This is a genomic window from Dongia sp. (assembly GCF_041909655.1).
Lineage (GTDB): Bacteria > Pseudomonadota > Alphaproteobacteria > Dongiales > Dongiaceae > Dongia.
The window spans coordinates 227,341-285,011 of sequence record NZ_JAYRDA010000002.1; the positions used below are offsets into that span (position 1 = coordinate 227,341).

General features: G+C 59.1%; 47 protein-coding genes, 2 tRNA genes and 1 pseudogene (2 of these 50 only partly in view). 17 read left to right on the forward strand and 33 right to left on the reverse strand.

Annotation, left to right across the window (positions count from 1 at the left end):
• The 8 genes from ACE3PR_RS04260 to ACE3PR_RS04295 all read right to left on the reverse strand — a co-directional run.
• Positions 1 to 2,296 carry the 5' portion of a hypothetical protein gene (locus ACE3PR_RS04260; protein WP_374368561.1) on the reverse strand. 386 nt of this gene lie to the left of the window's left edge, so only the first 2,296 of its 2,682 coding nucleotides appear in the window; it begins with the start codon at positions 2,294 to 2,296; its stop codon lies beyond the left edge, outside the window.
• Positions 2,293 to 3,273 (reverse strand): hypothetical protein, encoded by a 981-nt coding sequence (locus ACE3PR_RS04265; RefSeq protein WP_374368563.1) that lies wholly within the window; start codon positions 3,271 to 3,273, stop codon positions 2,293 to 2,295. The genes ACE3PR_RS04260 and ACE3PR_RS04265 overlap by 4 nt, the downstream gene beginning before the upstream one ends.
• The gene (locus tag ACE3PR_RS04270; RefSeq protein ID WP_374368565.1) at positions 3,270 to 4,259 is read right to left on the reverse strand and encodes an AAA family ATPase; all 990 of its coding nucleotides are present in this window, start codon (positions 4,257 to 4,259) and stop codon (positions 3,270 to 3,272) included. The genes ACE3PR_RS04265 and ACE3PR_RS04270 overlap by 4 nt, the downstream gene beginning before the upstream one ends.
• Positions 4,231 to 5,436: a toll/interleukin-1 receptor domain-containing protein gene (locus tag ACE3PR_RS04275; RefSeq protein WP_374368567.1), complete on the reverse strand. Its 1,206-nt coding sequence runs from the start codon at positions 5,434 to 5,436 to the stop codon at positions 4,231 to 4,233. The genes ACE3PR_RS04270 and ACE3PR_RS04275 overlap by 29 nt, the downstream gene beginning before the upstream one ends.
• A 190-nt stretch (positions 5,437 to 5,626) precedes the next feature.
• The gene (locus ACE3PR_RS04280) at positions 5,627 to 7,264 is read right to left on the reverse strand and encodes a CBASS cGAMP-activated phospholipase (protein ID WP_374368569.1); all 1,638 of its coding nucleotides are present in this window, start codon (positions 7,262 to 7,264) and stop codon (positions 5,627 to 5,629) included.
• Between the two features lie 39 nt (positions 7,265 to 7,303).
• Positions 7,304 to 8,152, reverse strand: coding sequence for a hypothetical protein (locus ACE3PR_RS04285; RefSeq protein WP_374368571.1), 849 nt, complete (start codon positions 8,150 to 8,152; stop codon positions 7,304 to 7,306).
• The gene (locus ACE3PR_RS04290) at positions 8,149 to 9,318 is read right to left on the reverse strand and encodes a toll/interleukin-1 receptor domain-containing protein (protein ID WP_374368573.1); all 1,170 of its coding nucleotides are present in this window, start codon (positions 9,316 to 9,318) and stop codon (positions 8,149 to 8,151) included. Before ACE3PR_RS04290 ends, ACE3PR_RS04285 begins: the two co-directional genes overlap by 4 nt.
• The gene (locus ACE3PR_RS04295) at positions 9,315 to 9,773 is read right to left on the reverse strand and encodes a hypothetical protein (RefSeq protein ID WP_374368575.1); all 459 of its coding nucleotides are present in this window, start codon (positions 9,771 to 9,773) and stop codon (positions 9,315 to 9,317) included. The genes ACE3PR_RS04290 and ACE3PR_RS04295 overlap by 4 nt, the downstream gene beginning before the upstream one ends.
• 346 nt (positions 9,774 to 10,119) lie before the next feature.
• Between ACE3PR_RS04295 and ACE3PR_RS04300 the strand changes: the two genes are divergently transcribed.
• Entirely contained in the window at positions 10,120 to 11,586 is a 1,467-nt protein-coding gene (locus ACE3PR_RS04300; protein ID WP_374368577.1) for a toll/interleukin-1 receptor domain-containing protein, read from the forward strand.
• Between the two features lie 131 nt (positions 11,587 to 11,717).
• Here ACE3PR_RS04300 and ACE3PR_RS04305 read toward each other — a convergent pair whose 3' ends face one another.
• From ACE3PR_RS04305 to ACE3PR_RS04345, 9 genes are all read right to left on the reverse strand, one after another.
• Positions 11,718 to 12,065 (reverse strand): hypothetical protein, encoded by a 348-nt coding sequence (locus ACE3PR_RS04305; RefSeq protein ID WP_374368579.1) that lies wholly within the window; start codon positions 12,063 to 12,065, stop codon positions 11,718 to 11,720.
• Positions 12,049 to 13,275, reverse strand: a complete 1,227-nt coding sequence (locus ACE3PR_RS04310; protein ID WP_374368581.1) for a hypothetical protein — start codon at positions 13,273 to 13,275, stop codon at positions 12,049 to 12,051. Before ACE3PR_RS04310 ends, ACE3PR_RS04305 begins: the two co-directional genes overlap by 17 nt.
• A gap of 3 nt (positions 13,276 to 13,278) precedes the next feature.
• Positions 13,279 to 14,157: a ThiF family adenylyltransferase gene (locus tag ACE3PR_RS04315; protein WP_374368583.1), complete on the reverse strand. Its 879-nt coding sequence runs from the start codon at positions 14,155 to 14,157 to the stop codon at positions 13,279 to 13,281.
• Complete coding sequence (locus tag ACE3PR_RS04320) at positions 14,154 to 14,537, reverse strand: hypothetical protein (protein ID WP_374368585.1); 384 nt, start codon at positions 14,535 to 14,537, stop codon at positions 14,154 to 14,156. The genes ACE3PR_RS04315 and ACE3PR_RS04320 overlap by 4 nt, the downstream gene beginning before the upstream one ends.
• Positions 14,538 to 14,576: 39 nt before the next feature.
• Positions 14,577 to 15,092 (reverse strand): hypothetical protein, encoded by a 516-nt coding sequence (locus tag ACE3PR_RS04325; protein ID WP_374368587.1) that lies wholly within the window; start codon positions 15,090 to 15,092, stop codon positions 14,577 to 14,579.
• Positions 15,093 to 15,524: 432 nt separating this feature from the next.
• Positions 15,525 to 16,538, reverse strand: a complete 1,014-nt coding sequence (rtcA, locus tag ACE3PR_RS04330) for an RNA 3'-terminal phosphate cyclase (protein WP_374368589.1) — start codon at positions 16,536 to 16,538, stop codon at positions 15,525 to 15,527.
• 30 nt (positions 16,539 to 16,568) lie between these two features.
• On the reverse strand, positions 16,569 to 17,753 hold the full coding sequence (locus ACE3PR_RS04335; protein WP_374368591.1) for an RtcB family protein: 1,185 nt from the start codon (positions 17,751 to 17,753) through the stop codon (positions 16,569 to 16,571).
• A 632-nt stretch (positions 17,754 to 18,385) separates the two neighbouring features.
• On the reverse strand, positions 18,386 to 19,933 hold the full coding sequence (locus ACE3PR_RS04340) for an RNA-binding protein (protein ID WP_374368593.1): 1,548 nt from the start codon (positions 19,931 to 19,933) through the stop codon (positions 18,386 to 18,388).
• Positions 19,934 to 19,952: 19 nt separating this feature from the next.
• Positions 19,953 to 20,031 (reverse strand) — tRNA-Pro (locus tag ACE3PR_RS04345).
• Positions 20,032 to 20,273: 242 nt separating this feature from the next.
• On the opposite strand from ACE3PR_RS04345, the gene rtcR reads away from it, so the two are divergent.
• Positions 20,274 to 21,872 carry an RNA repair transcriptional activator RtcR gene (gene rtcR, locus ACE3PR_RS04350; protein WP_374368595.1) on the forward strand — a complete coding sequence of 533 codons (1,599 nt, stop codon included), beginning with the start codon at positions 20,274 to 20,276 and terminating at the stop codon, positions 21,870 to 21,872.
• A gap of 320 nt (positions 21,873 to 22,192) precedes the next feature.
• On the opposite strand, the gene ACE3PR_RS04355 is transcribed toward rtcR, so the two are convergent.
• From ACE3PR_RS04355 to ACE3PR_RS04395, 9 genes are all read right to left on the reverse strand, one after another.
• Positions 22,193 to 25,885 carry a CHAT domain-containing protein gene (locus ACE3PR_RS04355; protein WP_374368597.1) on the reverse strand — a complete coding sequence of 1,231 codons (3,693 nt, stop codon included), beginning with the start codon at positions 25,883 to 25,885 and terminating at the stop codon, positions 22,193 to 22,195.
• Between the two features lie 669 nt (positions 25,886 to 26,554).
• Entirely contained in the window at positions 26,555 to 27,688 is a 1,134-nt protein-coding gene (locus ACE3PR_RS04360) for a PIN-like domain-containing protein (protein WP_374368599.1), read from the reverse strand.
• 5 nt (positions 27,689 to 27,693) lie between these two features.
• The gene (locus ACE3PR_RS04365) at positions 27,694 to 28,221 is read right to left on the reverse strand and encodes a hypothetical protein (RefSeq protein WP_374368601.1); all 528 of its coding nucleotides are present in this window, start codon (positions 28,219 to 28,221) and stop codon (positions 27,694 to 27,696) included.
• On the reverse strand, positions 28,218 to 29,861 hold the full coding sequence (locus ACE3PR_RS04370; RefSeq protein WP_374368603.1) for a DEAD/DEAH box helicase family protein: 1,644 nt from the start codon (positions 29,859 to 29,861) through the stop codon (positions 28,218 to 28,220). Before ACE3PR_RS04370 ends, ACE3PR_RS04365 begins: the two co-directional genes overlap by 4 nt.
• A 29-nt stretch (positions 29,862 to 29,890) precedes the next feature.
• Positions 29,891 to 32,221 (reverse strand): ATP-binding protein, encoded by a 2,331-nt coding sequence (locus tag ACE3PR_RS04375; protein WP_374368605.1) that lies wholly within the window; start codon positions 32,219 to 32,221, stop codon positions 29,891 to 29,893.
• Positions 32,218 to 32,673 carry a very short patch repair endonuclease gene (locus ACE3PR_RS04380; RefSeq protein WP_374368607.1) on the reverse strand — a complete coding sequence of 152 codons (456 nt, stop codon included), beginning with the start codon at positions 32,671 to 32,673 and terminating at the stop codon, positions 32,218 to 32,220. Before ACE3PR_RS04380 ends, ACE3PR_RS04375 begins: the two co-directional genes overlap by 4 nt.
• Positions 32,657 to 33,604: an Eco29kI family restriction endonuclease gene (locus ACE3PR_RS04385; RefSeq protein WP_374368609.1), complete on the reverse strand. Its 948-nt coding sequence runs from the start codon at positions 33,602 to 33,604 to the stop codon at positions 32,657 to 32,659. The genes ACE3PR_RS04380 and ACE3PR_RS04385 overlap by 17 nt, the downstream gene beginning before the upstream one ends.
• Before the next feature lie 77 nt (positions 33,605 to 33,681).
• The gene (locus tag ACE3PR_RS04390) at positions 33,682 to 34,848 is read right to left on the reverse strand and encodes a DNA cytosine methyltransferase (protein WP_374368610.1); all 1,167 of its coding nucleotides are present in this window, start codon (positions 34,846 to 34,848) and stop codon (positions 33,682 to 33,684) included.
• Positions 34,835 to 35,038, reverse strand: coding sequence for a CopG family transcriptional regulator (locus tag ACE3PR_RS04395; RefSeq protein WP_374368612.1), 204 nt, complete (start codon positions 35,036 to 35,038; stop codon positions 34,835 to 34,837). Before ACE3PR_RS04395 ends, ACE3PR_RS04390 begins: the two co-directional genes overlap by 14 nt.
• Before the next feature lie 191 nt (positions 35,039 to 35,229).
• On the opposite strand from ACE3PR_RS04395, the pseudogene ACE3PR_RS04400 reads away from it, so the two are divergent.
• Both ACE3PR_RS04400 and ACE3PR_RS04405 read left to right on the forward strand, forming a co-directional pair.
• A pseudogene (locus tag ACE3PR_RS04400) lies at positions 35,230 to 35,381 on the forward strand (ATP-binding protein); the annotation flags it as partial.
• A 354-nt stretch (positions 35,382 to 35,735) separates the two neighbouring features.
• Positions 35,736 to 36,104: a hypothetical protein gene (locus ACE3PR_RS04405; RefSeq protein WP_374368614.1), complete on the forward strand. Its 369-nt coding sequence runs from the start codon at positions 35,736 to 35,738 to the stop codon at positions 36,102 to 36,104.
• Positions 36,105 to 36,695: 591 nt separating this feature from the next.
• On the opposite strand, the gene ACE3PR_RS04410 is transcribed toward ACE3PR_RS04405, so the two are convergent.
• Entirely contained in the window at positions 36,696 to 37,043 is a 348-nt protein-coding gene (locus ACE3PR_RS04410; protein WP_374368616.1) for a hypothetical protein, read from the reverse strand.
• A 341-nt stretch (positions 37,044 to 37,384) separates the two neighbouring features.
• Between ACE3PR_RS04410 and ACE3PR_RS04415 the strand changes: the two genes are divergently transcribed.
• The 7 genes from ACE3PR_RS04415 to ACE3PR_RS04445 all read left to right on the forward strand — a co-directional run bounded on the left by ACE3PR_RS04415 (position 37,385) and on the right by ACE3PR_RS04445 (position 43,906).
• Entirely contained in the window at positions 37,385 to 37,996 is a 612-nt protein-coding gene (locus ACE3PR_RS04415; RefSeq protein ID WP_374368618.1) for a DUF433 domain-containing protein, read from the forward strand.
• Positions 37,997 to 38,456: 460 nt separating this feature from the next.
• The gene (locus ACE3PR_RS04420) at positions 38,457 to 38,861 is read left to right on the forward strand and encodes a hypothetical protein (RefSeq protein WP_374368620.1); all 405 of its coding nucleotides are present in this window, start codon (positions 38,457 to 38,459) and stop codon (positions 38,859 to 38,861) included.
• Positions 38,862 to 39,096: 235 nt separating this feature from the next.
• Positions 39,097 to 39,504, forward strand: a complete 408-nt coding sequence (locus tag ACE3PR_RS04425) for a hypothetical protein (RefSeq protein WP_374368622.1) — start codon at positions 39,097 to 39,099, stop codon at positions 39,502 to 39,504.
• A gap of 487 nt (positions 39,505 to 39,991) precedes the next feature.
• Positions 39,992 to 40,549 (forward strand): RNA polymerase sigma factor, encoded by a 558-nt coding sequence (locus ACE3PR_RS04430; protein WP_374369322.1) that lies wholly within the window; start codon positions 39,992 to 39,994, stop codon positions 40,547 to 40,549.
• Positions 40,550 to 40,694: 145 nt separating this feature from the next.
• On the forward strand, positions 40,695 to 41,738 hold the full coding sequence (locus ACE3PR_RS04435) for a hypothetical protein (RefSeq protein WP_374368624.1): 1,044 nt from the start codon (positions 40,695 to 40,697) through the stop codon (positions 41,736 to 41,738).
• Positions 41,738 to 43,147 carry an AAA family ATPase gene (locus ACE3PR_RS04440; protein ID WP_374368626.1) on the forward strand — a complete coding sequence of 470 codons (1,410 nt, stop codon included), beginning with the start codon at positions 41,738 to 41,740 and terminating at the stop codon, positions 43,145 to 43,147. The genes ACE3PR_RS04435 and ACE3PR_RS04440 overlap by 1 nt, the downstream gene beginning before the upstream one ends.
• Positions 43,148 to 43,276: 129 nt before the next feature.
• Positions 43,277 to 43,906: a DNA-binding protein gene (locus ACE3PR_RS04445; protein WP_374368628.1), complete on the forward strand. Its 630-nt coding sequence runs from the start codon at positions 43,277 to 43,279 to the stop codon at positions 43,904 to 43,906.
• 655 nt (positions 43,907 to 44,561) lie between these two features.
• Here the strand turns inward: ACE3PR_RS04445 and ACE3PR_RS04450 are convergent.
• Both ACE3PR_RS04450 and ACE3PR_RS04455 read right to left on the reverse strand, forming a co-directional pair.
• Positions 44,562 to 46,634 carry a tyrosine-type recombinase/integrase gene (locus tag ACE3PR_RS04450; RefSeq protein ID WP_374368630.1) on the reverse strand — a complete coding sequence of 691 codons (2,073 nt, stop codon included), beginning with the start codon at positions 46,632 to 46,634 and terminating at the stop codon, positions 44,562 to 44,564.
• 123 nt (positions 46,635 to 46,757) lie between these two features.
• Positions 46,758 to 46,831, reverse strand: a tRNA-Gln gene (locus tag ACE3PR_RS04455).
• A gap of 365 nt (positions 46,832 to 47,196) precedes the next feature.
• Between ACE3PR_RS04455 and ACE3PR_RS04460 the strand changes: the two genes are divergently transcribed.
• From ACE3PR_RS04460 to ACE3PR_RS04480, 5 genes are all read left to right on the forward strand, one after another.
• Entirely contained in the window at positions 47,197 to 48,237 is a 1,041-nt protein-coding gene (locus ACE3PR_RS04460; RefSeq protein WP_374368632.1) for a Ppx/GppA family phosphatase, read from the forward strand.
• A gap of 18 nt (positions 48,238 to 48,255) precedes the next feature.
• Positions 48,256 to 49,011 (forward strand): RlmE family RNA methyltransferase, encoded by a 756-nt coding sequence (locus ACE3PR_RS04465; RefSeq protein ID WP_374368634.1) that lies wholly within the window; start codon positions 48,256 to 48,258, stop codon positions 49,009 to 49,011.
• 6 nt (positions 49,012 to 49,017) lie between these two features.
• Entirely contained in the window at positions 49,018 to 49,935 is a 918-nt protein-coding gene (locus ACE3PR_RS04470; RefSeq protein ID WP_374368636.1) for a nucleoside hydrolase, read from the forward strand.
• Positions 49,936 to 50,071: 136 nt separating this feature from the next.
• A complete protein-coding gene (gene guaB, locus ACE3PR_RS04475) occupies positions 50,072 to 51,550 on the forward strand; it encodes an IMP dehydrogenase (RefSeq protein WP_374368638.1) in 1,479 nt (492 codons plus the stop codon).
• A gap of 64 nt (positions 51,551 to 51,614) precedes the next feature.
• A complete protein-coding gene (locus tag ACE3PR_RS04480; RefSeq protein WP_374368640.1) occupies positions 51,615 to 53,000 on the forward strand; it encodes an RsmB/NOP family class I SAM-dependent RNA methyltransferase in 1,386 nt (461 codons plus the stop codon).
• On the opposite strand, the gene ACE3PR_RS04485 is transcribed toward ACE3PR_RS04480, so the two are convergent.
• The 4 genes from ACE3PR_RS04485 to ACE3PR_RS04500 all read right to left on the reverse strand — a co-directional run bounded on the left by ACE3PR_RS04485 (position 52,950) and on the right by ACE3PR_RS04500 (position 56,416).
• Entirely contained in the window at positions 52,950 to 53,861 is a 912-nt protein-coding gene (locus ACE3PR_RS04485; RefSeq protein WP_374368642.1) for a DMT family transporter, read from the reverse strand. The two genes, ACE3PR_RS04480 and ACE3PR_RS04485, sit on opposite strands and share 51 nt — an antisense overlap.
• 42 nt (positions 53,862 to 53,903) lie before the next feature.
• A complete protein-coding gene (locus tag ACE3PR_RS04490) occupies positions 53,904 to 54,647 on the reverse strand; it encodes a type 1 glutamine amidotransferase (protein WP_374368644.1) in 744 nt (247 codons plus the stop codon).
• A 116-nt stretch (positions 54,648 to 54,763) separates the two neighbouring features.
• A complete protein-coding gene (locus ACE3PR_RS04495; protein WP_374368646.1) occupies positions 54,764 to 55,630 on the reverse strand; it encodes a metal ABC transporter permease in 867 nt (288 codons plus the stop codon).
• A gap of 12 nt (positions 55,631 to 55,642) precedes the next feature.
• A complete protein-coding gene (locus ACE3PR_RS04500; protein WP_374368648.1) occupies positions 55,643 to 56,416 on the reverse strand; it encodes a metal ABC transporter ATP-binding protein in 774 nt (257 codons plus the stop codon).
• A 399-nt stretch (positions 56,417 to 56,815) separates the two neighbouring features.
• On the opposite strand from ACE3PR_RS04500, the gene ACE3PR_RS04505 reads away from it, so the two are divergent.
• Positions 56,816 to 57,671 carry the 5' portion of a circularly permuted type 2 ATP-grasp protein gene (locus ACE3PR_RS04505; RefSeq protein ID WP_374368650.1) on the forward strand. 575 nt of this gene lie beyond the right edge of the window, so the window shows 856 of its 1,431 coding nt (coding positions 1-856); its start codon is at positions 56,816 to 56,818; the stop codon falls past the right edge of the window.

Below are 57,671 nucleotides of genomic sequence, written 5' to 3' on the forward strand. Positions count from 1 at the left end.
GCGAGGGCGCGGGTTTCGATGCGCGCACCGTCCTGGGCAGGTGAGTGTAATACTCGACCAAGCCACGGATATGGACCGCACACTGTTCAGCAAGATTCCGGTTGCCCTCAATGATTAGCAAATCAGAATTGCCTTTGGGTATCGCAGCCTCACCGAGAGTAAACGAACCGGTGATCACTACCGGACTATCAGTGAATGGATCAATGACAATCAGTTGCACACTGCGTGACCGAGGCAGGTCGGACACTTTGCCGAGTGAATCCGAGATCGAAGAGAGGCGCGTTGACGGCACGAACGTTTCAGTCTGATGCTGAAATATTCGGAGTCCTCCTCCCCGTCCCGGGGATCGCTCAATTCCAGCGACGTAGACACCTCGCTGACGCAAAGGAGCAACTTCGCGAGCGATGGACGGAGCTACATCGATAACTGTCGCAAATAGGACGCCTGTTCGGGCACGCATCATAAGGCTTCGAACGATGTCCGAGCCATTACCGCGACCCTGTGGCAGGAACTGAACTTGCACATTCGAGCGGTCGCTGAGAAAAAATTGGTTTAATCCGGCATTGTTCGTCTGAGTGGTTGAGCGTGACGGATCGCTTCGAAACAATTGCCATTGGCGCAGATACCGTTCTGCAATCGCCTGGTCTTCAATGATGAGCCCACTCGAATCCAAACGATCGGGATGTGGAGCCCATTGAAGGTTTCCGATCCACACCGTCCTGGGGGCGCCCTTCGAATCGCAGGTAACAATAAAGCTCGTTGTGGTGCCTAGATCCGTTCTACGCCCGACAACCTGACCCTCTCCATACTTATTTGATCGCGTTTCGCTCTCGGGTTGCATCATTATGATCTGCGCCCGACTTCCGAAACGGCGAAGGGTCGCAATCAATTCTGGGTCGGTCAGATTTGGGAGTGCCGCATAGAGCTCGGTCCTTCTCACAAAGGCGGTCTCCAGCAATGAGAGCACGGCCTGCCGCAATTCGCTGCCGGACACTGGTCCGGGCGAAGTGTCGATCGCGTCCCGCGGTGTGGAGGGGCGCTGTCCAGCATTATTGATCGTGAAGAAGACGGAAATGGGGCCGCGCTGCTCCGTCATGTCGGCCTTTTCGGTTTGCGTCTCCAATGCCCGCAACAGAGCAAAGTTCCGGGGAGTGCCGCCGACCGGTATGATGCGATAGGCATAGCGCGCTTGGCGCCGAGGCGGGCGATCAATCGCTATGTATCGCTGAAACGGCGGGGGGAATGCTGACTGAGTCTCGCCGGTGCGTTGTACCGCCGGATTTGAGATGAACTCACTCTCGCCGCTTTCGTCCACGCGCTCTATCGCGAAACCGAGCAGCTCCTTGATCGGTCGATCCATGTGCCAAACGATCACCATCTGGTTGCAGTTGGCGTAGACCTTGCCGAACAGTCTGCTCTGAGAAGGCCCTGCGCCGGTGCGCTCCAGAACGAAGGTCTCGCCGTCGATCGTCGTGAGCTCAATGGAGCCTCGGTCAGTCCAGAGCGGCACATGCAGCGGAGTCTTCGCTTCGACCGCGACCACCTGGGTTCGGCCTCCGGCGCGGATCTCCACCAAGCGCGGATGGGTGTCGGGGACAGTTATATGAGTTCCCGCATCGCCGGCGAGCGGGTCGAAGATCAGACCCTCCGACGCAAGCGAGACGCCGAGTGTCACCGGCTTCAATCCCGACGGGACGATGGATGAGAACCAGTCGGGAATCGCGTCGCTGTGGATGTATTGCTTAAGCGTGCCAGAGCGGCCCAGCCGCAGGTCGCTCGCGGCGGCCAGCATTGTCGCGCCTTCAGTGGCCCGAATAGACGGTGCCAGCCTGCGGATCGCGCGACCGGCCCAATTGGCCACGTCGTCGCGCTGGGGCGCAATCAATGCGGAGACCGCCGAGTGCAGTAGCTGCTCGATCTCCGTTCGATTTTTCGCGACGTCGGTCGACAGGAAATTGAGGCGCTCCTCAAGCTGCACCGCTGGCGGCAGGAAGTCGTGCAACCGCTCCACGATGCGCCAGGCACGTTCCGCATCGGGACGCGCCAAGCCGGCCCGCAAGTTCTCAGCAACTTCCGGGAACAAGACTATGCCATCGCGACTGCGCGTCTGTACTAGCGTGCTGAACCAGAGGTCGACCTCCACCCCGACATCCGCGCTGGGCAGCATCTCCAGGCGGGTCGCGCGCATCAGTGCGGGATCGATCAGCGTCGCGAACGACAGCAGGCGTGCGAGGTCCACCGCCTGTGCATTCTGCGCCGACAACCGCGAGATTCGACGCGCGGCGTCGTCGGTCATGTCGCCTCCTCAGCCCGGCGCATCGCACTGATGCGGCCGACCGTCGAGCCCCTGTCCCAGGCCACCAGGTCTATGGCGCGCGCCAGGGAGTCTGGCCAGCGTGCCGGAGGGAAGGGCACGAAGCCGACCACGCGATGGCCGCGCCTGGCCAGCTGCCGGGCGAACGCAATCCAGGTATGCGGGCTGGCGCCATGCGCATCACTGATCGCGCCGAGCCCGAAATCAGAGACGATCAACATGCAGGCACCGAACCGTGGCGGCTGCTGCGTCAGATAGGCTTCCCAATCTTCCGCGTCGTTGCGCCGGGTCCGTTCCGGGGTGCCCTTGCACTGCAGGAAATCGATGCTGTCGCTGCCGACGACGCGCCTGAGATCCCGGATCAGATTCGCGCGATCGTGCCAGAAGGGCTGCATGCGCTCGCCGATATCGATCATCACCTGGACTCCGGCGGCCATGGTGAGAATGGGTTGGCGCGGCAGCACCCGCAGCGCCTCGCCGCGCGCAAGGGTCTCGACCGCCCGCGTCAGATCGGGAGGTCCGATCGGCCGGCGCGCGGCGAGACTGGCACCGAGCAGTGCGCGCACCCAGCGCGGCTGAAAGAGCGGCGCCGGAGCATGCGCCTCCCGCAACGCGCCGGATTTCATTGCGGCCGTGTTGGCCAGCCAAGCCGGCGCCGATCGGGAGGATCGCCGCCGCTCGGAGATCCTGATCGAACCGCCGGTGCTGTCTGGATCCGGCGGCGTGGGTGGTGTCACCGGTGGTGGTAGTGGAACAGGTTGGGTATGGCGCGGAAACGGCGAATCTTTGGGCAGGTCCGGCACCGCGGCCGAGCGCGTTGCCATTTCCGCGCCCGGAATCGCCGGATCGAAGCCAAGCAGGGCGGCGATTGCCCGCGTCTCCGCGTCGTTCTCCGGGCGGATGACTGCGATGGCCCGCAGGAGATCCGCCAGCGAGATTTCAGCGCGGGCCGTTGTCATCCCACGGCGCCGAAACTGGGCTTGCGCCCCGCTATGGCGACTACAGCCGCGATGTCCGTGGTCGGAGCGTTCGCACCATAGAGCTCATGGACTGCGCGCAATATGTCGATGAACTCCGCGGGACTGGGAAGCGCCGTTGCCACGCCCACCGGATCGTTGCCGGCCGGAGCGACAACATCTGCGATTCTCTGCACGTCGGTCAGCTTGAGCTGACCCTGCAGATGCTCCGCTCCAATCTTCACCAGCAGCGCTTTCCGCTGGCTGCCATTTAGATCCTCTCCGTCAAAGGCTGGAAGCGTGACCTCAACGCAGCGCCGGAGGAAAGCGCGCGGCAGGTCGCGTTCGTCGTTGCTGGTGATGATAATCAAGGGCACGGCATCCGCTCGTGCCTTCACGGTCTGGGGAATCTCCTCTACATCGAACTGCAGCGCCCCCAATGCCACCAGAAGGTTGTTCGGCACATCGGGATCGGCCTTGTCCATCTCATCCAGCAGCACGACCGCCGGACTAATCGGCTGCTCCATTGATGCCTCGGACTTGTCGGCCGCAGTCTCCTTCTGCGCGAAATAGCGCCGCTGCCGCTCAGCACCCAATGGGTCGAAAGCGTCCCAAAGAACCCCAGGATTGATATAGCGGCGCCAATCGGCATCCACTTTTCCCTGAGCCTGCGCATCGCTCAGGCGGCGAACAAGATCGAGTTCCGACATCAGCTCACGCGCCTGCGTGCGCGACGAGATCACTTTCTCGACATAGCGCCACCCCTTGTACTTTGCGACCGCCGGCGCGAGCGACGACTTGCCCCAGCCGGGATCCCCGCGTACCAGCAGTGGACGGCCGGTCGCCAGCGCGACGCGCACCGCGAGTTTAATCCGATCGCTGTAGACATAGAGCGCGCCGCTCCGGAGATCACCGAAACCCGTCGTTTCGCCGTGCCGCTCAACATTGTTCGGCTCGAACTTACGCGAGGATTGCTTTGGCTTCTTCATAATTGTTCCAGACCTCGTCCTCAAGTTTCGGCGGAAGCGGTGGTTTGAGCCAGGCATCAGGCTCCAATAGCCCGACAAACTTTCCCGCATCTGCGGCCAAGACCAAAAAGCTGACTCCGTTGAACAGCGGCGTCGCGAGTAGTTTCTGGATCCATCTAGGGTCCAGGCCGTCCGCTTCGAGTATGACAAAGATGGGTTCATTGAGCGCGCGACGGGCGTCGAGGCGCGCCTTCAATCTCTCAGTTCCTGGACTATCAACATCGAGCGCCTCTTTCAGCGCCTCCTGAATACTCACTTCAAGGTGCGGATAATCGGCGAATGCGTCCAGCGCGGTTGCTACTTTCCAGTGTTTGCTGGGGACCAATCCGCTCGCGCGCAAGATGTAGCAATTGGCGGTTCGTGGTTCTTTTGCGTTGAGCCCGATTGGATTCGGGCCCCTCGGATTGCCCTTGGCGCAACACTTTACCTGCTCCACCGCGCTGACATCCAACCAGGAGCAGAAGGCTATTAGATCGAAGACTTCGTTGAAGATTTCCTGGCGCGCAACAAAGTAGGGTTGCAGCTTCCGCAATGCTTGCCAACCGCCCGCAATACCGAGCCCCATCAGCTTGAGCGCAAACGTTGACCATTTGGTACCGGTGAGGTTCCAGGCGCCTAAATGGAGATTGGCGTCATTAGCCACGACATCGATGGTACTATCGTTGAGCAACCCGCTCTGGAGGTATGTAGCGAGCAACACGATCTGCCCATCGGTGTGTTCGTTCAGGTTCTCAACGGAGAGGAGTTCCTTCACCTTCCGAGCAATTTTTGCTTTGCTGGCGAAATCCTGAGAACCGATGCCGCTGATCGCGCAAATCTGATCGGCTCTGCCTGCGATCTCCTTGGGCACACTGCCATGGTAGATAGGAACGAGCGGTAGCTTGTACTGCTTATGGCGATAGGACAGCAGCGCCCACTCGTATTGGCAGAAGGGTGACGCTATCGATTCCGGGGTGATCATAATCACCGCCGCATCGCAAGTACCTATCCAAACGTTGAGCGTCGAGCGCCAATCGCCACCCGCCTCCAGCGCCGTGCGGTCGAGTAGAATCTCGTAATCCGCTTCGAGCTCTGCGGCGATTTCTTTCGCCAAGTCTGGCGTGCTGTGGCTGATAAACAGACGCGGCCTTCTCGCCATCGCCCGTTAGCCTAAAATGACTCCGCCGCGCAGGCGGGCGGCGAGAGCGTGGACACCAGCATTACGACGAACGATGCGGCCGACTTCCACCGAGTCCCCCGATGCTCATTTGGCGTATCGAGGATTGTACATTGCCGCTTTATTGCAAGTCAAGGTCGTGCCGGGCCTCGTGCCCATCCGCCGCGTCGGCTCAATACCGCGGCCAAGGTCCCACATGGATGCCATTCAAGAACCGCGCTTTGACGGCAGCGAGGGTTTCAGGCTCTTCGGCGACGCTGTATCCGTAACCCTTGAGTTCGCCGATGCGATGGATGCCGTCCAGGCTGACCCGCCCGGGCACCAGCATCTCATCCACCCGCAGCATGCGCGGAATCCCAGTCAGGCGGGATGCCAGCATCAGCGTTCCTTGCGCCTGGGCATGCATCAGCAATTGAATGATGCGGACGCCCCCGAGCCACCCGGTGATGCCGGCATTCAGGGCCTGCCCGGCATAAGGTTGCGAAGTCGTCCCTATACTCAGCACATCGACGCGGTTGAGCGGCACATGCAGGAACGATACGGCTTCCACGACGGCCGCGAGTGTTGGATTATTCGCCCAGACTCCGCCATCGATGTACGCACTGTCGTCGACCGAGGCCGCGCGGAAGTAGGTCGGCGCCGCGGCGGTGGCGAGTGCCAAATCGATCGGCGAACGGTTCCGATCCGCGATCAGATCCGGGTGATGGTTTGTGCGGAAGGCATGAACCGCACCGGTTCGCGCCTTGAGCGACGGGATCACCAGTCGGCATACCGAGTCACTCAGCTGCTTGCCGGGTGCATCCTTGAATGCGCGCTCCAGTTCGGCCCGCAAGGCGTCCTGAGAGAATTTTGGACGAATGAGCTGCCGCATTAGGTATCTTGCCTTACGGCCCACGCTCGTCAGTGGAAAGACCGTGGGCCCGCGCTGCTCATAGAATTCAACCAGGTCGGCTGCATTCAGCCCCATGCCGAGCCCCAGCGCCAGGATACCGCCGGTGGAAGTGCCGGCGATCAGATCGAAGTGGTCGGCAATCTTGCATTGCAGCAGTTCCTCCCACTTCTTCAGCACCGCCGCAGTGAAGGTGCCCTTTATGCCGCCGCCATCGAGAGCGAGGATCCGGAACGTCGCGCCAACCGGCGGTTCGCCACGCACCAACGGCAGCCGACAGAGTTGCTCGACCACACGACCGGCCAGCATCGTCACGTCCGCTTCCAAGGCCAGTTGCCGGTTTTCCTCGGGCGCGAGGCCGTTGGTCAGCGCGCGCAACACCTCCGGATGGGCATCGAGGTATCCTGCCGCCGCGCCTCCCAAGCCGCCGAGCAGAAACCCGGGCAGTCCCCGCTCCCGCGCCAACTCGAACTCCTCCGCTATTCCTGCTGCTGCAGAGTTCTCCTCCCACCACTTTCCGCCGATGCTGACGATAGCATCGCAACGGGCGACCATCCACTGGCGCAGGCGTGTCAGGCTCGGACCCCGATCATTTCCGACGGCCGGGACAATGTTTACGATGCTGTGGGCGCGCCAGGTCTCGAGGCTGTCTGCATAATCCTTGGAAAAGACCTCGGAAGCGGCGAGTTCAAGGCAGTCGCGCGTGCCAAGGGCTTCCTGGTGACGCTTCGCGGCTTCGAGGAGCGGCGGCACGATGAATGGGTGGCTGCCGTGAATGATCGATCCGCCGGCGCGGAAGATGCCGGTGCTGAGGTCCGTCACGAATTTTTGCAAGGCCAGCGCGCGCTCGTTCGTGAGCCCAGGCGGATTGGACGCGGACAGCCAGATCCGCGCGCCCTTCAATGGTCCAAGTTGTGCCATGTCTCCTCCCGATAACCCCGATCGGCAACCTTTCTGCCGTCACTTCCCGATAGAGCGATTCATCTCCGGCGGATCGATGTGATCTTCAATCGTGACAGAAGACCACTCTTCCCCGCGCCAGAGTTGTTGCTTGCCCGTGGCAATATCGGGCGGCAGGATCTTCTGCATCAACAGGCTGTAGGCGGTTTCCTCTCGAAGCTGTTCCCAAAGTGGAGGGAAAAGATTCTCCCGGACGGCGTTCAGCAACCCGACACAGGCCGACCCGGTCGTGGCGATCGGGAAGGCCGGCGTATTTGGGTGAAAGCTGCGAAAGATGCGAAACTCCCGCACCACCCCCTCCATTCCGCCAATGAAGACGGCAGCCGTGAACTCTTCGGTGCCAAGCCGCCTGCTGCGCTGAGCGCCGAACCCGTCAGCTTTACGCTCCAAAATCCAGATATATCGCTCTATGCCGGGGTTGATAGGGAACGCCGAGGCTCGCTGAGATCCAAGCATCTCGTAGCGCATCAGCAGCAGGCTCTCGTTGCGCATCCCCGTCCCGTGCATGGTTTCGCGACCGCTGCCATCCACTGCGGGCGTGATTACCTCTTCCACCGAACTTTCGCGGTCAACAAACGCGCCGGATTGAAACGTCAAAACGCGCGGCGGGGCCGGCGCCTTCGCTTCGCGCGCACCCATCTGCGCATCATGCGCGATGCGCGCTGCAATATTCTTCACCAGCGGTGTGACCGCCGGATGGCCGCCGAAGACGACCGGAAAGCGTGGCAGAACGTGCCCGCAAAAGGCGCGCACGGCCTCACGCACGTTCAGCAGATTGCGGCTGTCCCAATATTCCGGGTTTCTCCGCGGATCGGGCTCGCTGGCGGAAAGAAAGATCGGTGCGGTCACGGGAGGATGTCCCATTGCAGCGCGGTCGTCGGGTCGAGGTATTCCAGCCCCAGCTTCGCGCGCAGGAATTCAAGATGCTCCGCCTGCCGGCTGGTGATGCCGAGCGGGTGATAGACCAGGCGACCCGCAGGTGGCTGCGGGTGTGCCGACCGCACGGTCTGCTCGATGTCTTGGCTGGTCGGCACGCCCAGGGCCAGGTTGAGATGCATTCGATCCGAGCCCTTGCGCAATTCGATGTGACGCCCGAGGTAGCGCAGCATCTGCCAACCGTTGGCTTGTGCATATTCCCGGACGTGCTTGACGACATGCTCTTCGCGCATCTGCTGCAGCTTGGTGCGCAGGTCGGCGACGCGGCGCACGACTTCGAGCAGGCCTTTGGGTGTCAGCTTGTCCACGTTCCCACCGGCAACGGCGGCTGTCTGGCTCTCCAGCTGAACTGGCGAAAAAAACGCACCCTCGCGCAGGGGAGCCACATCCGGCCACACCACTTGAACGCCGCCGAGGCCGGCCTGATCGGCAAACGCGATCTCCTTTTGCACATACGGGCGGTTCTTGATGCTCGGGCTGTTGAGGAGAACAACGACGTCGCTGTCGGCGAGTTCCTGCAGCAATTCTTCTTGGAACATCGCGCCCGGGCGGATCGCGACCGTGTCGAGGAAGACCGAATAGAATCGCGCGGAGAACGCTTGCCTCAGCTGCAAGGCGACATTGGTCGCGTCGCGGCGCGCATAGCTGATGAAGATCTTGCGCTTGGTACGCTGCAGGCCGAGCATCTCCAGGACGAAGCCGGCAAGTTCCGAGATGTCGCCTTCGAACCCTGCGTCAGCCGAGTCGTCCTTCAGCTCAAAACCGTTGAAGTCCTTCACCGCTTCCGGCGCGACATCGGTAAAGGTGGTGAGATCGGCGACGACGGGAACCATGGGTATCCCGGCTGTACGGCAGGTATCGATCGCGGCAAGCGAGTCACCGGCCATTGCCTTGTGACAGAAAATGACCGCCACCGCGCGGGTGTTCGTACCCGGCGCAGAGAAACCCAGCTCGCTCAGAACGCTGAAATTCTCCCCGCAGCCGGCAAGATCGGCGGCGCGATGATAGAGCGCCTGCGCAAGCGGATCGGACCGCGCGTCATGGCTGCCGCCAATCAGGACGACGGCGAAGTCCGTCATTTCGCCAGCCGGTCCAGCCAACCCAGCGATTGCGCCAGGATATAGGCGGCAATCAAGCCGCCGTAGATCGGCCAGATCGACCAGGATTGAAGTGCCGCCCAAATATGGCCTGAAGTGCGCGTTGCCTTGGCGTCGAATACACGTCCCGGACCGTATGAGCCGTTCCGGATGGCGGTGACCACGTCGTTATAGAGCGCCCGGTAGGCCTTCTCTTGCGCCAGGTACATCACATCGACGAAGCAGAAGATCACAACCGGGATAAGCGCAGCGGTCGCAATCGCGGGATTCTTGGTGGCGCCGGAAAGGCTCAGCAGCGCGCTGACTAGGGTGAGGCACCAAGTCTTGCAGGAGGCCGAGTTGTTTGCGAGCCGATTGATGATCGCCTGCAGCAGGCTGATATGACTTGTGACGGCGGGATCGTTGGCCGGCGCCAGCGGAGACGGGTTGCTATTCATCGCGCTTCCCCCGACCAGAAGACAGAGAGCAGAAATTGGCCTCGTCGCCAGGACGCAATACCCCCGGCTGCATCTCGCTAAAGTAGCAGAGGATCGCATAGTGCTCAAGGGACCGCCGCGATATCAGGACCTGACGCCGCCGATTAGGGGTGAGCAGGAAAGATCGAGCGCCGAGGTGCGAGACCTCGCGTGTAGCGGCAGTACATGATCTTGCGTCTGTTAACAAAGGTGAACGCCCACCACAGTTTACACGAAGGTGCTGGCAACGGCCTATGATTGATTTCCCTGGAGTTTCTAGTTCTATTCAACCATTGATGTTGAAGAGAATGACGCGGGGAGAAGGAGCATGTCGCAATCAACAGCATTCCTTAGCTATCATCATGACGATCGAATCATTGGTGAAACGGTTCTTGCTCAGTTAGCTTTCCTAGCGAGTCGCGGTGAAGGAAAACCTGCCCTCAAATGTTTTCTTGATGCGAGAGACATCCCCAGAGGACAGGCTTGGAAGCCAATCATAGACGAGAATCTCGCGAACAAGGATTGGCTCATTCCCGTGTTTACGGGGGACCAAAGCGTCTATTGCGGTTATGAAATTGGGACCTTCCTGCAGCTACACGTGCAATCGCCGGATAAACGTGTGATGGCATTGTACGACGTAGACGATGAGAAATTGCCGATAATACTACGCGATGGCCAAAACACTCAGGTTCCGCCCGTCGATAATGTTGTTGAAGCCGATAAGGTCGCTGTATCCACTGACGAAGTAAACTTTTGGTTCCGATCGGCCGTTGGACGATTCTTACAGGACTTCTGCCTCTATAAAGGTCTGTACACGCCAGCTCACGAATCATCTGAGCCCGCTGCGTACAGCAACAACATCGCGCTATGCGCAAAGCTTATCGCAAACGCCTTCGCATTGGCTCGCGGAACCGACGAGAAATCTGAAACACCCGCGCAGATAGGGTTTGAGCTCACCATAAGGAAGATAGGAGACCAAAGGCTTGACAAGATACCGGGAGATTCTGTCGTCATCGGTACCACGTTGTTCTTCGACCTCTTGGGCCTCAGTCTTCCGGTGAGCAGGACTCAAGCGCCTATGACGACATGGGAAACGTTGAGACAACTTCTCAATCCCGGCGGGCAAAAAGTGATCCCATGGATGCACAAAGTTGAAGCCGACATACGGACAGCCGCGGCGAGTTTGAGCCTTCCAAGCGATGATGTGACAATGCGAGGGCGGAATGGGAAGGTGTATCGTCCGATACTTGAGAGACACAAGCTCTTCGTCAACGGTGACCGCAGATTCTATCTTCTATTCATTGAAGCGCTCGACAGGCGTTTCGTCGGAGTACCTCAATCTTCTTTGCTGCTGACATCATTAATATTAGCTTCACGTTGGCGCTTCACATACTTCGAGAAATGGTCTGACACGATCACTAAAGTCTTCGGGCCAGAGGTGCCGCTGCCCAACTTTGCCGATGCATGTAAGCAGCTACTTTACAACATTGAATGGATTGAGCACGAGGCCGCACAGTTTGGAGCCACTGATCCCCAAGCCCTCATCGACGCATTTGGATCGGAGCACAAGGCGAGAGTTGAGCGCTTCTTCTCCGATTGGCAAAAGGCGAAAGAAGCACTTCAGGCCTCCCTGGAACTCGGCACAGAAATCACCGACTTCACCAGAGACGGTATTCACCGCGCGGTGTTGGATTTTCTGACGGCGACACGGGGGCAAAACGCCGAATTCTTGCAGCTCGCGATTAAAGAGTACGCAGATGAAATAGGTCAGGGACTGGAGTCGCGCGATGGGTAGCTCTCCGGAAGAGAGTTATTTGAGGGTTGATCATGGCATTCGGGCTGATTGTCTTGCAGAAGTCTGCCCCGAGACGATCGGGTGATGACGCAGAAGGCAGTTGCGAGCTGCATTCACTCCCCCTTTGAAATTTAACCCTTGCCCCGTTCCACCGCCCATTCTTCGGCCGCATGAAGGAGCATCGCCGCCGCTTGCGGATTGTCGGCGCAATCGAAATAGCCGAAATAGGCGCGCTTTATACCATACTTGATGTTTGACGCATGATGGACATGGGCGGTGATGCGACCAACAACCCGGTCGGATTGATGCACGGTGAAATAGGAAACATCGTCATGACTGGCAAAGCCCGGGTTAACAGCCGGATCTAGAAAGCGCTTCAGATCGCTCTTCATGGGCGACACGTAAAGGCTGTCGCTGCCATAGGCCTGGAATGGCGCTTGGAAGAAGGCTTCGAAATCACCCTTACGCAATGTCAGCATACTGATTCCGTCTTGCAATGAGGTCGATGGTGCGTGCGAAGAGGCCGATCTGAGATTGAATCTCGCCTTCGTCCGCCAGCGGGCCAGCCGTGAACAGCGCCAGGCGAATGGGTGAACTGCTCACGAGACAGAGATGCGTCGCTCCGGCATGTTCCAGGATGTCGATGATTTGCTCTTGTATCGCTGCAGAGATATCGGCTTCGGATTGGCGCTTCAACACCCGCAAGCTGACAACCTTTCCGCCGGATAACTTGGACACCAGCGCAAGGTGGTCGTAATCCGCGAGACTTTCGGCTTCGAGTATCCGCAGGTCGGTGAACGGTGCCAGCATGGCCGCCGTGCCGAGAAAGCCATCAACGCTCCCAGTGTCGCACGCTAGAAATCGCTCAATGAAACGATTACTCCGCCGCCGGATAAAATCGGCCGTCAATTTGAGTGCGATGCCAGCGGTCAGCAGAATCCCGGATATTGCCGCCCAGGCCCGAATCAAGAAGATCCAATTGCGATCACCGAACCATGGGATGCCGAGGCCAATCAGAACCAGGGCGAACACAAAGATTGCCAGAAGCTGAAAGAGCACCAGTCGAAACTTGACCCCAGCGTTGGGCACCCAGACGGCAAAGTGCACGCCAATCAACGCACCAATGGCACCCATGCGGACGGGCAGTTCCAGGAAGTTCTGGAAATCGGTCGCCGCGAATGGGATTGCCAAGAGAATGGCAACAACGAAGAACTGAGCAAATCGATGGTTTTCCACTGACAAGCGGCCAGCCGGAGACTGCCGAACCCAGAGAGCGCTGCCCAACAGGCCACCGAGCACAAATGCTTCTACAACGATCAAGCTGCGGGGGATCAGGCTATCGGGCGAAGCGCCACGCCACTCCGCCACGTGCCACAGGGCGAGCACAAACGGCGCCACAGCCGCGATGAGCTTTGCGAGCAACGGCGCATGTTCCCGGCGGATGGCTTCCGCGCAGAGCAGCGTCATCAGCGGAAGAAACAAAGCAGCCACCATCGCCAGATGGGCGAACAACTTTTCCTGGGTAAGGCTGAAGATGCCTCTGGCCAGCAACAGGATGCCGAGCGAGATAAACAGCGCCGCCAGGCACCGATGCAGGTACTGGGCTGGATGGGCGGCGCGGAAGGTCACGCCATAGGCAATCAGGCCAACGACCGCACAGAACTCCAGGATGGCATCGGCGCCAAGCACTGATCAGGCTCCGATCATCTGTGCAATCGCCTTGGATGCCAGTTTCTGCTTGAGCCAGCGCAACGGCGCTGAGGGTGGTCGTTCAACCTCGGTCGTATGCGGATTGAAGAAATAGCCGAGCGGCCCGGCAGCGCTCTTCCTTCCCAACAACTGTCCGATGGCCTCGTAGGCCATGAGATTGCCTGTAGTGATCACCATGGGGGCAAAGGACATGCGCGATCTCTTGCCAGCGGCCACCTCCGCTGCCACACTCAAGTCAATGTGATGGCGAGAGGAACTGCACGCCATGACGAAAATCAGTTCTTGCAGGAAGGATTGTCGTATATCCGTTTCAGTCCATTCTGATGGCTTCAGCCCGCGCGTCGGGTAGTGCAGACGGTCTTCCAGCCGTGGATCCGCGGCGGTCGTCACATAGACGCTTGGCAAGGGTGCTGCATAGGCATCAATGACCGCCAATCCGGCACGCGCGGCCGCCCGATAGAGCTGGACGCCAGCAGCGATGTCATCCATGCCATTGATAACGAGATCGACCCTGGCCAGGACCGTTTCAAGTTGCTCAATCCATTCGCGTCCGAAAACCTCGAATTTTGCCTGCGGGTTGATGCGCTGACCGAGCGTGACCGTCGCCTCGGCCTTGTGCTGGCCGACCGTATCTAGATTGGCGAACACCTGTCGATTGAGATTGGACACCTCAAACGTATCAATGTCGGCAATAACATATTGCTCTATGCCTGCTCGCAACAGCGTTGCGATACAGGCACCGCCCATCCCCCCGACGCCGCAAATGAAGACCCGTGCATTCCTGAGCCGCGCCTGCTCGTCGGCTGTTACGAAGCCGATATTGCGTCCGGAAAACGCTTCATAGCTGAAAGCTGCGTTCATCGAGATCCCCAAGGCCGAAGATCGCCCCATTGGCGTCTGGAATCGAACCAGTGAAGCACGGGCAGAATGATGCGTTGCAGGGTGACAAGGACGAGTGCCGCAGCTACGCCAGCGACAGACCTGCGTGGCACGATTCGCGTAAGATATTTGCGCGCAGCATTCAGATCGATGCGCCCGATCTGGATAAAATCATCACCACGGTCATAGTCGAGGTCTTGCGCACAGACTTCGTTGTAGATCGCCTTGCGGTGCTTTGGCGCGCTCTCGAATGACTTTGTGAGATTGTCGGATCCGCCTGTATAGGCGTCTTGGATAACAAATTTTTCTTCATCGAAACGTACCTCCGCGCCAACCCCGAAGACGTGTCGATGGTCCGACATGATCCGTCGCACGATCAATGTCTGCTCGTAGGTGGGACGCTAGAGTTGTCCTGGAAATACGCCGGAATAGGTTTCCGCGACCATGCCGTAGACTGCAGGCACCTGAGTAACACTCGAGATCCAGATGGGTCGCATCTGGTTGCGAACGAAAGTCAGAATGCAGGCAAGGCCGTAGAGGGTGGCCGTCAGGTTCCGACCCCGCATTTCCGGCGTCACCATGACGAGGCCAAGATGCAGAATCTCCCGGATCGAGTTCCGCCACGGAATCTCGATCACAGGCAGGGCGTTGAAGGCAACAGGGCTGCCATTGCCACGCTGGTAGACCAACGTGATGATTGACCGACCCAATTGACCGCTTGCGGGATCAAACACGCCATAGGTGAGTTCCTTGGCATCCAATGTGGTCAAAGCGATTGCTCGGATATCCTGTGTCAGGCGCGTGAGATCGCCTGGGTCGAGCCACAGTCCCGGCTTTTCGACAATCCGCGCTTTCAATCCCTTTCCGATGGGAAGGGTGATGTTGAGGTAGCGCGATTTCTTGCCAAAAAGATTCATTTTGCGACGAGTTCGTTGCAACTTTTTATTGATTCAGCCTTCACCAATAAAATTGCAACTAGGGAACCCCTATGTCAATGCAAGAGAAGCAAATGCGATTCACATTGTGAATCCGAGGGTAACCTCTCAGCCAGAGGCCAACTTCCGAGCATTTTCCTTCTCTTGGTGCTCGAACGCAGTTTTAAAGGCATCCAGTTCATGTGCAGACATTTGAATGCTGGCTCCCACCTTTCGCCAATTTGTTACGGCGGCAAGGAATTCGCCGAGAAACTCCTTAGCGCGCGACAGAGACAGGCCAAAGTATGGGAGGACTGAAAACAGATCGTGGAGCGATGCTGATGGGCCGGATTGTTCCGATATCCACAGTTTCAGTTCACGCAATCGATAGGGCACCGGGTTGAGATCAATGGGCTCATGGGGGCCATCCGCACCTCACGACACAGAAACTAGGTGTGCCCCATCCGCTTGCGCTGAAAACGCCCAGCGCTGCTTGGTGAACATTGCAATAACGCCGGCTGCCGTTCGAGCATGCTGGCTGGGCTTAACCGTGGTGAAGCAACCGCCACCTGCCAGAGCGAAAGGGAGCAGAAGCTGATCGGCAAGATACGGTCCCGCGAAAGCCTCGGTGGCAACAAACCCGGCCATGCGCTGCGCTGCCGTCTTTGCCAGCGATTCTGCGGAAATTCCCAGCCGGCCAAAACCGGTCACGATTTCCGTCGCCTGCTCGAATGCGGCTTCCAGCAGCAGGACATTCCCCGGCCCCCACTCGGCCGGAAGCTCGCGCACTGCGAAGGCCGAGTCCGGCCAATCCAGCAGTTGACGCGCCACGCCGAGTTCGCGATCGGCAATGTCAAAGGGCAGCCCGGCAAAGAGCGCTATGGCCGACGTGCTCTTGAGGGGGCCACGCTCAACGCACTCAATCTGCTGCAGTGGTGCGGGGTCGATCGCGATCTCGATTCGTCCGCCACCGCGTGGATAAAAGCCGTGACGGACCAGGCGCGCGTCGACACGCGGCCCCATCCGGTTGATGATCGGCAGGAAGCAACGCGCGATGAACTCGAACGGTGGCGCCATCATGTTGTGCGTGCCGCCCTCCAAGACCAGGCGCGACGGCCCGCCGGCGAGCAGTAGCGGCATCAACACCGTCTGCAGCACCAGGGAGGTACTGCCGGCGGTTCCAACGGCAAAATGATATTCGCCAGCCTGTACCGGACCCGGATGAAAGGTAAATTCCGACGATCCAACGCTCGCCCCCTCACAGGTGGCATTGCCGATCGCGCAGGCAGCCTCAACCGCGGTCAGATGCTGGCGCATCAGGCCCGGCTTCTCACGCTTGCCGCGGATACTGGTGATCTTGAAAGGTTGTCCAGTGGCCAGCGACAAGGCGAGCGCGTTGCGCACGACCTGCCCGCCGCCCTCCCCCTCGGCGCCGTCAATCGTAATCATGATTCCCCCGAATGGATGGCGTGAAGGGGATCAACCCTTCACGCACACCACCTGCTTCAACGTATGGACGATCTCCACCAGATCGGCCTGGGCGGCCATCACGGCTTCGATCGGCTTGTAGGCCTTGGGCGTCTCGTCGATGACGCTTTCGTCCTTGCGACATTCGACGCCAGCGGTATCGCGGATATGCTCGTCGAGGCTCACCTTCTTCTTTGCCTCAGTCCGCGACATAACCCGCCCCGCCCCGTGGCTGCAGCTCTCGAACGCTTCCTTGTTGCCAAGGCCGCGCACGATGAAGGACTTCGCCCCCATCGAGCCGGGGATGATACCCATGACGCCCTTCGCCGCCCGCACGGCGCCCTTGCGGGTCACTAGCACGTTTTCGCCAAAATGGTTTTCCCGCGTCACATAGTTGTGGTGGCAGTTGACCGCTTCCAGCTCAGCGTCGAACGGCTTTGCGATCTGGCCACGCAGCGCCCGGATCACATTCGCCATCATCATCCGACGATTAAGCGCCGCAAAATCCTGGGCCCATCCGACCGCCTCGACATAATCGTCGAAATGGTCGGTCCCTTCCGGGAAATAGGCCAGGTCCTCATCGGGCAGGTTGATGAACCACTTGCGCATGTCCTGCTTCGCCAACTCGATGAAGAATGTGCCGATGGCATTGCCGACACCGCGCGATCCCGAATGGAGCATGATCCAGACGCGCTGCTCGGTATCGAGACAAAGCTCGATGAAGTGGTTTCCGGTCCCCAGCGTCCCCAGATGCACGAGTTGGTTCGTGTTCTTGAGCCGCGGGTACTTCGCCGTGATGCTGTTGAACCGCTCGACCAGCGTCGCCCAGGCAGCGACGACCTCCGGCGGGGGATCGCCCCAGCTGCCGGTGTCGCGCTTGGTCCGGCCAACACTCCGGCCATGCGGCACGGCACGCTCGATCGCAGCCCGGATGCCTTCCAGATTGTCCGGAAGGTCATGGGCCATCAACGAGGTCCGCGCCGCCATCATGCCGCAGCCGATATCGACACCAACCGCCGCCGGAATCACCGCACCCTTAGTCGGGATCACCGATCCCACCGTGGCGCCGATGCCGACATGCACGTCCGGCATGACCGCAAGATGCTTGAACACAAACGGCATCTGTGCGGCGCGCGCCAGCTGGTCACGCGCCTTGGCGTCTACGGGCACACCGCGCGTCCACATCTTGATCGGCACGCCGCACTCGACATGCTGGTAATCATAAGTCGTCTCGGTCATGTCGACCTCCTTCATCTTTCATAACTGATCAGCCGCGGCGTGGCGACGACGGAGTGACGAGACAAGCTCCCGGTTATAGGCCGGGCGAAGGAATTGAACCTTCCTTCCACCAATGTAGTCCCGCCGGCATTCGCTCACGCTCTGGCATCCACTGGCGACAACAGACTGTGAGACATTTTTTGCTGAGCTATCCGGTTGCCCGGAGGCGGGATTGAACCGCCGACCTCCCATCCTGAAGACGGGTGCTCTATCCTGTAGTCTCACCGGCATTCGCCAGCTTCCAAACGTTCCTTCCAACTGGCCCATGGCGACCAGGTATTTGACAGACAGCTCTACCGCTGAGCTACGGGCCGATTGCTCGGCCCGACGGGAGTCGAACCCGCGACACATGTAGTCCGTCAGGCATTCGCCAGGAATTTCGGCAAGGGTCGCGGCGACAAGATCGGCAAGACAGTCGCCCTTAAGCTACGTGTCGGCGGCGGGATTCGAACCCGCATCTCCCGACCCCTTTTCCGGGGCCGGGCGCTTTACTCGTCGGGCCTTCTTCTGGAGACATGTAGTCCTGCCAGCATTCGCCGCGACCCAGTTCTTCAAACCTCCGTTTCCTTTACCAGCTTGACCCAGTCACGCGTCTCGCCGGAGACGAAACGCGTGATCGCGTCAAACACCGCGTCGGAAAAACCACCGACGTTGAGGATCTCCGGCCGCCCCGACGCCTGGGTGGTGGCGAGCGGCTGGATATCGATGCAGACCAGCTTGGCCTGCGGGTTCCGCCGCTGCAGGCGGTTCCATTCGACCATCGTCGCCGTGGCACCGTTCCGGGTGGCATCCACCCAGGACTGGTTATCGGAAACGATCACGACCAGATCCACCGCCGCCTTCTCGGCATTCAGCAGCGCCAGGGGTGCCGAGACGTTCGTCCCGCCACCGCCGATGCTGGCCAGCTTCGCGGCATTGGCCGCCAGCCGGTCCGTGGCACGCAGCTCGAGCGCCACCACCGATTGCTCGAAGGGCAGCACCCGGGCCTTGCGGTTGGCGCGCAGCATCGCCGCCGCGACCAGGGCCGCGACATCAATGCACCGCACCTTGGACGAGGCGCCCTTGCGGTAGCCCGTGGCAGGCGAGGTCATCGACCCCGAGACGTCCGGACACACAACCACGCGACCCGGCACCGTCGGCACGTTCTGGAGCGAGAACTCCAGCGCATCCTCCAATGCCGCCTGCACCTTCAACGGCACGCCCGGTCCGACCTGCCCCAACGCCACCATCAACTGATAGGGCATGGGGCGGACCTTCCGCAGCGCGTCACGGTCGGCGAGCCGCGCGACGATCCGGTCCGCGGCCCCTGCCACATCGAACACCCCATTGCGTGCCAGGGTGTTGAGGTTCATGCGGAGCGCCTGCCAGCCCATCCGTTCGGAAAGGACCGCCCACTGTTCCGGCCGAAGCTGAAACGTGGTCAGCCATTCGAACGGAACTGGCGGCAAGTCCGCGCTCAGGTCCTGCTTCCAGGCCTCGAACGCCGCGATCTCGGGCGGCAAAGCGGCGACGTCATAGGGACGGCCGATCAGCCAACCATAGAAGGCTTTGCGCGCAGCATCCGCCGGGCGCGGGTGGACCATCTTCACGATGTCCGCGAGGCTCGGCGCAGTACCCGTCGCCGCCGCCATCAGATCGCGCATCGATGCCTGCTCCAGCCAGCGCTGGACCAGACGCTTCGGGCGCGAACCCAGCGAGGTGCGGCCAACCTGGCCCGACCGCATGATCTGAACGAAGCTGCGCAGCATGCGGCCGTTATCGACCACCCGGCCGAAGACCCGGACCGCGAGGTCGGGATCAGCCACGGTGAGATAGGCCGCCAGCAACGCCGGCATGTCCTTCATGGCACCTGCCTTGCGGGCATAGACCGCCGCCTGGGCGACAAAGGCAGGATCGACCGCGCGGGCGGCCGCCAGCACATCGGCGAGCTGCATCTCGGCGGCGCCATAGAAATTATCGGCGAGCGTCCCCGTGACGGCCAATTGCGCGAGCTTTGCTTCCGGCCCATAGGCATAGGCTGGCGCTCCTTCGCTGTTCTTGGCATCGGCGCGCGGCAGGAATTTGGCGAGCGCGCGTGCGAACAATCCCTTGTTGGCCATGGTCCAACTCCTTCTCGTCTGGTCAGGGCGGCTGGATTTGAACCAGCGGCCTCCCGCTTCCAAGGCGGGCGCTCTCACGCGGACTGAGCTACGCCCTGTGAATTCCGTGGAGGGGCAGCTGGCCCATTCCAGCCGCCCCAATCTCCTTTTGCCGGCGCAAGGCAATGCCTCGCGGCGACGCCCACCTAAGAGCAGGAGACATGCCAATTGCGCCGTGTTTGCGCATTTTCAATTAACTTATTGAATTACATTAATTTAAATTCATCCCCCTTCTGACGGCTGGAGATGCCAATCAATTTTTCATAGCGCAAATAATCGTAACTTATCTTATAGTATAAGAATGAAATCTCTTACCGTCATAGGGTTCCTCGGCTCGACTTTGGATGCGAGCAAGTTCGGTCCGTCGCGCTGGAACAAGTGGCGCCCGACCGTTGGGCTTACCATGCACCCCGATCTGCGCGTGGATCGCTTTGTTATGCTCTATGGCACGCCGCATAGCCGCTTGGCGGAGTACGTGGCGGAGGACATCGCTTCGGTTTCGCCCGAAACCAAGGTTGATATGCGCCTACTGGATTTCCGCAATCCGTGGGATTTCGAGGAAGTCTACGGCAAGCTCCTCGACTTCGCCCGCGGCGAAACCTTCGATCCCGAGTCTGAAGACTATCTCGTCCACATCACCACAGGCACTCACGTCGCTCAGATCTGTCTCTTCCTGCTGACGGAAGCGCGCTACCTTCCCGGTCGACTTCTCCAGACCCAGCCGGAGCGCGGCTCGACGGATCCCGCCGGAAAATGGAGCGTCATCGATCTCGATCTTTCGCGCTATGACAGCATAGCGACACGCTTTGCCGTCGCGAGCGCAGAGAGCACGTCGTTTCTGAAATCGGGCATTGAGACCCGAAATGCAAACTTCAACCGTATGATCGACGAGATAGAGCATGTGGCATCGCGCAGCCGCGCGCCGATCCTGTTGATGGGGCCGACGGGGGCCGGGAAAAGCCTGCTCGCGCGCCGCATCCACGACCTCAAGAAGTTGAAGCATCAGGTTGCTGGCCCCTTCGTGGAGGTGAACTGTGCCACGCTCAAGGGCGATAGCGCGATGTCAGCACTGTTCGGCCATCGCAAGGGAGCTTTTACCGGGGCCGTTGCTGACCGTCCTGGACTGCTGCGCTCCGCCGACAAGGGCATGTTGTTTCTGGACGAGATCGGCGAGCTCGGCCTTGACGAACAAGCGATGATTCTGCGGGCTATCGAGGACAAGCGATTCCTGCCTGTCGGGGGAGACAAGGAATCCTCCTCCGATTTTCAATTGATTGCCGGCACCAATCGCGATTTGGGCGACGCGGTCGCTTCCGGGATTTTCCGTGAGGACCTTTACGCCCGTCTCAATCTCTGGACGTTCCGGCTACCTGGCCTCGCCGATCGACGGGAAGATATCGAGCCGAACCTCGACTACGAACTCGACCGCTTTGCCGAGCGCGAGGGACAGCGCGCCAGCTTTAACAAGGAGGCGCGCCAGCGCTACCTCGCTTTCGCCGCCTCATCTGAGGCCGTCTGGCAGGGGAACTTCCGAGATTTAGCTGCCAGCGTCACACGCATGGCCACGCTCAGTCCCAAGGGCCGCATTGACCTGGTTTGCGTCGAAATGGAAATCCAACGCCTTCGCCGACTTTGGGCAGTCCGAGCCGATAAAGGTGCCGACACTCTCGCCGAAGTGCTCGACGATCAGGCGATCGACAGCCTCGACCTGTTCGACCGGGTTCAGCTTGCGGAAGCAATCCGTGTCTGCAAAGTCAGTCGATCACTTTCTGAAGCAGGCCGCGCGCTCTTCAATGTTTCTCGAACCAAGAGAGCCAGCGCAAATGATGCTGATCGCCTTCGGAAGTATCTGGCGAGATTCAATATTGATTGGGGCGCGATCACGAAGAGCGCGAACTAGTTAAATATCGGCCTTGAGCCACGAGTTTTGAAAGCCTTCGTAACACCGATATTTTGGGCTTTTTCGCGACACAGTCGATGCTGGATGATACGTCTGAGAACGTGCGGGGGGGGGCCACTGGATGTGATTTAGCAGCTCGTTGAGCCCAACTAGGATTCCCAGCGAAATTCCGGCCCAGTTACTTCAATGACTTAGAAGTCATTGGGAGCGCAAAAAAACGGACTGACTCTCACAAGGTCGACCAGTGTGGTGGACCATTCAAGGGCGAAGCAGAGCAAAGGGCACCGGAATGTGGCGGTTGGCGGGCCGCCATCATCCAATTAATGGTGAGCCACGGATGAGCTTGCCCGTCTTAGCGGGTCACCAAACACTGTCATCGCATGCGTCAATGCCAGGGCATCTCCAAGCGCCTTACCCACCGCCTTATTGGCAATGAACACCGCATCGATCAAGGGCACATCACCTTTCCATGCTTCTAAAAAGGCAGGAAGCCAATGCGCAGGAACGTTTGAGCTCAACGGCCAAGGTGAGGCAACGACCGCCGTACATCCCCGGTCTAGCAAGTGCTTAGTCAAACCAACCACCGTACTCGCGCTCGGGTGCTTATCTGCACGTCCACCGCTACAGACGAAAAGGAGCACCACTCCTATATTGCGCAACGCATCCGAGAAGTCTGAGACGCTCAAGACGGTACTTCCTTCGTCGCTTACTCGCTGGAAGAAGCTCCGATCAGGGAGAAGGCCGCCGTGTGCGGCAACAATGACAAGCTCCGACCCCATAAGGCCTTCAGGTATGGTAGAGTCATTGTTCAACGTCACCCGATGCTGAAGCAAGTCCTCTGACAGTCTATCAGCGATCATTTTCAGGGTCTGACCATCTTCACCAGCCGTAGATATCCAGGCCGTTCGACCGGCAACCTCACGATTGGACATGCGAGCGGCATGCAGCCAACCCAAAGAGGGGGCTGACGCCATCGGTCTCGACGACCCCGCTGGGCTATCGCCAGACAGCAAGATGTTGACGGGAATTTTCTGCAGCTCAGCTTCAGCGATCACAACTGTTCGAGCGTTTGGTAGCTCGGAAATCCCCAATCCGTCCAAACTCAAAATAAACTTGTTGCCAACATCGTCATCCGTACCATAGCCATACGGGTAGTTTTTCTCCCACGCTCGAAATTTATCTATCGAAAACACTTGTTCCGATTCACGATGCAAGGGCCCAAGTTTACCCTCTTGAGCGGAAACCCAGACTAGGCCGCCAGCTTCGGTCGCTCCAGCCATGACAACCGTTATACCTTCCATAGAGAGCGCGCAGGCCATCTCACTAGCTTCGCCAATGTTTGCCATAGAAGCCGCTGGCTTGGCACTTAACTCCCAGCCCGGCAACGCAATTGCTCGATCACTCATAATCTCTATAGCAAACGCAGCTTCGTCTGGTGTTATGCTCTTAGTACCCTCCAGTAGCCGTTGTGCCGCAAGTACTGCGTGTCGCACGTCAAATGCGGCATCTTCGGAGTAACGCGCCCGCTCTGTTGCCTGATGCAAGAGAAAAGTATCTTCGGCAGTTGGTGCATGCGCCGAAAGAGCGCTAACTAGTGAGTACATAATCGGATTGAGCCGACTTTGAAGATTCTTGAATAACTCTTCGACCTCCGAGGAGATCTTGACCCCAGTTGTTCGAGCAAACTGCAGCAATTGAGCCATAACGACCGCGATCGGAACCGCATCGTCATTCACTTCAATAGCGTGCCCTGCAATCGCCAGGCCCCGGGACAACAGTTCGATAACGTCAGACCGCTCGCTTCCAGGGCGCTGACGTAGCTTCATATAGTCTATCTGAAGAAGCAGAAGATCGAGACGATGGCTGTTAGCTTCTTCTGCATCCATAGCAAGAAGTATTAGTCGCGACTTTTCCACGACTCGCCGCGCCTCGTCATACAATCCGACGTCCCGAAGCAGCCGGGCAAGGGTGTCGGCCTCTTGCCAGGCCTGCTGGTCAGAGACGTTGACGTCCCCTGCGCCGGCACATGCGAGCGCCAAAAGGGCTTCAAGGTTGTTCCCGAGCCTGTGATAGATATCGGCAACTACCGACCAAGCTACTCGTTGTCGGATGCGATCAGCGCCCGCAGATTCCATTGCAACTTGCGCAAGATCTCGCGCTGTTTGCATTTTTCCTGCGGCCGCTAGTCGCGCCGCCGCCATTCTGATTACCCAAAGATCACGGTTTGGATTGGAGCTATGTTTGGCGAGACAAGTGCTAAAAAGGAGCCAACTATTAAAGACCTTATCCCCCGCCGGACTCCCCAAATCATTCGCGTATAGCATGAGAAGGTTTTCGACCATCGGGAGGTAAAGGTCAGCAGGTTCCGTGATCATCTCTTCGGGTAGAGCAGCTCTTCCCATAACAAGTGCGCCGGAGCCTTCCATCCATGCAAAAGCTTTCTCTATAAAATCTTTACGCTGCTGGAACTGCTGAGCACTAAAGCCTTCGATCTGAGGAAGCTTATTCATCGATAGCTCTCGAGCCATCAGGCCCAGGGTCGTAAACGCGATTAGCGCAATCCCCAAATGCCCCGTAACGGGTACCGATAGCAGGCGAGTCAGATTGACACGAATAGAATGCGCTAAAGGCTGCTGCGAGAGAAACCCAATTACATTCTGAATTGCTCGCTGGAGAGTGGCATCATCAATTATGAAGCCGCCCTGGCCATTTCGCTCCAACGTTACGCGCTCCAGCACTTCGACAAGGAGTTTAATATCGGGTTCCTCCTGCATCTCTGGAGGCTGAAGCGCAAGTGTCAGCGCATGCAATAGTGCACCCCGACGCAGGCCATCTCGGATTAACGCGCGATGAGCGAAACTCACTCTATTAACGAATGCTCTCCGCGCCCGGTCCAAGATTTCCAAGTAGTCGGGCAAACCTGGCGCAGAAAGCTCCCGTTCCAAAAATCTGAAGAACGTCACTGACTCTTCAGCGCTGGGGTCGTCCAGCAATACATCTGCTGCCAATCCGTAGTTCGCCGCCCCTATCGCCTCTCGCACCCTAAAGTTCACGACAGCGGGGTCTCCTGGGTAGAGTTTGTCGATTCGATGCGCTATTGAGACCGCGAGCGCGTGTTCTCCTATATCGTAGGCGACACCCATTGCGAGCGACATCATCTCGCGATTTATCAGTATATCAGCGACCTCATGAAGGAGGCGCGAAGCCAAGGCGAAAGCGCCACCCTGTCGCGCAATGAGCGCGAGCTTCACGAGCGCCGGTGGATCGGGATCTTTTGTGGTCCTGAGAACATCTTCTATCATGTCCATTGCTTGACCGATGAGACCAGATCGGTGAAGCAGTTGAATTTTCAAGAATGGCTTTTCTGAATCAAGGGCGGCGGGAAAGCCGTCGATCGTGTTGAGAAGAGCACCGAGGCGTCCATCAATAACTCGCGCGCTCAGTAGCTCTTTGTTGTCGGCCAGGATGCCATCGAGATGAACATCGACAGTCGCGCCGACCACGCCAACACCGTCTAACGACGTAAGCAATTCGCCTAATGCTGCGCGACGAGGGGCCAGTTCTCCTGCGAGAAGTATGAAGTATACCTCCCTGCCCTCTACCGCTTGGTACAGGCTCTGTGCAGTCGCATGCAAGTGAGGGACCCACAAATCCTCTCGAAGCCCTAGGGTGTCCTCTCCGGCAGTAAAGGAGCTGACATCTTTTGCGCGGTACCTAGCCGCCTCTGTAATCACCACGGCAGTACGAGCGGGAACTCGTTCAACAAGTGCGACCAGAAAATTAGTATTTAGGCCGATCGGGGTAGCCATCTCTATCCAACCGTCTTCCAACGGTGGGTCTGTGTTGCGTTGGGCCGCGCTGAGCATTGCGGCGAGGCGCCCCTTCAACGCGACATCCTCGCTTCCATCAGGCTTGGATGGCGCCACTACAATGATCTTGCTAAAGGGTGAACTGCCATCCTTTAGTGAAAAGGACCCCAGCATGCGCAAGACGGACGTGACTTGGTCTTGCATATCGTGCCTTCCAAGGCACATGACGTCACCAACACCAAAGCTGAGTCCATTGGTTGAGAAGTACCCCTCTAATCCCTCTGTAAGGGAATACCCGTGCTTTTCTGAACTCGACATGGCAGCCCTGCACCCGAATATCCAACAAGATCGGCATCAATATCTGATTCGAAAGTTAGCGATCTGCAGCGGGCGATGATAGGGGTAGCGCGAAGCCTCGATTTGCCAGGCTAAGCGACTGGAGACTTGGGATTGAGGTGTTACAAGTAGTTAGCTCGAATGAGAGGCACCAGAATCAGGGTGAGTCTCGCTAAAAACAGATGTCCAGACAATCACTTGGATATCTCTTGGAGAAATTCCCTTTATCTTGTCCTCACTCTAAATCCACCGACTCTCTTCGCTCGAGCGTGAGTCTGGGTCTGTTTTGGGACGGACAGTTTCCTCTATCCATCGACCCCTTCTGGGCCACTGTCTTCACCGGCAAGTGCAATGTCTGCGGTTGTTTCCCATTTTGGTGCTGGGATTGCGGAGAAAAAGTCGTGGTTCCAGATTCAGAGACTTATCAATGCCGCTGCGAGCGCACTTGGTTCGTTGAGGCGACAACACATGAGATGCTATTTGTGGTGCGTGTCGAGGACGGCGAGATACCGCTTGATCGTCGACCGCTTCAATAGCTCATGTTTGTGGCAGGCGCTGTCCGGACTCTGCTTCACCGTCAATAGCTTGGCTAGCCCTGCCCGCTTCCTCTGACATTGATCGAATCTGCCTGTTAAGCTCCTCTAAGCGCGCGCGCAATGTCGCGCGATCACTCGGCACTGCCGTGATACCACCCGGCGTGCCAGATAGCGCGCTAACGATGTGATCTCGCTCGTCCTCCAGCGCTCGAATCCTTGCGTCTCGCTCAAGCGCCGCCGTCGCATCATGTTGGCGCCGGCGCGCCTCTTCGTCTGCCAGAAGACTCTCCTCGACCTTGGCGACGTTCGGCTTAATGTCTGGATAGCGCTCCGCCGCAAATCGCAGAAATTGGCTCAATTCATAAATGTGAAAATCTTGTCCAGATTCTCCAAGGAACTCCTCTATGAGTTCCGGACGGGGACCTACTTTTCGTCCACGGTGAATCCACCACCAGTCCTCTTTCGCATCATCGGAAATAAAGATCACTGGTCGCTTATCCGCCTTCGCCTTCGCGATCATATCTTTCCAGATCAGCAGGTCACCATACTTATCATACTCACCCGCGTCCTTCTTTTGATCTTTGTAACCGGGGGGCACTTTCTTGGAGTAACGATCTTCGCCCTCTTTCTTTAGGGCGACGAGACGTTCTGTCGGCCACTTATCTCCGATGCGACGAGCTAGAATCTGGGTGAGTTTTTCCAAGACGCTGTCGATCTTAGCTGAGGGGTGCGCCTCCCGCGCCATCTCTATACGGCCCTTAAAATCCGCTAAAAACATGTCGAGCGCGGCAAGTTCCTTCTGCACATCGATAGTAGGGTGCGCGCGAAGTTGACGGAGACGATCACGCGCCTTGTCGACGTTTGCTTCCTGATCCTTTAGCAATGCGTCATACGCATCGAGCGCGCCGAACTCGACATCAAGGCGATTGCGCTGAAACTCCAAGCCGACCTGGTAAGGTATCCATAGAGCGTCACCGATTATCTCAAACAACCGCAACAACTCGTCACGCACCGCAGTCGTGTGTCGCAGGCAGTGCAATAGCACATTCGCATCGGGGACAAAGATCGCCGTATCCCAAAGCTTCGCCACCTCACTTGGTTTTTTTGGATACCAGCCCGGAAATTTCTCGCGCATCGGCTCTACTCCAGCCAAGCAAGTTTTTCGATGCCAAGTCGCGCAGCCGCATCCCTGATCAGATTGCGGGTCGCCTCATCTGGCGTTTTCCCGGTTTCCAGTAAAACCGCTCCGAAGGGCCTTCCTTCGTGGCGAGACTTCCCTCTCTCGAATACCGCCATGATCACAAGCTTCCAGTCTCGGCTTTTCCCCCAACAGATCACTCGACCATCGTCAAGTCGGCACCCGTGGGGTTTGATGAATGTTTCCGGGGCCTCTGTGGGCGCTATCATTTCCAGCGCACGCCAGATCTCAGGCTCGCTCGCGAGCAATCGCGCTCGCTCATATGGCTTTATCAAGGAATCCTTGATGTAAACGCGCACCTTCCGGGGATCCATGAAATGCGCCAACTGGCCACCGATCGAGGGATCCTTTGTCCATTTCTCGTAATATCGCGACCGCTCAGAATCGTTCAACGACGCCCACCCCAGATCATCCGCAGAGGTCCACAGCATGTCGCGCAAATTGTCTCGAATTTCCTCTGGCATCATCATTGAACGGTCCCCCGATTGTGAGGCTTGGGGAAGTCGAATGCGGGTAACTCTAGAGTAGGGTCCCCCTCACGCATGAAGAGGTCGGCTTGATCACGCATCCAATCCAGCATGAAACTTCCGGCGCCTTCGTCACGGAAGTGGATCATGCCGGGCAGGCGCAGACGCTCAAGGTCGCCTCGCGCGGCCTTCTCCAACTCCACGACTTCAGCTATGCGACGGAGGTCACTAACAAAATCGAGAACAACCACTTTTTTCTTCTTAGGGCTGATCCGCAAACCACGCCCGAGTTGCTGGACGAAGATACGGCGACTATGCGTCACGCGCATGAAAGCAATCATGTCGACATCAGGAACGTCCACGCCCTCATTGAATAAATCACGAGTTGTTACCACGTCGAGGCTGCCTTTGCGAAAGGCGGCCATCACCTTGTCGCGTTCTCGGGCCGTCATCTCTCCCGTGATCGGTTCAGCCCGAAAATCGAACAAACGCAGGGTCGCAGCAAAGCTGTTGGCATGATGCACCGAGGAGCAGAAGACGATCACCGAGCGCCGTCGTTCCTTGTCAAAAGTCTCGCGAATTGCCTTAGCCGCTTCCTCATCGCGTGTGGGAAGCAATAACAAGCGGTTTAGTTGACTGAGGGAGTAGCGGTTGCGTGACTGCGATTTGACCAGATTCCAATCAATATTGTCGGCCAAAAGCCGATAATCCGCCTCACAAAGAAATCCTCGTTTCAACCCCTCGGCGATACCAATCTTCACAACGGGTGGCCCGAGGAGTTCATCAATGTCGTAGCCGTCTCCTCGCCATGGTGTGGCTGTCACGCCCCCGATCATGGCTGCAGAAAGATGGTCGGTGACACGTCGGAACGTCTCTGATCCTACATGGTGAGCTTCGTCGATAAGCACTAGACCGAATTCTGGAAGTTCATCGAGTCTTGAGACGACGGATTGAATTGTGGCGAATGTGATGCCGTCCCAATGACTTGGGCTCTCTCCGCCTATGAGGCGGTGCGTCGTGATCCATTTTGGAAGTTGATCCCAGAATGACCGCTGTAGCTGATCAACGAGTTCACGCGTGCCGGCCAACACGAGTGCCCTGCCTCCAGGAATCGCTTCATCCCGGAAGAGTTGGGCGACAGATTCCGCAAGAACGACTGTCTTTCCCAATCCTGTTGCCAGAACAACTTGCCCACGACCCGTCTCTCGCAGCGAATCCACGAATTTATCGACCGCCTCATTCTGGTAGTCTCGCAAATCGCGTCGATGCGTCGAGTACTCTGGGCTTTTTCGGGCAAGCTCAAGGAGCATCGCGGGCTCCAGTATGCCAATCTCGACCCCAAGGGCGCTCCAGCGCTTAATGGCCTCGTAGGTTGCTGGCCCAGCTCTTCGGCTAGAGGCAACATAGATTCGGTCGGCCTCGTAGAACCGGGCCGCCTCGCCGACTTCATCAACTGCTCTCGCTGATGGGTAGCCGCCCGTCGTAAACTTGCACTGAATGACCCACAGTTCGCCGTTCTTAACTCCGAGCACATCCGCGCCATGGTCGCCAGATCCTGCGACGAGTCTCACATCCTCAAACCCATTGCAGACGAGGAGCCGCGCAACGTCACGCTCAAATGCCTGCCAGGGCCCTTTCAGCAATCGCTCTGCGTCTAGAAAGGGCTCTTGCATTAGTCGGAAACGTCAGATTTCAGCAGGCGCACAGAGCAGCTCGCCCTGATCACCGCATCTCGGCTTGCGCGGTCGATATCGGAGGGAGATTGGTTCGCGAGCCACACTGCGTCGCTCAGATATGCGTCGTATCGCGACCGCACAGCTAGACGCGCTTGGTCGGAGATCACCTCATTTCCGAAATCGAGACTGGCATACGCGTCATTCCAGAAATTGCCATCCAAAAAGAGTTCGGGGTGTCTGCCGAAAAGTCCTCTCAGGGATTCTGGGTCCGCGTATTCCCAAAAGCGCCCGTCTGAGATTAGAGCCTTATGATCAGGGACGCTTCGGTTTGCCATGCGACGAGCCACGGATTCACGCTCAGCATTGCTTAGGTCATTGAACATTGCCTCACCCTGGCCCTCGGTGATGAGGTTCGGGACCGCTCGAGCCATATCCCCTAGTACCGAGGTGGCGATGGTGATGATTTCCTGCGGATCGAGCCGGCTATCATGGCAGTACTGCTTGCGGAAGTCCGCAAGTACGCCAGCGACCGACGAGTCTTGTGCCTGTCCTTTTAAAAACTCCATAGTGCGATGCGTTAACTCTGTCAGCAGACCGTCAAGAGGCGTCATTGTGGTGGATCGGAATACGTCATGGCTCACGTCGACGAGAAAGCCATACGTTCTCGTCGCGACGTCGTCGAGCTTTAGCAACCATGGAAGTCCCGGCGGAAGGTCGGGGTCAGTGGCCGCCACTCCGTATGCCTGGATCTCGTACTCAACCCGGAAGGTCGGATGGACGTACTTACGTGACAGCTCGTGAATTTGCCTTCGAGCCGGCGGCGGAGGTGGCGGTGCCTCTGGTTGTGGTTGCTGCGATGTGGCTTCCGCCTGATCGCCGGGATTGCCCGCCGGCGGCTGATCAATAAAGCCTGGCGGTAGAGGCGCGTCGCCTCCCTCGGCGGGCTTTTCGCCGAGGACTTCCTTGTCCTGCTCGAGAACGAGCTGCCACCAGCGCTCGTCCGTGAGGTAGTCAGGATCATCCTCATCGAAGAGGTTGGCCATCTGTTGGGCCCGATCATTGTCCTTAACTACTAGGACGCGGGACCACAGGCCGTTCTTGCCCTGAGGACTAGACCGGCGAAATGTCTGAAAAAGTCTGTACAGCGGACTATCGTTGCCAACGTAGCCTCGCTGCTTCGCAACGATCGGTCGGAGCGGCCCCTCACCCCGGACCACGCGCAGCATTTCGCTCCAAGCTGGATCGTCTCGCTCGAAGCGATCCTTGGTGTAGCTCACCCGGCAATGATCGATGTGGATTTCACCGACGAAGCGACCCCGCCCGCGTTGATCGTCGGTGGGGTACTCGACCTCGGCGGTATCGCCATCACTCCATTCAAACAAGTCTTTGTTGGCGATCTCGATCTTTCGCCCGTTGCGGATGAAGTCCAGGCCAAACTCTGTGTTATGGAGGTATCGTTGGAGGCCAATCCATCCGTAGACCCTGCGTTCCGCCTCGACCACCTGGCAACTTGGACTTCCGGTGGGGCAGCTTTCCTCCGCAGCGGCTAGTGTGCGCATGCAATGTACGCAGTAGCGACGAGGCGCAAGCTTCACGTCGATATGCTCAACCGCTCGCGCGATCGTGCCATCGGGCAAGGCGACCGCGCGGTCCTCCCCCCATACACAATGCCGCCTCGGGGCTAGCCGGGTGGCACCAATCATGAGTCGAATTTTGCCCGCCTCGGATTTGGCTAGCAGCGTCGAATAGGCTCGCGCGAGATGCTTCCGCATCGTCTTTTGATTGTTGCCACGCGCCAAATATGCCCGCTGATCCGGCTTCAGCCGGCTGATCACAATGGTGGTTCCATGCGCGTTGTGATCCGGCTTCGCACGCGTTTGTCGCGGAACCTTGAAGCTTCGTGTAGTGCGAAGTTCGTCTAGGTCTATCCGCACGCCGACCTCTTCGGGGTCGCCTGCGCGGCTCGTCCAAACCTCAGTCACTAATCCTAGGCGCGCCGTAGCGATGTTAAAACCCATGCCGAACAATCCGAGGTTCGACAGCGGATCATTGCCCGACCAACCGGCGCGGACGGCGTTCTCGAGCGATTCGAAGGACATGCCAGGGCCATTGTCTTTCACCGTTACGCGAGCGTTTTCATTGTCGGCAGTCGGCAGCGCGACGCTAATCTCGGGCGCTTCAATTGGCGCACTAGATCGAGCCGCATGCACGAAGCCATCGATCGCGTTGTCGATCAGTTCCGCGAGGCAGCGCCATTGCGGGAGATTGATCTCGCCCAGCATTTGCAGGACGCGCGGATCTGGCGTCAGGTCAAATTCCTGGCTCATTTTCTGTCGCTTACCCTTCCCTTGGTCTCGACGCGAGGCGTTTGCTTTATTCGCACCGCGAGGGCATTCAATTCGGCGGTGCCAGTCTGACATTCCCAGACCTCGACCACTGACCACCCTCGGGCCTCAAGCTCGCGACGGTTTCTTGCATCCCGCTCACGGTTGCCTTCCAATTTTGGCCGCCAGAAGTCTAACTTCGACTTTGGCATCCGGGCCAGCTTGCACGAGCCGTCTGGATGCTGATGCCAAAAGCACCCATGCACAAAAACAGCCAATCGTCGGGACCGGAAGACCAGATCAGGCCGTCCCGGCAATCCCTTCGCATGAAGGCGATAACGCAATCCAGCCGCATACATGGCGAGCCGGACTTTCATTTCCGGCTTGCTATCGCGAGCCTTGATTAGCGCCATCTGAGCGCTACGGGCCCTGTCGATTTCATGCGTCGTCGTCACCACCAGCCTCATCAGGCGCCGGCCCCGCCGCATCCTCCCCAACCGGAGGTTCGGCTCTTTCCTCACCAACCGCGTCATCCTGCCTAAATCCAGCCAACATCTCCTCAAGAAGCGCGGCATGGTCGCGGCGCGCGGGCACACGCCCCAACGTACTCCGAATCCGGTTCCCGATCTCCGATGCACTCAACGAGTCCACCAAGCGGCTGTCCAGCGCCCATGCGCGGCCTGGATGCACGACATCCCAGGGAGAGCGCTTGTTGGCGCGCGTGGTAGCAGCATCACCATGCTTACTCATGCCCCAGCACGCCTTGGTCTCTGCGTTCCAAATCGGCCAAAACGTGCGAATGAGATGTTTCTCGGCGACGAGCTGCGCGTTGGTGGCGCATACCAATCGGCGACATTGGAAGTCGGCCAAACTGATGGGCGAGAGATGGCTTGGCAAGTGGTCAGCATAGTTCTCAGCGGTGCCAATGGTGCTAGCATGCTCGAGCAAGCGCGCGGTCAATTTCGCGCCTTGCTCACGCGTGGTGCTTGCGTCATCGTTGGCCGGATCGGCCTTTCCGACATAGATTGGTGTCTCGCTCCCGGCGATACCCGCGTAAAGAGGATGAGGGCCGCGATAATAAATCGCGTATACCCCGGAGCCATAGGCGGGACCAACGTCGGCAAGCGGGATCAGGGGTTGAGCGAGAAGCGCGATGGATACCATCCGACCAATAGCCTTCGGGTCAGCCGGATCAAACGTGGCGCGCGGCATTCGGATCGGGTCAGTGACCGATCTCGCGACCTCAAGTGCGGCGGCATGTGATGCAAGGCCTTCTCGAATTCGCCTGACCACAGCCTGCGGCGGATTGTCGCCGGCCGCAGCAAGCACCGCGTTCAGCGCATCTTCTAGTGCTTTTAGTGCAGCCCGATCCGGTGCAAGTGCCATCCATTAACCCCTTCGGCTGGCCGATACGAGGTCTTTGGTTCGCGACTCGTCCTCCCGGCTCCAGCGAGAGCGAAACCTTACTCCGGGCGGCGCTTTGATACTAGCGAAGGTTGTATCCCTCCGCCCGCGAGCTTCGCCAGCCAGCTCCCAGCGGCCGCGCCAAGTTGCGCGGGGACGGCGTTGCCCAATTGGCGCATGCTCTCAGTCCAGGATCGGGGGAATTCATACTCGTCCGGAAGACCCACGAGCCGCGCGGCCTCTCGTGTCGTGAAGTAACGGACCGTGTCATCGTCACGGACCATCATATTCTCACCACCAGGCACCCCGTGATCTCCAGCCTTCAATGCCTTTGCCGGCAAGTCGAGGGGACTGCCCGTGTGTCCTGGATAAACTCGCGCGCCAGGTTGCAGTACGTGGTTGCGCTTTCCATTTGGCTCACCAAGACCAAGCAATGCATCTCGCACCGTCACCCAGGCTTGCGTGGCAGGCGCGACATTGAGCCTCTTCAGCTCAGCTACTCGGCGCTCATCCTGCGCGAGGACAGCGTCCTTACGCGGTTTCAACCGGTGACGGGTCCAGTATTCGCCCGTGACAAACTGGTCCCAGAGCAATCGTTCGCGCGAATGCGTCGGCAGCATCGGCACTGGAGCAACATCGAGATCAGAATGAATGCCGAAAATCAGAACCCTATGCCGGATCTGCGCCGCGCCGAAATCTGCGGCGTTCACCAATTGCCAAACGACCCGGTAATCGCGCTTGGATCGCGAGGAGCTAAGCCGCACGAGGTGTGCCTCATGGCTCTCATCCGAATGCCGGGGCACGGACGGGCGTTCAAGGCTCGCGATGATCCACTTGAGATATCCCTGAAAGCGCGGGCCGGCGAGATTGCGAACGTTCTCGAACAGAAACATGCGCGGCTTAGCCTCGCGGATAGCGCGGATGGCCTCGGGCCACATGTCCCGATGATCATCCTGCCCCAACTTCTTGCCTCCAATCCCAAATGGCTGACAGGGAGGGCCGCCGGACACTAGATCGAGCGTGGCGATCTTCTTCCAATCAATCTCACGCACATCCTTGAGGCCCATCGGCCAGTCGCAAACGTGCTCTACGCCCTTCAATTTGTTATGGAGAACGGTCTCAACAGCGTCATGGTCGAACTCGGCCATGTAGGCATGCCTAAAACCCGCGCGGGACATTCCGAGCGCGAGCCCGCCACATCCGGCGAAGAGTTCAGCGCTTAACATCCTCGCCTCCTTCCAGTTCTAGGGGCAACATTGGGCCGCCCGCCTCATGTTCCAAATAACGTTCGATCGCTCGCCGGATGAGCCACGCCACCTTCACCCCTTGCGTCCTCGCGAGCCGATCAAGCTCCGCCTTTTGACGCTTGGTCAGGGTTGTGGTGACACGCTCTGCATCGCGCCCATCCTTGCCCACTTTCCGGCTCCGCAGCGATCCGCGGCATTCCGCGGCAATCGCGCCACTCTGCCTCAGACTCTGACGCGATTCAATCTGGATCGTGGGTACGGGGTAAGCTGAGCCGCCACTCAGCCATACTAGAACATTTCAAGAACTTGTCCAGATATTCTCCGTCAATTCTGCCCTGCCGGTAGCTCTTTCCCGCCCGCACCTCGATCACCGTCACCACCAATCGCGACTTCGGAGAATGGCGAGCGTCTTCGGCGACGCCAAGATGACTACGGCCCTGCTCGATCGCCTGCCCCATCACTACGAGATCGTCGAGACCGGAAACGAAAGCTGGCGTCTCAAAACACGCTAGAAAAACCTTCCCCCGGCCCCCTACCCGGCGGATGCCCAAGGTGGGTCCACAGGTACCTCCCGCGGCCGCCACCGTCAGCGCAATTACCCGCGCCGCGTCGGCTGCGGGGCCCTCTTATGGACTACCTTGATCACCCGCAATACACCCCCTCTGAGGGGTCCTTTTACGCGCCGATCAGGGGGCCCGTTTGCGTGCTGATTGGCACCCAAATTCAAAGACCACAGCAGCGAGGCTGGGAAGAGCCCCGTCCGACTTATGATACCAGAGAAAACAACGCAACCATGGCGCACCAGATGGCACGAGTTAATCCCACCGCGATCCGCCGCCGCAGAGATCACCTCCTTCAGCGGGCAGATGGAGGAGCTGGACGAAAGCATCGGGCGGCACCGCCTGGAGGGCGGCTGTCACCATTTCTACCGGCGCGACTTCTATTGCCGACAGGACCCGCGATCATTCGCGTGGGATGCCGGCGGCCGCTTCTACAGCGTCGGCAGGGACAGCTATCAGAATCTCAAGCTGCCCGACCGCCTCGCTACGACAATTGAAGGCGAGCCAGTCGCGGAAATCGACATCGTCGCCAGCGGACTCACGATCTACAGCCAGTTGATGGGCCACCCGATAGACTTGGATAGCGATCCCTATCTACTGCCTGGGCTGCCGCGCCACGTTACAAAGGCATGGATGGTCCGGGCTCTCGAAAAAGGCCGCCTTGCGCAGCAATGACCTGCTGGCACTGCTGACGACACAAGGCGATGGCCGATTGGAAACGTGGCCAACTAGGTGCTGGCACAATTCCCGATCCTCGCCGACCTGACGAAGAGTGACTTGACCACGTTCGACTTCCAATACTGGGAGAGCCGCATCTTGCTGGGCACGAGGCTTCATCTACTCAGGCAGCACAGTATCGTCAGCCTAAACATGCACGATGGATTGCTCGTACAAGCCAGGAATGTGGCCCGCTCCGAGCAGTGCCTTCGCACCGAGTTTCAGCTTCAAATCGGCTGCACTCCAATGCTTCGAACCAGCCCACACGTCCCAGTTACGCAATTTTGAAATCGCGAATCCATGGTGCGACCCAATAGAAAAGTGTCGCCTCTCATTTTGACGTGCCTCCTACTGCACCTACTCCTTTTGTCGTGCGCACGAAAGAAACCCTTCCTTCTGCTTACTCTCACATATTCTTCATAGCAACTCCTCCACTCTGCATCCGTCCGTTGCCACAACCGAGGATGACATGAATGTTTGCAAGAAACAAAAGCAAGTGAATGAAATTGCCGTCCCTCAGAAGCCACTTGCACGCCAATATGGTGAAATTTAGCCTGCACATAAGACACCGAAGCAACGATCCATGGCAGTTGAGATGTTGAAGGCTGATTGTCTTGGGCAACCAGATATCAAGCCTCCGCTTCTATCACCATCATCAAACTGATCCGTGGACGTAGAGTGGTGCTCCAAACTGGCTTCAATCGCATCCGAACTTGGTGAGCATATGCAATCTCCGACGGTAAAACGAAGTAGTCCGACACGGCCATCAACTTTTCGCGTCATTGAGGGCGAAATCAATTGCAGAACGACTTTCCCGCGGTAGAAGATCGGCCCAATACTGGGGTCGTTTCTGTCGAACTTGAGCAGACCGTCAACCGTCTCAAGATAGAACTTCATGTAAACATGAACTCCAGTTCGAACTCTCCCAACTGCAATTCGATCACGAAGTAACCACTCGATTCGGTGCAATAGAAGAGAAGACTCATATCCCCAGCCGCTCATGCACCCCGGTTGCGATCTGACGCCAACCAACGTTGCATCTCCAGCGGTGGCTGGTCACCGCTAGGGAATACCACGCACTAAGACACCGAAACGGCTTACACTAAACGTCCAATATCAATGATAGTATGCAATTACTTACCAACCAGATGCGCATTTCCCTTGTCCGGAACGACCTCTCTTGACTTCTCCGCAGCAGCCTCAAATTATCTTTCCAGAAAACTGGGGAGATTAAATGGATGGCGTTGCCGAACATCTTGCAATCGCTTGTGCCTGCTTGCGTAGCAGCTTGGTTGCTCGATCTTCCCAAGAAGCAGATAGATCGCGTGATCGATGAGGGAAGCCTGCCATCCACTCTATTTACCAAGCAAAAGAATAAGCGCCTTATCCGGGCGAAGGGTCTGGCCTACATGAAATTTTCGGCGTTGGAGAAACGGCGGTTCTCCCTAGCCTTCCGTAAGGACATCCTCGCGCGCATGGTCAAAGCCGATACGCTCGTATGGCGTGAGGCAAACATTACAGTCGACCTGCGAGAAATAAATGCTGAACTCATGAAACGGGCCAATGTGCTGCATGAAGTACAAGCCGCGGTGGTCGAAGATGTGGAAATTTTGGATGGTGGACCTTGTCTCAAGGGAACTCGAATGCCCGTTTACATGGTCGCAGCCATGAAACACGAAGGTGCCTCGGTCAATGAGTTGGTCAAAAGCTATCCGTCCTTATCGCCGTCGATGATCCGGAATGCCTGTCTCTTTGCTGAAATTTTCCCAAAAAGAGGACGACCATCCATCCCGGTTTGGCGCAAGAATGCTCCTATCCAACGAACTCGGATTCCGAAGGTTTCAGGATAGGAAGACGCGACTTAGTGAAGCTTGTCGTCAATGGATGTGCGGCAAATTCTCGTGTTGAAGTCGCGCTGGGGCGCATTCACGAATTGTAGTATGTATCGGCCAGATTGGAAGGCCTGATCATGTTCTGGTGCGGAGAGCCATTGAGAATGACAAGGCCATCGTCACCAGAAACTCTAAGGACTTCCGTGGCAAGTCATCACCGAATTCAAGCGGCCTTCTAGGCTAGGTGGAACTGTATCTCGCTCTCATCTGCCTCGATCTCGCGGCCGCGAAGAAAGACGAGCAGGCACCGGGTCTTGCAGCGGTTCTCGGCGCCATCAAGGGAACCAGCGTCATAAACGTCGTCATCGGAATCCGCTCTGTCGATTGTGAGCCATTTGTCGCCATAGCAATTTCATTGGGGTAGATTTGCGACCAAGATCTTCTGGACCATCGCGAGCAACAAACGGAGGGGAGTTGGATGGCAACGATGGGATACAAAGAGGCATTCAAGAAGATGGGCTATAGCCTTCTTGTCCCACGCCAGGACTGGAGCGCAATCTCGGATAAAGGGGTGTGCCTTGCGATCTGGCGCAAGGAATTGACGATGATTGGTGGTCTACCCCACCTGGACACCCGCACCGTCGCCGGGCCAATAGAAATTTGGGGCAGGAAGCCAGGCAATGCCCTAAGGATCGAACATTTAAAGACCGCCAGAGATCGATTCAACGGGGTGATCGATGCGATCATCGTTGAGGGAGAGCCGGGCCAGGGCGTGACCGATGCCACACCTTGGCTTCCCTCCGAGCGCAAAGGCACCAAGTGGCATCTGACGTACCTGGATGAAGCCACGGGGCACTACGCCGTCGAGGTCCGAAAGTCGTGAAATTTCACGCCTATTCTGGCGGCGGAAAGTGAAGACATGATCGTTTGATTCTGAGCGAAACGAGAAAATTGAATTCTGAAACGAATTATTCGAAGAAATTTCATGGGCTCGAATTCTTCGTTTCAACTCTTAAATATTCCGTTCTTAAAAGATGGAGTAATGGGAGGACGAGGATTCGCATGAGTGACGTTAAGTAGTTTAGAGCTGCCGACGCCGTGTCATTTAGCTAGTCGACATGAGCGAGGCAGAACAGGCCTCTGCGCAGATGGTGGCATCCCCAGATAACGTGATTAAGGATGCCGAACTGGCGTTGAGGGGTTGGACAACTGGTGAAAAACAGCGGCCGCGTCCACAATCTTCCTGGCAGCCATTAGTTCTGAAAACGGCCTCAAACATCGCAGCTCCGAGAAGCATTGACATACTGGGCCTGCCTTCCTCCGCACTGCATCCGGTGAAACACTTGTTCAACGAGGTGCAACGCTTAATTCGAGCGGTGAATCAGAAAATTCGAAATCTGAAACGCTTTATTCGAGAAGTGAAACAGATGAGGGCAATTTGTTTCAAGTCACCCTACATTGCCGGTAAGTGGAAGCACGTTTCAGGCAACCTGTTTGACAGCCATAGAAATGCCTCGGCACATTGAAACAGTTTTTCAGCAATTGACAGCACTTTGCCCACAACGCGTCTTACCTGAAAATTGATGTGTTTTGATTGGGTGCTGCAGCGTAGAGGCGGACTCTAGGTTTGCGAGGCGTGAGGCAGCGCTGGCTATGTAGCGCTCATGTTCTTCCACATACGAGTTGCAGGTAGCGGCGTTTTCTTTGCGCGCTGAAACAGATTGCTTGCGAGATGCAACGAGTGATCAGCAATCTGAAGCAGAAGAGTTGGGAGTTGCAGCGCATGTTCAGAGAGGTGCAACAAAAAATTCGAAAGGTGCAATGCATGTTTCGAGAGATGAAACAAATGAATTCAGATTTTCAGTGGTCAATGCGCTGTCGGCGGTGCTGTGGCGAAACGATCGCACTCCGTCAGATTCTCTTACCGCGTCCACAAATTTGGGAATTAGATCCTTTACATCAATTCAAGATCTGAGCACGCTTGCCTCCACGTCAACAAGTTTGGAGGCCAGCATGTTTACTGCGTCAAAGGAAGAATACGAAGACCATTGGCGACGCCTGACCCGCAGGGCGATGCGGATGGGCCTCTCGCGCGAGGAAGGCGAGGACCTTGCCCAGGAGGCTCTCTATCTCGCCACCCGCAACGTGCCGCATCTTGACGGCAGTGACCTGCGCGCCTGGACCACGGCGGTGCTGCGCAACCGAGCGCTCAATGTCTTTCGGACTTCCGCGCACCGCGAGATGCGGGGAAGCCTGTCCCTGGATGACCTGGAAAACCATGATCTCGATCCGGGCCGCGCGCCTGATCAGGATCAGGCCGTGTTGCTGAAACAGGCGCTGCGCGTGCTGGCGGCACTGCCGGAGCGAGCCCGGCGGCTGATCACATTGATCACGATCGAAGGGTACTCCTACGAGGAAGTGAGCGAGATGGTCGGGCTTCCTTTGGGCACTGTTAAATCCGCCCTCGTTCGCGCCCAGGCCGAACTCCGATCCCGCCTTTCGGAGGGTCGCGGCGCCAATCGGCGCAGGGAAACGTGGCGAACCTCGCACAATATGTCGGCCACTCTGTAACACCGTCCTGCGTCCCTGCCGAACGTCGCCGACGACTGACGGATCGCCCGATTTCCTGTCCGGCCTAACTTCCACTCCCCTTCTTCCGGAGCCATCTATGACGACCATTGCCGTCGCCACGACCCGTGGCACTGAACTTTCCCGCTTGGCCGATATCCTGGCGGCCTTCTACGGCGTCCATCAAAAGTCGACCGCCTATCTTGAACCATTGCGCGATGGGGAACCGTCGCTCTTCTCCCTCCCGGCGGATACTGATTTGGGGGCGCTGGTCCATGTGCCGCTCGACGGTTCGGACCCTGCCAAGGTCAGCGGGGTGATCGCGGCGGCGATCCGCGACAGCCGGACGGCGGATGGGACGACCATCGTCAGCCTGCCGGGCCATGCGCAACACCTCACTGCTGAGCTCCTTCACTTGATTGACCTCTGCCTCATTCAAGCGATCCCGGCACAGCAGAGCATGCTGGACGCCATTCGATTGCTATCTGGTATCCAGCGGCACGTGACGGAGCAGAAGCTGAAACTGCGCCCCTGGATTATCGGTGCCGGGTGTACGGGCGGACCAGCCATCGCCGCGCGCCTGAGGGCTGCCGCGGCGCTCATCCTGGCACGGGATTACAACGCCTCGCTCCGGGCGGAGGATCTGCCGATTTTACTTTGGGGCATGCCCCTTCTCCATTGGAGCGCCTGGGATCACATCAGCGGCCTCAACCCGGCCAATGTCGGGGCGCCCTCGCGTCATGTCGGCCGTGCCTGCAACACCCTTTATCGTCAAACAGTTCTGCTGACACGCCGCCCCGACATCGCCCCGACCTTTGATGAACTGGCTGCGGATTCGCTCCATTTCTTCGAACCCTGGCTCATTAATGACACCAGGAGCCAGGCGCATCGGCATCTCGATCTCGCTGAAGATCTGTCCCTCATTGAAAGCGGATTTGGCCCCATTCCCGAGGATTTTGTAGAGACGGCTCACCTGGACGAGTGGGGCGTCACCCGGCGCACATTTACGGCGCTCGAGGGTACGGTCTCTGGCCATCCGGAACTGCCGATCGGGGATTGGATCAGGACTTCTGAGTTGATGGCCTTTGGGCCGGAGCGGCGGTGGGCCCGCACCCTGTCACGCTACTATGTCCTTGGCACCCCCGCCGGGGGCGAGCGGCCCCACGCTGCAGACGCATTGAGGGGGCTTTAGTGAAACCGCGTCAGATTGCCAAAAAGCGGAACGTGGACTTTCAATTTTCCTACCGCGGAAAACGCCCGCTTACCTGGTGGCGCCACGTCGTACTCGAAAAAATTGGTGATGATGACCTTCCGCGATTCCTGCGCGCTCTGGAGGCCGGGAGTTTGGGAAAGCTGGCACCTGAGTTAGCTCAGCAGGCACTCCAGGACGGCGATATGGCCCTACATGCCGCGCTCGCGCTCCTCCCCTTCACGGCTCCATCTTCAGATGATCGGGTGGATTTGGCGATGTCTTGGGCCATGTTGGCCGTGTCCCTCGGCAAGGAGGTCGCGGCACTTCTGGTGGCAGAAGGAATGCGAAAGATTATGGAACGGATCGACGGACACCCTTGGCGAGCACCACCTGATGCTGCCGATATCGTGCGCATGCGGCGGCGTATGCATGGCTGGTTTCAGCTTTCCTCAGTCCACAATTTATTCGTCGATTTGCGCGAGGGGACCGAGGTATTGGGACAAGCAGTCGGCAGGTTTCGCGCTGCAAATAATTTCAATCTGGCTCCAGTCAAATCGATTCCAGGTGGTGGGCGTTGGGGAAAAGAAGTGGCGTCGCGCTATGTCGGACTGACCAGGCCGCTGATCCTTAAACAACCTATCTTGTCTCCCGATCATGTTGAACTATTACTGCTGCGGGATTCGCCGAGCTTCGCATCGGCCATCGCTGCCATCAGTGACGATCTACGCCTGCAAAGCGCTGGTGCCCTGCCGATCGCCCGGTTCCGCCCCATTTTGCTGCTCGGGAAGCCCGGGATTGGCAAGACTCGATTCGCAAAGCGCGTTGCTCATCATCTTGGGCTTCCACTGCGGTTGGTGTCTGGCGCGGGCGGGCAGACTCTTGACCTTGCTGGCCTCAGCCGTGTTTACGATTCAACCCAGCCTTCTGTGGTTGCCCGAACGATGCTGGAAACAGGGATTGCGAACCCAGTTGTCCTAGTCGACGAAGTCGATAAGGCAAACCCAGTCGGCCGTGAAAGACGGTTCCAGGATGCGCTATTGACGATGATCGATTCCGAGACGAGTGCGACCGTGCCGGATGAATGTTTGTCCACGATGGTGGATATGGCGCAGGTCTCCTGGATTTTGACCGCGAATGACATCAGCGGGCTATCCTCGCCACTCCTGGATCGGGTCAGGATCTTTGATGTCATGGCACCCGACGCCGAGCACCTTCCAATGATCATTCGAGGCATCATCGCTGACCTGGCTGACGATTATCGCATTCCACTGGACGAGATGCCGGAATTGCCAGCAGAGACCATTCAGGAACTCCTAACGGCATATCGAGCTGGCGCCTCCATCCGAGGTATCAAGCGCTCCGTCACCGCAGCGATTTCTGTCTCCATGCGGAGTTCGCCCGATCACTGAAATCAACGATCGGCGGCGACAAAGCTTGTTCCTTGCAAGCTCGCATCGCAGCCTAACTGGAGCGCGCTACTACGCACTACTACTTGCTACTACCAACTACTACTAGGCACTACTACGAAAGGAAATATCATGCGCCGTCAAACAGTTACCAAGGCACAAGTATTTGAAGCAGCCGATCAATTTGTGGACATGGGCCTTAATCCGACCCAGAACGCGGTCATCCGACGCGTCGGCGGTAGCTTCAGTACCGTAGGGCGATTCTTAGAAGAATGGCGCCGGGAAAGGCGTGCCGCCAACGAAAACCCGGCCGTCGCCGCGCCAGATCAACTCTTGGGAGCCGCCAAGAACTTTGCAGAGGAGCTTTGGAGCGCGGCCTTGGATCTGGCTGCAGCCAAATTTCGCGAAGACCAGAAGCGACTAGAAGCCGAGCAAGCGGCACTCGATGAGGACAGAGTCGACATGCTGAACCTTGTCCGAGACATGGAGAATGCCGCAGCCGTCCAAGAATCCCGGATTTTCACCCTCGATCAATCGCACAGGGACGCAATGTCCAACGTATCTGTGCTGAAGGATAAACTTGCCAAGGCACAGGAACGCGCTAGCGTCGCTGAAGCGCGCCTCGCCGAAGCCAACAGTCGGATCGGGGAACTGCTTGAGAATGTTGGGCTGGCGCACCAGCGCAACACCGACCTTCTCCAATCACTCCTGTCGCTCCGGCATGGCAGAAATTCACCCTCCAGCAGGCGCGGCAATGCGTAGAAATGTTCGGCAGATCGGCTCGCTCATTTAGAATGTGGAAATGAGTGAATGCGAGTCATTTCATCATTTTCACATTTCAAACTTCTGTCAGATTTGGCCGATGGAAATCAACAATTACCCGGCCCGCTAAATCTCGCCCGTGGCGCAGTTTGGCATCCGCCTCTAAGGCGCAAAATACCCTCTGGCGAAAATCATTTCGAAGATGCACTTCCTGGATCCGACGCACCACCTCCGAAATCAACGGGCAACGCCTTGATTTGCCCAATCTGCGCCGCTATCGGAACGCTCTCGGCGTCCCATTAAAATATCAAGACCTCGATGGTGGGATCATGCGGCATGCCTTCGATATCGCAGTCTGCGTGCTTCTGAGCGCTGCGCTAGGCTATAACAGCGGGGGCTTGTGAGCTGAAGAGGTACTCGGCACGTAGGTCGTTGGGAAATGGTGCTCTTTCTTTCCCATCAGACTCTTCTTCGCCAAGCTTCCACCTTGCACATATCACAAGATTTCTGTGCGCCACATCAGCGTTGATTTCGGTGCGCCTCACATCGTTGCCTGGGATCTGTAATCCACCAAGTCGATCAGGCAGGCGACTATACCTCTGAACCCCACGAAGTCGCTCATTTGAGAAGCCACGCGTACGGCTTCGATCCTTCGTCAGTCAATCACCCGATCGTCCTCGCGGCGCCGTTTCGCCTTGGCGGCAGCATCCGCCGCATGCTTCTGCAAGTGAGAGATACCAAAGCCATAATCCAGGTATTCGATCGTCTTCTTCAGTTTCTTCAACATGTCGCTCTTGTTGTAACGAGAAAGCTCACTCTGGCGCTCTGTTCCGTCATGGCCAGTAATTTCTTCTGCGAACCCGCGATTAGCATCCTCGTGGTCCATGATCGCCGTTACGACGGAGTGGCGGAAAGAATGAAAGCCGATCTTGGGATCGTACAGCTTCACCTGCTGGCGATAATAGGTGAACGCCTTGGTAAATTGGTCACTGCGAACATCTTCCAGAGACGCAATTTTCATGTCTGGAAAAAGATATTCGCCACCAGGTCGGCCTTTGACGAGCGCCTCCAGGAAGCCGAAGCTCAATAGATGTGAATGAATGGGGACATATCGCTCTGAGCCCAGTGTCTTGAAGCGGCGCTTCGATTGGCGAAGGTTGAAATACCAGAGGTCGGCCTTCTCACTATATTGAATTTCTTCGACAAGCATCGAACAGATCTCCTCCGCGCGCATGCCCGTATAGGCGCCGATCAGCGGCACCCAGTACTTCCAGTCGCGGTGGACATATGTACCCGGTTCTGTGCGGCGCGCGTGGGACCGACATCCGGTCCAGATCGGCGTCTTGAAGAGCTTGCCAATCATCTCTGGCGGCCATTGATCGCGTTCTTCCTGCACTTCGTACAGGGATTTCTTTATGTTGATGTGCAACCCGGCGAACACGTCGGGATGTTGTGGCGCCAGATAACCATGGGCTCTCATCCAGCGCCAGAATCCTCGCAAAGCGCTGAGGTGCTTGTTGATGGTCTTCACCGAGATCTTTTCGAATTTGATAGTGAGCGGCGTCCGCTGGTCCTTGCGAGGCAACCGTTCGCGATTCTTCTGCTCAATCGTGGAAACGTCAGCAACGATCTCCATAGCCGATAGGTTACGCCACCTCTTGTCCCTGTGATAATTGGCCGGGAGTTGCGCAATTGTCCTCCGGAACTTCGACGAATCGAGGTTCGTATAGGCGTAGGCAGGCTGGTCACCGCAGATGTCGATCCAGAGATAGAGGGAGGAAGTTCGGTGCCGAACGTTGCTTTCCCTGATCTTGGAAACGGCGACTTCATCCACGGCATAAACCTTCCAGGCTTCGCTGAGAGGCGTTTCACGAAGTTCCCGTTCCTGTGCCGTCAAACCATCCCGTGGGGAATGTGAGGTCAGAGCCGGATCGTCATGCTCGACTGGAACGGTGTGGTCTCGAAAGCTATGATAGGCACCCTCGGCCTCATCCGGATAGATTTCAGCAAAACTACTGCCTTCCGCTTGGTCCTGCGCTTCCATCGCTTCATCAGCGCGGGAAGCAGGAGATTGGCTTTCGCCCAAGTCATAGCCTGAACTTGCGCGGTCTATTTCGTCATGAAGGGCCTCTTCCCATGACGCCTCATCCAACCCCGCCTCTTGGATCGTCTGATACGGTAGTCTTTCGCGCCGGAATGTCTCGGCATCGCGATCAAACTTCTCGGCCAGCGCCCGCAACAAGGCGCGGCCAACCAGACGTTCGTCGATGCTGCCTTCCTCGATTTTCAGCCCCGTTGCTTGGGCATGGCGCCGAATTGTCTTTTTCACCCCGCTGATATCATTGGTGGCCAGTTCCGCGCGGCATTGCTCCGCTTCATATTCAAGGAGCATGGCTTCCGCGTCAGGTGGCGGATAACCCCCGATGGTGAAGAGGCTCCCATCACGGGCAAGCCGGATTTCATCCTCCCACTCGAACGCTTCAACGGCCTGGCGGACGAGGTCCTCGATCTGCTCCTTGGTGATGTTTGGTCTATCCGCCACGCTTCTCAACACTCCCTCAATGGCCAGCCAGGCTTGCCGCGCCCGGATAGCAGCCAGGCGAGCGTTCCCCGTCTTCAGTGAGAAGACGATCTCCGTCCGCCCGATCCGGGCGGCAAATTGGGAAGTTAACTTCCTGCGGAAATGGAAGCGAGTGCCTCGCTGCCGAAGGTTGGTTTTGAGCGCCATCAGGTCCGTCCCGGCGGGCTACACCCGCCAAATAGGTGGACCAGCCGGGTGGCCGCAGCCCGCGCCGACTGGCGTCAGACGCGCTGATTTACGCTCGAAGAATCAATGACTTAGGTGGGTTTTTGGCTGGGGGACTAGGATTCGAACCTAGACTGGCGGAGTCAGAGTCCGCTGTCCTACCGTTAGACGATCCCCCAACAGGCGTTAAGCCGTTGGATGCGCCCGGGATGTACCGGGGCTGGCGAAAGCGGGCGCACCATAATGCCGTGATCTGCCAAGTTCAAGCCTTCAATGACCCCGCGCGGCGGAGCGGCGGGCGCTCATGACGCCGCTCATGACGCCCCTGTGACAGCGGTAACTTTATCTCACGGCACTTCCCATGTAGGATCGCTGGCGAAGTGACCCGTCAGGGATTGATCCTACCGGCTGCGGAAGAATTTATCGCGCCAAATCAATGGGTTGATCGCCTCGGGCAGAGGAGCATTGGCGCGTGAGCGGTGGATCATCGGGGTCGCCCGCAGCTGCGCTCTGGCGTATGCGTGCGGCGAGGCCCGGGCAAGTCATGGCGGCCTTGGACCTGGGCACCAACAATTGCCGGCTGCTGATCGCCCGGCAAGGGGTTGGCGGCTATCAGGTCATTGATGCCTTTTCCCGCATCGTCCGTCTGGGCGAGGGCGTCTCTCAGAGCGGCCGGCTGTCGGATGACGCCATGGACCGCACCATCGACGCCCTCAAGATTTGCGCCGCCAAAATGGAGCGGCGCGGGGTAAGCCTCGCCCGCGCGGTCGCCACCGAAGCCTGCCGCCGGGCGGAGAATTGCGGCGGCTTCGTCGATCGCGCCCAGGGCGAAGCCGGCATCGCCCTCGACATCATCACCTCGGGCGAGGAGGCAGCCCTCGCTTTCAAGGGCTGCACGCCTCTCTTTGATCGCAACACGCCCTTTGCCATCGTCTTCGATATCGGCGGCGGCTCGACCGAATTGGGCTGGCTGCGCCTGTCGCCGCAGCGCCCGCCCGAGATCATCGCCTGGCATTCGATGCCCTATGGCGTCGTCAGCCTTACCGAGGAATTCGGTGCCGAGGCGGCCGAGGGCGAGGCACCGCTCGATTTCTACCGCAGCATGGTCGAGAAGGTCGTGTGGGAGCTGGATCCCTTCCGCCGCGCGATCGGTGCCGGCAGGCATATCAGCGAAGGCAGCGTGCAGATGCTGGGAACCTCCGGCACTGTCACCACGCTCTCCGGGATCCAGCTGGGCCTCCCCCGCTACGAGCGCAATCTGGTCGATGGTTCCTATTTGCGCTTCGGCGATGTCGAGCGGATCAGCCTGGATCTCGCCCGGCGCGATTGCAAAGGCCGCGCGACCATTCCCTGCATCGGCATCGAACGGGCCGATCTGGTGCTTTCCGGCTGCGCCATCCTGTCGGCGATCTGCCGCCTGTGGCCCGTGGGGCGCCTGCGTGTCGCCGATCGCGGTGTGCGCGAGGGCATTCTGATGAGCCTGATGATGGGCACGGCGCCCGATACCGTCTATATGGAGCCGCCGGCGCCGATCCCGGCAGCGGCCACCGATCCCCTCCCCCTCATGGCGGCGGACGAATTTTGACCTTGTGGAGTTTCGATCATGCGTAACAACCGCGGCCCCGGGTCGCGCGGCACACGCGGTACGGGCGGCAGAAGCGAGGCCGGCGCCGGCGGCTTGACCGGACGCGGTCTCAAGACCCGTGTGAAGACCGCCAACAAGCGTAGCGCCTCCTCGACCTGGTGGCTGGACCGGCAATTGAACGATCCTTACGTGGCCGAGGCGAAGAAGCGCGGCTATCGCTCGCGCGCCGCCTTCAAATTGCTGCAGCTCGATGAAAAGTACCATTTCCTGAAACCCGGCGGCCGGGTGGTGGATCTGGGTGCCGCCCCCGGCGGATGGACCCAGGTCGCCGTCGACCGCGTTCACAGCGCCGATTCCGAAAACAGCGGCAAGCGCGGCAAGGTGATCGGCATCGATCTCCTGGCGGTCGAGCCCATTCCCGGCGCAGATATCATCCAGCTCGATTTCATGGATGCGAGTGCCCCGGATAAGTTGAAGGCGATGCTGGGCGGCCAGGCCGATGTCGTGCTCTCCGACATGGCGGCCTCCTCAACCGGCCATGCCCAGACCGATCACTTGAAGATCATCGATCTTGCGGAAACCGCCCTCCTTTTCGCCCGCGAGGTGCTGGCACCCGGCGGCACGTTCATCGCCAAGGTATTGGCGGGTGGCGCCACCGGCGATCTGCTGGCGCCACTGAAGCGCGACTTCGCCACGGTCCGGCATGTAAAACCCGAAGCGAGCCGCAAGGAATCGGCCGAAATCTATGTCATCGCGCAAGGCTTCCGCGGCTAGCGATTGATGGCTCTTCCCCTCCTGATCGACACCGATCCCGGCATCGACGATGCCATTGCCATCTGGCTGGCTCTTGCTTCGCCGGAGCTTGACCTTCTGGGCCTCACCGCCGTGCTCGGCAATGGCGCGGTTGGCCCGTGCGCCGAGAACGCGATCCGCGTGCTCGATGCCGCCGGCCGCGGCGACCTTCCTGTTCATATCGGCAGCGGTCAGCCCCTGACCCGAAGCTACGCACGGCATGGCTGGGGTGTCCATGGCAGCGATGGCTTGGGCGGCATCGGCCTTCCCGCCCCCTCGCGCCGGCCAAACGGCGATGATGCCGTCGCCTATCTGGCTGAACAATTGCAGCGGGCGGCACCCGGCAGCGTCACTTTGGCACCCCTCGGACCACTCACCAATGTCGCACGTCTCCTGAGCGAACATCCGGATGCCAAACGCGGTATCCGCGAGATGATCGTCATGGGCGGCGCCACCACGCCGCAAGGCGGCAACGCCACGCCGCATGCGGAATATAACTTCTGGCTCGACCCGGAGGCCGCCGACATTGTCTGCCAAAGCGGCGTGAAGATGACTTTGGTGACGATTGAGACGGCGCGCCCGATCAGCGCCACGCCCGCCCGTATCGCCCGGATCGAGGCCGCCGGCAGCCGCGTTGCCGGTCATGTCGCCGCCCTTCTGCGCGCCTATGTGCACGAGACCAAGGCCGATGCCCTGTTCGACCCCCTGGTCGTGGCCTATCTGATTCGCCCCAATCTCTTTGCGCGCATTCCAGCCCGATTCCGGGTCGCAATCGGTGGCTCGGAACGGCTGGGAGCGCTAGATTGGCAGCCGGCCTCGGCAGACTCGCCGCATGCCTTGCTGCAAGCCCCTGATCCGGATGCCATTTTCGATCTGCTGGCTGCGCGTTTGCAACAACTCCCCTAAGCGCGCCGCGCAGGTCCATTTGGCTTGTGACAAAGCGGCCGATGTGTATGATGAGGCGCCAACCTAGACCGCCCTCCCGAAGGGGGCGGTTTTTCGTATCCAGAATGGCCAAGATCAGGCCGAGCAGGTTGGTATCATGCAAATTCGCGACGCATTCACTTTCGACGACGTTCTCCTGGAACCGGCGCATTCGACCGTCTTGCCGGCTCAGGCCCAGACGCTCACCCGCCTCACCAGCCGCATCAGCCTCAATATCCCGCTGCTCTCCTCGGCCATGGACACCGTGACCGAAGCCCGCATGGCGATCTGCATGGCACAGAACGGTGGCATGGGCGTCATCCACAAGAATCTCGATATCGCCCGCCAGGCCGAGGAAGTCCGCCGGGTGAAGCGCTTCGAATCCGGCATGGTCGTGAACCCGCTCACCATCCACCCCGACCAGACGCTGGCCGATGCGCTCAACCTGATGGAAACGCATTCCATCTCCGGCATTCCCGTGGTCGAGCGCGCCGAAGGCGGCAAGCTCGGCGGCAAGCTGGTCGGCATCCTCACCAATCGCGACGTGCGCTTTGCCAACAATATGAGCGAGCCAGTCGCCAATCTGATGACCCGGGAAAAGCTGGTCACGGTGAAGCCCGGCGTGCAGCGCGACGAAGCACGGAAGCTCCTCCATCAATACCGCATCGAAAAGCTGCTGGTGGTCGACGAATTCTATCGCTGCATCGGCCTCATCACGGTGAAGGACATGGAGAAGGCCCAGGCCTATCCCCATGCCAGCAAGGACGAGAACGGGCGCCTGCGCGTCGCTGCCGCGACCGGCGTCGGCGAAGACGGCCTGCGCCGGGCCGAAGCCCTGCTCGATGCCGGCGTCGATGTGATCGTGGTCGATACCGCGCATGGCCATAGCCAGGGCGTGCTCAGCTCCGTGGCCGCGGTGAAGCGCCTCTCCAACGCCGCCCAGGTCATTGCCGGCAACGTCGCCACGGCCGAAGGCGCCCAGGCACTCATCGATGCCGGCGCCGATGCGATCAAGATCGGCATCGGCCCGGGTTCGATCTGCACCACGCGCATCGTCGCCGGTGTCGGTATCCCCCAATTGACCGCCATCACCGACGCCGCCGAGCGCGCGCACAAATCCGGCGTGCCGATCATTGCCGATGGCGGCATCAAATATTCCGGCGACGTCGCCAAGGCGATTGCCGCCGGTGCCGATTGCTGCATGGTGGGCTCGTTGCTCGCCGGCACCGAAGAAGCACCCGGCGAGGTCTTCCTCCTCAACGGCCGCTCCTACAAATCCTATCGCGGCATGGGTTCGCTGGGCGCCATGGCGCGCGGTTCAGCCGATCGCTATTTCCAGCAGGAAGTTTCCGACACGCTGAAGCTGGTGCCGGAAGGCATCGAGGGTCGCGTGGCCTATAAAGGCCCCGCCGGCACGGTTATCCATCAACTCGTCGGCGGTCTTAAGGCGGCCATGGGTTATACCGGCAACGGTACCATCGCTGACATGCAGACCAAATGCCGCTTCGTGCGCATCACCAATGCGGGCCTGCAGGAAAGCCATGTCCATGACGTGCAGATCACGCGGGAAGCGCCGAACTACCGGCAGAACATGTAATCAGGCGCCCTCCCGCCGCGTTCGTGCTGCGGCGTGACCTTTTGAGTTTTCAGGATCTATTGACATGACACCCGGCGCCCGCATTCAGGCGGCAATCGAACTTTTGGCGGCGATCCATGGCGGCTCGGCACCTGCTGATCGTGCCGCCGCGGCCTTCTTCCGGTCGCGGCGCTATATCGGCGGCTCGGATCGTCGCGCCGTGCTTGATTCCGCCTATGCCGTTCTGCGGCAGATGGCCAAGCTCGATTGGTGGGTCGATTACGCCTATCCGGAACGCCCCGAAGGCGGCCAGGAAATCGCCGATATCGAACGCGCGCGCGTCATTGCCAAACTTGTGCTGATCGATCACTGGACCGCCGACAAGGTCGCCGGCAGTTTCGACGGCGGGCAATACCGGCCGAAATCTCTCAACCGCAGCGAACGGAACTTCGCCAAGGCCATCGAGGGCGCTGATCTCCGCCATGGGGACCAGCCGAAATGGGTGCGTTTCGAATACCCGGCCTGGATCGAACCACATCTCGTCAAGCAATTCGGCGAGCATTACGAACGCGAAATGGCGGCACAGATCGAAGAAGCCGCCACCGATCTCCGCGTAAATGCCCTCAAGGGAACCCGCGACGAGGCCATCGCGGCCCTGTCGCAGGAAGGCATCGAAGCGACGACGACATCGCTCTCGCCCCTTGGTCTGCGTCTCGACAGCCGGCCGCCGCTCGCCAACCTGAAATGCTTCCAGGACGGCCTGATCGAAGTGCAGGACGAAGGCTCACAACTGGCCGCCTTGCTGGTCGATGCAAAGCCAGGCCAGCGCGTGGTGGATTTCTGCGCCGGCGCCGGCGGCAAGACCCTGGCGATGGCGGCGGCCATGAAGAACAAGGGCAAGATCGTCGCCTGCGACACGCTTAAAGGTCGGGTCGAGCGCGCGGGCGAGCGGCTGAAACGCGCCGGCGCCTTCAATGTCGAGCGTCGCGGACTGGAAAGCGAGCGCGATCCCTGGGTGAAGCGCCACGCCGGCGGTTTCGATCGGGTTCTCGTCGACGCCCCCTGCTCCGGTGCCGGTACCTGGCGGCGCAATCCGGATGCGAAATGGCGCCTGTCACCGGACGACCTCACCCGCCTTGCGGCCTTGCAGCAGAGCATTCTCGAAAGTGCGCATCGCCTGGTGAAACCCGGCGGACGACTGGTCTATGCCACCTGCTCGTTGCTGCGCGACGAGAACGATGCCCAGATCGAGACCTTCCTCGGCAATCATCCGGAATTCCAGCTCGTGCCCATCGCCGATGTTTGGGAGCAGGTGATTGGCGGTTCCTGCCCGACCACGGAAAACACTTTGTCGCTGACGCCGCTGCGCAACGGCACCGATGGCTTCTTCGTCGCGGTGATGGAACGGCAGAAAGCCGCCTCAGGCACGGATGAGGCGCCAGAGCCTGCCGTCGATGGCGGCGAGGCCTAGGGCAATCAACCCCATCCCGGCGAGGTGATGCACTTCCATCACCTCGCCCAGGAAACCGACACCGAGCAGCACGGCGCTTACGGGTATGAGCAGGGTCACCAGCGACAGATTGGTGGCCCCCGCGCGCCGCAGGATGCGGAAGAAGATCAGATAGGCGAGCGCGGTCGAGAGCAGCGCCAGCGCGATAACGGCACCGGCAACGCGCCACCCCGGAAAATCAAGTGACCAGGGCCGATCCAGCAGCAGCACGGGCAGCAACAGCCAGCAGGTACTGCCGGTCAATTGCCCGGCCGCCACCATCAAAGGCGGCCGGGACTTGAAGCGGCGCCCGAACACCCCGGCGAATCCATAGGACAAAGCTGCCGCCAGGACCGCGAGTTCCGCCCAGAGATGATTGCCGAAACCGGCCAAGGCATCGCTGCCGACCATCACAGCAACGCCGGCAATCCCGAACAAGACGCCGATGAGCTTGAGCGGTCCGACACGTTCATCGGCCGTGAAGACATGGGCAACCAGCACCGTGAAGACCGGCGTCGTTGCATTGAGGATCGAGGCGAGACCGGCACCGATCGCTTGCTGACCCCAGAAGATCAGACTGAACGGGATTGCATTGTTGAGTAATCCCATGATGAAGACGTCGCGCCAGAACAAGCCGTCGCATGGGATTGCGATCTTGAGCAACCGGCCGAGGGCGTAAAGCGTCAGCGCGGCCAGAGCGACGCGGCACAGGGCGACGGTGAGGGGCGGAATCGCGCCAACCGCAATCTTGGCAAAGAAGAAGGAACCGCCCCAAAGAACTGACAACAGGACCAGCAACGCCCAGTCCTGCCAATCCATCCGCCGCGCGGTGGTCGAATTCATATGATTGCTTCCCGCCAATAATGCGGCGCGACTATGGAGGGATCAGACGGCGCGCGCTATCCGGCGCTTGCTGTGGATAAGGTCGGCCCAGCGCGACCCGATCGTCCGGCAGAAGGCCATCGCATCCTGGCCGTGACGCTGCAATTCACCACGGGCGCGGTCGATCGCCCTGGCGCCCTCTTCCGGCCCCAGCTTGCCGTGGATGACGTGATTGAAATTCTCGATCCAATGCTGTGCCTGTTCGAGCGAGATTTCGAAATGGCATTGAAAGCCATAGGCGGCATCGCCATAGCGGAAAGCCTGATTGGCGGTGGTGGTACCGGTCATCAAACGCACCGCACCTTCCGGCAGCGCGAACGTATCCTCATGCCATTGCATGATGTGCTGGCGCGGCTCCAGCCTGCCCAGCAGCGGATCGTCCTGCCCCTCTGCCGTGATATCGATCGGCAGATAGCCGTATTCGAAGACCTCGTTGACACGGACACGGGCACCGAAGGCCCGCGCCATCAATTGCCCGCCGAGGCATAGCCCAAGCAGCGGCTTTCCCTCATCATGAAAGGCATTTATCAGGTCGCAGACCCGCGGCAGGTTCGGGAAATCCTGGTCGTTATGCGCATGCTGGGCCCCACCCAGAACAATCGCGGCATCGAAGCCCTGGGGCGATTCCGGCAAGATTTCACCATGATGGGGCAGCACATTGGTCAGCCGCGCGCCGCCGGCCTTGAGGTGCTCGCCGAGCAGCGACACCGGCGACGTGGGATCGTTCTGAATGACCAGAATCTGCATTGCGCCGAAATCTCCCCCGCTGATTTAAAGCGGGCGCATGATGCGAAAAGGCGCGACCGCTGACAAGCGCGCCGGGCGCAAGGCAGCCGCGACTCCTGGTCAGGGGTGCCGGTCGATTAATGCTGCAGATGCCGCCCCGGGAACAATCGCCGTGCCAGACCACCGACATGGCCGAAGACGACCGACATCAAATAAGCGAGACCGGCGGCAAGCACGATGGCCGGGCCCGGCGGCAGATCGAGATGATAGGAGGCAAGCAAGCCGATGAGGCCGGCACCAAGCGCGATGCCGGATCCTAGCAACACCATGATGCCGACGCTCCGCGCCCAAAATCGGGCCGCCGCTGCCGGCAGGATCATGAGCCCCACCGCCATCAACGTGCCCAGGGCCTGAATGGCGGCCACCAGATTGATCACGACCAGGATCAGAAAGATCATATGCGCACTGGCCCCATGCCCGCCCACCGCCCTGAGGAAAGCGGGGTCGAAGCATTCCACCACCAGGGTCCGGTAGATGAGCGCGAAGGCCAGCAGAGACACGATCGCCGTCGCCACCACCAGGATTAGGCCATCGGCCCCGATCGAGAGCAGCGAGCCGAAGAGAATGTGAAGAAGATCGCGCGGACTCCCCTTGAGCGAGACGATCAGGACACCCAAGGCCAGGGACACCAGATAGAGCGCCGCGAGACTGGTATCTTCCTTGAGCGCTGTCAGGCGCGAAACGGCGCCGCTCAGCAAGGCCACCACCAGACAGGCGACCAGACCGCCGAGACTCATCGCCCAGAGATCGAGACCGAACAGGAAGAAGCCGGCAGCAACACCCGGCAGGATGGCATGGGCCAGCGCGTCGCCCATCAAACTCATGCGGCGCAATTGGAGGAACACGCCCAACGGCCCGGCGACGATGGCGACCGCGATCACCGCCACCAGGGCGCGGCGCATGAAGGCAAACTCGACAAAGGGCGCGATCAGGAAATCATGCATGGCTGGATGGGCTCAAGCCGCGCAGACTGCGGCAGCTTCCTGCCAATGATCGGCCGAATGCCGCGCGGCGGCGAGATTGGCGGCATTCAGCACCTCCTCCGTCGGTCCCCAGGCAATCGGCTCGCGGGCCAGAAGTAGGCTTTCCGGGAAATGCGCCCGCACGAAATCGAGATCGTGCAAAGCCGCGATGACTGTCTTCCCGGCACGGTGCCAGGCCGAAATGAGGGCCATCAATTCCTGGACCGTGCGCTGGTCGACCGCGTTGAAGGGCTCGTCGAGCAGGATCAGCGCGGCATCCGCGGCGATGAGGCGCGCAAACAACACGCGCTGGAACTGACCGACCGACAGGCTCGCGATCGGACGATCCTCGAATCCGGCAAGGCCCACTTCGGCCAGGGCTTCGCGCGAACGTTGCCGCATGGCGCGAGTCAATCGCTTCAAGGCGCCGACACGCCGCCAATGACCAAGATCGACCACTTCGATCACCGTCATGGGAAAGCTGCGATCGACCTCCGTCACCTGGGGCAGATAGCCAAGCGCCTGGCGATCCGCGACCGTGATCTTGCCGCCGTTAAGTGGCAGCAGACCGACAATGGCCTTGAGGAGCGAACTTTTGCCGGCACCGTTCGGGCCGACAAGCGCAGTCAGGCTGCCCCGCGGAAACGTTCCCGAAAGATGGTGCACCGCCGGATGCCGCTGATAGGCGATGGTGACGTTGTCGAGCGTGATGACGGCGCCGGGCAATAGGGCGGTTACTGCCGCGGGATGATGATGGGCATGCGCCATGAGCGTCGCCGGCGGGGTCAGGCCAGCGCCCAACGGAGAAGCATGAGCAGCAGGCCGGCAAGAAGAGCTGCCGCCAGCAGGCGATGCGTGATGCCGAGGCCAAAAGCCATGTTCGGATCGATCTCCAGACACCGGATAAAGAAGAGGGTCAGACAAGGCTTGTTATAACATAACGCCATCCGGCGCCAAGGGTGTTGGGCAGGAGGCCTTTTGCTCATGGTTTGTGCTCAAAATTTATGCAGATTTGCGCATGCACGCCGGAACAGCGTCAATTTTCCCAATATTTTCCGCGAGCTCGACCGGAAAGCTTGCTGGCACGGCCTTTGCTCCCCAGGATGAAAATCGGCTACTCCGGTCCAAACGCGAGCCAGCCTCAGAAGGACGCAAGGGAAACGATCCATGGCCTTCGACGAAATGCGGTTCGGGGATGGGACAATCCGTCCACCCTACGCGGAGGTCGCACGCTGGTTGCAGGGTGTCACGTCGGCGCAGCTTGAGCGCCGCCGCGCCGAGGCGGAGCTGTTCTATCGCCGCGGCGGCATTACCTTCGCCGTCTATGGCGATGCCCAGGGCGAAGAGCGCATCATCCCCTACGACATCATCCCGCGCATCCTGTCCGGCGCCGAATGGGCGCGGCTGAAGGCCGGGCTGGAACAGCGCATCCGCACCCTCAACCTCTATCTCGCCGACATCTATGGCCCGCGCGAGATCTTGAAGGCCGGCATCGTGCCGGAAGATCTCGTCTGGCAGAACCCCGCCTTCCGGCCAGAGATGGCCGGGCTCGCCGTCCCGCATGGCATCTACATTCACATCGCCGGGATCGACATCGTCCGCGTCGATGGCGACGATTTTTATGTGCTGGAGGACAATGCGCGCACCCCTTCCGGCGTCTCCTACATGCTGGGCGGGCGTGAGATTTCGATCCGCCTGATGCCTGAGCTTTACGCCGCGCATCGCGTGGCACCCGTCGAAAACTATCCCAATGAATTGCTGGCGACCCTGCAATCCTCGGCGCCGCGGAATTCCACCAAGGATCCGACCGCTGTCCTGCTGACGCCAGGCCAGTTCAACTCGGCCTATTACGAGCACTCGTTCCTCGCCGACAAGATGGGGATCGAACTGGTCGAGGGCAGCGATCTCTTCGTGCGCGACGGCATCGTCTTCATGCGGACGACCGAGGGGCCCAAACGCGTCGACATCATCTATCGCCGCCTGGACGACGCCTTCATCGACCCCCTGGTCTTCGATCCCGATT

Excerpts from the sequence above, each read along its gene's own strand:
- ACE3PR_RS04280 (WP_374368569.1), bottom strand. The coding sequence starts at position 7,264 with ATGGCACAACTTGGACCATTGAAGGGCGCGCGGATCTGGCTGTCCGCG.
- ACE3PR_RS04295 (WP_374368575.1), bottom strand. The coding sequence starts at position 9,773 with ATGAATAGCAACCCGTCTCCGCTGGCGCCGGCCAACGATCCCGCCGTC.
- ACE3PR_RS04470 (WP_374368636.1), top strand. The coding sequence starts at position 49,018 with ATGGCTCTTCCCCTCCTGATCGACACCGATCCCGGCATCGACGATGCC.
- ACE3PR_RS04320 (WP_374368585.1), bottom strand. The coding sequence starts at position 14,537 with ATGTCGGACCATCGACACGTCTTCGGGGTTGGCGCGGAGGTACGTTTC.
- ACE3PR_RS04480 (WP_374368640.1), top strand. The coding sequence starts at position 51,615 with ATGACACCCGGCGCCCGCATTCAGGCGGCAATCGAACTTTTGGCGGCG.
- ACE3PR_RS04290 (WP_374368573.1), bottom strand. The coding sequence starts at position 9,318 with ATGACGGACTTCGCCGTCGTCCTGATTGGCGGCAGCCATGACGCGCGG.
- ACE3PR_RS04355 (WP_374368597.1), bottom strand. The coding sequence starts at position 25,885 with ATGCAAGACCAAGTCACGTCCGTCTTGCGCATGCTGGGGTCCTTTTCA.
- ACE3PR_RS04405 (WP_374368614.1), top strand. The coding sequence starts at position 35,736 with ATGGAGGAGCTGGACGAAAGCATCGGGCGGCACCGCCTGGAGGGCGGC.
- ACE3PR_RS04315 (WP_374368583.1), bottom strand. The coding sequence starts at position 14,157 with ATGAACGCAGCTTTCAGCTATGAAGCGTTTTCCGGACGCAATATCGGC.
- ACE3PR_RS04265 (WP_374368563.1), bottom strand. The coding sequence starts at position 3,273 with ATGACAACGGCCCGCGCTGAAATCTCGCTGGCGGATCTCCTGCGGGCC.
- ACE3PR_RS04275 (WP_374368567.1), bottom strand. The coding sequence starts at position 5,436 with ATGGCGAGAAGGCCGCGTCTGTTTATCAGCCACAGCACGCCAGACTTG.
- guaB (WP_374368638.1), top strand. The coding sequence starts at position 50,072 with ATGCAAATTCGCGACGCATTCACTTTCGACGACGTTCTCCTGGAACCG.
- ACE3PR_RS04490 (WP_374368644.1), bottom strand. The coding sequence starts at position 54,647 with ATGCAGATTCTGGTCATTCAGAACGATCCCACGTCGCCGGTGTCGCTG.
- ACE3PR_RS04415 (WP_374368618.1), top strand. The coding sequence starts at position 37,385 with ATGGCGTTGCCGAACATCTTGCAATCGCTTGTGCCTGCTTGCGTAGCA.
- ACE3PR_RS04460 (WP_374368632.1), top strand. The coding sequence starts at position 47,197 with ATGGCGGCCTTGGACCTGGGCACCAACAATTGCCGGCTGCTGATCGCC.
- ACE3PR_RS04410 (WP_374368616.1), bottom strand. The coding sequence starts at position 37,043 with ATGAAGTTCTATCTTGAGACGGTTGACGGTCTGCTCAAGTTCGACAGA.
- ACE3PR_RS04375 (WP_374368605.1), bottom strand. The coding sequence starts at position 32,221 with ATGAGCCAGGAATTTGACCTGACGCCAGATCCGCGCGTCCTGCAAATG.
- ACE3PR_RS04270 (WP_374368565.1), bottom strand. The coding sequence starts at position 4,259 with ATGAAGAAGCCAAAGCAATCCTCGCGTAAGTTCGAGCCGAACAATGTT.
- ACE3PR_RS04385 (WP_374368609.1), bottom strand. The coding sequence starts at position 33,604 with ATGGCACTTGCACCGGATCGGGCTGCACTAAAAGCACTAGAAGATGCG.
- ACE3PR_RS04365 (WP_374368601.1), bottom strand. The coding sequence starts at position 28,221 with ATGATGATGCCAGAGGAAATTCGAGACAATTTGCGCGACATGCTGTGG.
- ACE3PR_RS04450 (WP_374368630.1), bottom strand. The coding sequence starts at position 46,634 with ATGGCGCTCAAAACCAACCTTCGGCAGCGAGGCACTCGCTTCCATTTC.
- ACE3PR_RS04500 (WP_374368648.1), bottom strand. The coding sequence starts at position 56,416 with ATGGCGCATGCCCATCATCATCCCGCGGCAGTAACCGCCCTATTGCCC.
- ACE3PR_RS04360 (WP_374368599.1), bottom strand. The coding sequence starts at position 27,688 with ATGCGCGAGAAATTTCCGGGCTGGTATCCAAAAAAACCAAGTGAGGTG.
- ACE3PR_RS04340 (WP_374368593.1), bottom strand. The coding sequence starts at position 19,933 with ATGGCCAACAAGGGATTGTTCGCACGCGCGCTCGCCAAATTCCTGCCG.
- ACE3PR_RS04390 (WP_374368610.1), bottom strand. The coding sequence starts at position 34,848 with ATGTTAAGCGCTGAACTCTTCGCCGGATGTGGCGGGCTCGCGCTCGGA.
- rtcR (WP_374368595.1), top strand. The coding sequence starts at position 20,274 with ATGAAATCTCTTACCGTCATAGGGTTCCTCGGCTCGACTTTGGATGCG.
- ACE3PR_RS04465 (WP_374368634.1), top strand. The coding sequence starts at position 48,256 with ATGCGTAACAACCGCGGCCCCGGGTCGCGCGGCACACGCGGTACGGGC.
- ACE3PR_RS04305 (WP_374368579.1), bottom strand. The coding sequence starts at position 12,065 with ATGCTGACATTGCGTAAGGGTGATTTCGAAGCCTTCTTCCAAGCGCCA.
- rtcA (WP_374368589.1), bottom strand. The coding sequence starts at position 16,538 with ATGATTACGATTGACGGCGCCGAGGGGGAGGGCGGCGGGCAGGTCGTG.
- ACE3PR_RS04300 (WP_374368577.1), top strand. The coding sequence starts at position 10,120 with ATGTCGCAATCAACAGCATTCCTTAGCTATCATCATGACGATCGAATC.
- ACE3PR_RS04425 (WP_374368622.1), top strand. The coding sequence starts at position 39,097 with ATGAGCGAGGCAGAACAGGCCTCTGCGCAGATGGTGGCATCCCCAGAT.
- ACE3PR_RS04430 (WP_374369322.1), top strand. The coding sequence starts at position 39,992 with ATGTTTACTGCGTCAAAGGAAGAATACGAAGACCATTGGCGACGCCTG.
- ACE3PR_RS04325 (WP_374368587.1), bottom strand. The coding sequence starts at position 15,092 with ATGAATCTTTTTGGCAAGAAATCGCGCTACCTCAACATCACCCTTCCC.
- ACE3PR_RS04420 (WP_374368620.1), top strand. The coding sequence starts at position 38,457 with ATGGCAACGATGGGATACAAAGAGGCATTCAAGAAGATGGGCTATAGC.
- ACE3PR_RS04445 (WP_374368628.1), top strand. The coding sequence starts at position 43,277 with ATGCGCCGTCAAACAGTTACCAAGGCACAAGTATTTGAAGCAGCCGAT.
- ACE3PR_RS04495 (WP_374368646.1), bottom strand. The coding sequence starts at position 55,630 with ATGCATGATTTCCTGATCGCGCCCTTTGTCGAGTTTGCCTTCATGCGC.
- ACE3PR_RS04485 (WP_374368642.1), bottom strand. The coding sequence starts at position 53,861 with ATGAATTCGACCACCGCGCGGCGGATGGATTGGCAGGACTGGGCGTTG.